59 protein-coding genes and 1 tRNA gene (1 of these 60 running past the window's edge) are annotated in these 57671 nt (G+C 42.8%); 25 read left to right on the top strand and 35 right to left on the bottom strand.

What is annotated here, in order from left to right; genetic code table 11:
- On the top strand, nt 1-6 hold the 3' portion of the coding sequence (gene alr, locus CFR83_RS00300; protein WP_088813137.1) for an alanine racemase. The gene continues 1107 nt to the left of window position 1, outside the view; 6 of the gene's 1113 nt are visible here — the last part of the coding sequence; its start codon lies beyond the left edge, outside the window; it ends in the stop codon at nt 4-6.
- Nucleotides 7-71: 65 nt separating this feature from the next.
- Here alr and CFR83_RS00295 read toward each other — a convergent pair whose 3' ends face one another.
- Nucleotides 72-935, bottom strand: a complete 864-nt coding sequence (locus tag CFR83_RS00295; protein ID WP_088811937.1) for an outer membrane protein assembly factor BamD — start codon at nt 933-935, stop codon at nt 72-74.
- Here CFR83_RS00295 and CFR83_RS00290 point away from each other — a divergent pair.
- From CFR83_RS00290 to CFR83_RS00260, 7 genes are all read left to right on the top strand, one after another.
- Nucleotides 929-1954, top strand: coding sequence for an RluA family pseudouridine synthase (locus CFR83_RS00290; protein WP_243383292.1), 1026 nt, complete (start codon nt 929-931; stop codon nt 1952-1954). The genes CFR83_RS00295 and CFR83_RS00290 overlap by 7 nt on opposite strands.
- Entirely contained in the window at nt 1947-2708 is a 762-nt protein-coding gene (gene pgeF / locus CFR83_RS00285; protein ID WP_088811935.1) for a peptidoglycan editing factor PgeF, read from the top strand. Before CFR83_RS00290 ends, pgeF begins: the two co-directional genes overlap by 8 nt.
- Before the next feature lie 119 nt (nt 2709-2827).
- A complete protein-coding gene (gene phaC / locus CFR83_RS00280) occupies nt 2828-4459 on the top strand; it encodes a class I poly(R)-hydroxyalkanoic acid synthase (RefSeq protein WP_088811934.1) in 1632 nt (543 codons plus the stop codon).
- 51 nt (nt 4460-4510) lie between these two features.
- Entirely contained in the window at nt 4511-5251 is a 741-nt protein-coding gene (locus CFR83_RS00275; RefSeq protein WP_088811933.1) for a 3-ketoacyl-ACP reductase, read from the top strand.
- A gap of 97 nt (nt 5252-5348) precedes the next feature.
- Entirely contained in the window at nt 5349-5900 is a 552-nt protein-coding gene (gene phaR, locus CFR83_RS00270) for a polyhydroxyalkanoate synthesis repressor PhaR (protein ID WP_088811932.1), read from the top strand.
- Nucleotides 5901-7259 carry a 30S ribosomal protein S12 methylthiotransferase RimO gene (gene rimO, locus CFR83_RS00265; protein ID WP_088811931.1) on the top strand — a complete coding sequence of 453 codons (1359 nt, stop codon included), beginning with the start codon at nt 5901-5903 and terminating at the stop codon, nt 7257-7259.
- Nucleotides 7260-7417: 158 nt separating this feature from the next.
- The gene (locus CFR83_RS00260; RefSeq protein ID WP_088811930.1) at nt 7418-8599 is read left to right on the top strand and encodes an acetyl-CoA C-acyltransferase family protein; all 1182 of its coding nucleotides are present in this window, start codon (nt 7418-7420) and stop codon (nt 8597-8599) included.
- A 55-nt stretch (nt 8600-8654) separates the two neighbouring features.
- Here the strand turns inward: CFR83_RS00260 and CFR83_RS00255 are convergent, their stop codons facing one another.
- From CFR83_RS00255 to mltG, 6 genes are all read right to left on the bottom strand, one after another.
- The gene (locus CFR83_RS00255; protein ID WP_088811929.1) at nt 8655-9086 is read right to left on the bottom strand and encodes a DUF3293 domain-containing protein; all 432 of its coding nucleotides are present in this window, start codon (nt 9084-9086) and stop codon (nt 8655-8657) included.
- A 24-nt stretch (nt 9087-9110) separates the two neighbouring features.
- Nucleotides 9111-9677, bottom strand: a complete 567-nt coding sequence (locus CFR83_RS00250; RefSeq protein ID WP_165765023.1) for an ankyrin repeat domain-containing protein — start codon at nt 9675-9677, stop codon at nt 9111-9113.
- Nucleotides 9678-9827: 150 nt separating this feature from the next.
- The gene (locus CFR83_RS00245) at nt 9828-10607 is read right to left on the bottom strand and encodes a TatD family hydrolase (RefSeq protein WP_088811927.1); all 780 of its coding nucleotides are present in this window, start codon (nt 10605-10607) and stop codon (nt 9828-9830) included.
- A gap of 18 nt (nt 10608-10625) precedes the next feature.
- On the bottom strand, nt 10626-11729 hold the full coding sequence (holB, locus tag CFR83_RS00240; RefSeq protein ID WP_088811926.1) for a DNA polymerase III subunit delta': 1104 nt from the start codon (nt 11727-11729) through the stop codon (nt 10626-10628).
- A gap of 58 nt (nt 11730-11787) precedes the next feature.
- Nucleotides 11788-12459, bottom strand: coding sequence for a dTMP kinase (gene tmk, locus CFR83_RS00235; protein WP_423808360.1), 672 nt, complete (start codon nt 12457-12459; stop codon nt 11788-11790).
- Between the two features lie 32 nt (nt 12460-12491).
- A complete protein-coding gene (gene mltG / locus CFR83_RS00230) occupies nt 12492-13538 on the bottom strand; it encodes an endolytic transglycosylase MltG (protein ID WP_088811924.1) in 1047 nt (348 codons plus the stop codon).
- 43 nt (nt 13539-13581) lie between these two features.
- Here mltG and ygfZ point away from each other — a divergent pair, with 43 nt between their 5' ends.
- A complete protein-coding gene (gene ygfZ / locus CFR83_RS00225; protein ID WP_243383291.1) occupies nt 13582-14586 on the top strand; it encodes a CAF17-like 4Fe-4S cluster assembly/insertion protein YgfZ in 1005 nt (334 codons plus the stop codon).
- An 8-nt stretch (nt 14587-14594) separates the two neighbouring features.
- Entirely contained in the window at nt 14595-15443 is an 849-nt protein-coding gene (locus CFR83_RS00220) for an NRDE family protein (RefSeq protein WP_088811923.1), read from the top strand.
- Here CFR83_RS00220 and CFR83_RS00215 read toward each other — a convergent pair.
- A complete protein-coding gene (locus tag CFR83_RS00215; RefSeq protein WP_088811922.1) occupies nt 15440-15871 on the bottom strand; it encodes a PaaI family thioesterase in 432 nt (143 codons plus the stop codon). The genes CFR83_RS00220 and CFR83_RS00215 overlap by 4 nt on opposite strands.
- A gap of 96 nt (nt 15872-15967) precedes the next feature.
- Between CFR83_RS00215 and CFR83_RS00210 the strand changes: the two genes are divergently transcribed.
- The 6 genes from CFR83_RS00210 to CFR83_RS00185 all read left to right on the top strand — a co-directional run bounded on the left by CFR83_RS00210 (nt 15968) and on the right by CFR83_RS00185 (nt 20936).
- Nucleotides 15968-17413, top strand: a complete 1446-nt coding sequence (locus CFR83_RS00210; protein ID WP_088811921.1) for a protein adenylyltransferase SelO — start codon at nt 15968-15970, stop codon at nt 17411-17413.
- An 8-nt stretch (nt 17414-17421) separates the two neighbouring features.
- A complete protein-coding gene (gene msrB / locus CFR83_RS00205) occupies nt 17422-17808 on the top strand; it encodes a peptide-methionine (R)-S-oxide reductase MsrB (RefSeq protein ID WP_088811920.1) in 387 nt (128 codons plus the stop codon).
- A 16-nt stretch (nt 17809-17824) separates the two neighbouring features.
- Complete coding sequence (locus CFR83_RS00200; RefSeq protein ID WP_088811919.1) at nt 17825-18373, top strand: septation protein A; 549 nt, start codon at nt 17825-17827, stop codon at nt 18371-18373.
- Between the two features lie 14 nt (nt 18374-18387).
- Entirely contained in the window at nt 18388-18645 is a 258-nt protein-coding gene (locus CFR83_RS00195) for a BolA family protein (RefSeq protein ID WP_088811918.1), read from the top strand.
- A gap of 3 nt (nt 18646-18648) precedes the next feature.
- Nucleotides 18649-19449: a peptidylprolyl isomerase gene (locus CFR83_RS00190; protein WP_088811917.1), complete on the top strand. Its 801-nt coding sequence runs from the start codon at nt 18649-18651 to the stop codon at nt 19447-19449.
- A 149-nt stretch (nt 19450-19598) separates the two neighbouring features.
- Entirely contained in the window at nt 19599-20936 is a 1338-nt protein-coding gene (locus tag CFR83_RS00185) for an NAD(P)H-dependent oxidoreductase (RefSeq protein WP_088811916.1), read from the top strand.
- 1 nt (nt 20937) lies between these two features.
- Here CFR83_RS00185 and CFR83_RS00180 read toward each other — a convergent pair whose 3' ends face one another.
- The 5 genes from CFR83_RS00180 to CFR83_RS00160 form a co-directional block, all read right to left on the bottom strand.
- Nucleotides 20938-21216 carry a hypothetical protein gene (locus CFR83_RS00180; protein WP_088811915.1) on the bottom strand — a complete coding sequence of 93 codons (279 nt, stop codon included), beginning with the start codon at nt 21214-21216 and terminating at the stop codon, nt 20938-20940.
- A 2-nt stretch (nt 21217-21218) separates the two neighbouring features.
- Nucleotides 21219-21635 (bottom strand): ExbD/TolR family protein, encoded by a 417-nt coding sequence (locus CFR83_RS00175; protein ID WP_088811914.1) that lies wholly within the window; start codon nt 21633-21635, stop codon nt 21219-21221.
- Nucleotides 21636-21769: 134 nt separating this feature from the next.
- A complete protein-coding gene (locus tag CFR83_RS00170) occupies nt 21770-22690 on the bottom strand; it encodes a methyltransferase domain-containing protein (RefSeq protein ID WP_243383290.1) in 921 nt (306 codons plus the stop codon).
- Nucleotides 22691-22705: 15 nt separating this feature from the next.
- On the bottom strand, nt 22706-26740 hold the full coding sequence (gene purL, locus CFR83_RS00165) for a phosphoribosylformylglycinamidine synthase (protein ID WP_088811913.1): 4035 nt from the start codon (nt 26738-26740) through the stop codon (nt 22706-22708).
- A 61-nt stretch (nt 26741-26801) separates the two neighbouring features.
- Nucleotides 26802-27497 (bottom strand): ABC transporter ATP-binding protein, encoded by a 696-nt coding sequence (locus tag CFR83_RS00160; protein WP_088811912.1) that lies wholly within the window; start codon nt 27495-27497, stop codon nt 26802-26804.
- A gap of 27 nt (nt 27498-27524) precedes the next feature.
- On the opposite strand from CFR83_RS00160, the gene CFR83_RS00155 reads away from it, so the two are divergent.
- Complete coding sequence (locus tag CFR83_RS00155; protein WP_243383289.1) at nt 27525-28166, top strand: arylesterase; 642 nt, start codon at nt 27525-27527, stop codon at nt 28164-28166.
- Here the strand turns inward: CFR83_RS00155 and CFR83_RS00150 are convergent.
- From CFR83_RS00150 to tig, 7 genes are all read right to left on the bottom strand, one after another.
- On the bottom strand, nt 28163-29605 hold the full coding sequence (locus CFR83_RS00150) for a sensor histidine kinase (RefSeq protein ID WP_088811911.1): 1443 nt from the start codon (nt 29603-29605) through the stop codon (nt 28163-28165). The genes CFR83_RS00155 and CFR83_RS00150 overlap by 4 nt on opposite strands.
- 78 nt (nt 29606-29683) lie before the next feature.
- Nucleotides 29684-31132 carry a SurA N-terminal domain-containing protein gene (locus tag CFR83_RS00145; protein ID WP_088811910.1) on the bottom strand — a complete coding sequence of 483 codons (1449 nt, stop codon included), beginning with the start codon at nt 31130-31132 and terminating at the stop codon, nt 29684-29686.
- A 44-nt stretch (nt 31133-31176) separates the two neighbouring features.
- Nucleotides 31177-31252: transfer RNA gene (locus CFR83_RS00140), tRNA-Val, on the bottom strand.
- Between the two features lie 124 nt (nt 31253-31376).
- Nucleotides 31377-33803, bottom strand: coding sequence for an endopeptidase La (gene lon, locus CFR83_RS00135; RefSeq protein ID WP_088811909.1), 2427 nt, complete (start codon nt 33801-33803; stop codon nt 31377-31379).
- 239 nt (nt 33804-34042) lie between these two features.
- Nucleotides 34043-35332 carry an ATP-dependent Clp protease ATP-binding subunit ClpX gene (gene clpX, locus CFR83_RS00130; protein WP_088811908.1) on the bottom strand — a complete coding sequence of 430 codons (1290 nt, stop codon included), beginning with the start codon at nt 35330-35332 and terminating at the stop codon, nt 34043-34045.
- A gap of 29 nt (nt 35333-35361) precedes the next feature.
- Nucleotides 35362-35982, bottom strand: coding sequence for an ATP-dependent Clp endopeptidase proteolytic subunit ClpP (gene clpP / locus CFR83_RS00125; protein ID WP_088811907.1), 621 nt, complete (start codon nt 35980-35982; stop codon nt 35362-35364).
- A gap of 34 nt (nt 35983-36016) precedes the next feature.
- On the bottom strand, nt 36017-37348 hold the full coding sequence (gene tig, locus CFR83_RS00120) for a trigger factor (RefSeq protein WP_088811906.1): 1332 nt from the start codon (nt 37346-37348) through the stop codon (nt 36017-36019).
- Nucleotides 37349-37657: 309 nt separating this feature from the next.
- Here tig and mscL point away from each other — a divergent pair, with 309 nt between their 5' ends.
- The gene (gene mscL, locus CFR83_RS00115; RefSeq protein ID WP_088811905.1) at nt 37658-38104 is read left to right on the top strand and encodes a large conductance mechanosensitive channel protein MscL; all 447 of its coding nucleotides are present in this window, start codon (nt 37658-37660) and stop codon (nt 38102-38104) included.
- Nucleotides 38101-38448 (top strand): FKBP-type peptidyl-prolyl cis-trans isomerase, encoded by a 348-nt coding sequence (locus CFR83_RS00110; RefSeq protein ID WP_088811904.1) that lies wholly within the window; start codon nt 38101-38103, stop codon nt 38446-38448. Before mscL ends, CFR83_RS00110 begins: the two co-directional genes overlap by 4 nt.
- A gap of 71 nt (nt 38449-38519) precedes the next feature.
- Here the strand turns inward: CFR83_RS00110 and ispF are convergent, their stop codons facing one another.
- Both ispF and ispD read right to left on the bottom strand, forming a co-directional pair.
- Nucleotides 38520-39005 carry a 2-C-methyl-D-erythritol 2,4-cyclodiphosphate synthase gene (gene ispF / locus CFR83_RS00105; RefSeq protein WP_088811903.1) on the bottom strand — a complete coding sequence of 162 codons (486 nt, stop codon included), beginning with the start codon at nt 39003-39005 and terminating at the stop codon, nt 38520-38522.
- Nucleotides 39005-39748: a 2-C-methyl-D-erythritol 4-phosphate cytidylyltransferase gene (gene ispD, locus CFR83_RS00100; RefSeq protein ID WP_088811902.1), complete on the bottom strand. Its 744-nt coding sequence runs from the start codon at nt 39746-39748 to the stop codon at nt 39005-39007. Before ispD ends, ispF begins: the two co-directional genes overlap by 1 nt.
- Nucleotides 39749-39773: 25 nt before the next feature.
- Here ispD and mfd point away from each other — a divergent pair, with 25 nt between their 5' ends.
- Genes mfd through gloA form a run of 3 tightly spaced genes read left to right on the top strand, consistent with a single transcriptional unit; the run spans nt 39774 to nt 44553 of the window.
- Nucleotides 39774-43298 carry a transcription-repair coupling factor gene (gene mfd / locus CFR83_RS00095; RefSeq protein ID WP_088811901.1) on the top strand — a complete coding sequence of 1175 codons (3525 nt, stop codon included), beginning with the start codon at nt 39774-39776 and terminating at the stop codon, nt 43296-43298.
- Between the two features lie 2 nt (nt 43299-43300).
- Nucleotides 43301-44149 (top strand): phosphoserine phosphatase SerB, encoded by an 849-nt coding sequence (serB, locus tag CFR83_RS00090; RefSeq protein ID WP_088811900.1) that lies wholly within the window; start codon nt 43301-43303, stop codon nt 44147-44149.
- Between the two features lie 17 nt (nt 44150-44166).
- On the top strand, nt 44167-44553 hold the full coding sequence (gloA, locus tag CFR83_RS00085; RefSeq protein WP_088811899.1) for a lactoylglutathione lyase: 387 nt from the start codon (nt 44167-44169) through the stop codon (nt 44551-44553).
- Nucleotides 44554-44593: 40 nt separating this feature from the next.
- Here the strand turns inward: gloA and CFR83_RS00080 are convergent, their stop codons facing one another.
- Complete coding sequence (locus CFR83_RS00080; RefSeq protein WP_088811898.1) at nt 44594-45256, bottom strand: SprT-like domain-containing protein; 663 nt, start codon at nt 45254-45256, stop codon at nt 44594-44596.
- On the opposite strand from CFR83_RS00080, the gene CFR83_RS00075 reads away from it, so the two are divergent.
- Together CFR83_RS00075 and CFR83_RS00070 are read left to right on the top strand one after the other, a co-directional pair.
- The gene (locus CFR83_RS00075; RefSeq protein ID WP_088811897.1) at nt 45255-45566 is read left to right on the top strand and encodes a hypothetical protein; all 312 of its coding nucleotides are present in this window, start codon (nt 45255-45257) and stop codon (nt 45564-45566) included. The two genes, CFR83_RS00080 and CFR83_RS00075, sit on opposite strands and share 2 nt — an antisense overlap.
- Entirely contained in the window at nt 45563-45802 is a 240-nt protein-coding gene (locus CFR83_RS00070; protein ID WP_088811896.1) for a DUF1289 domain-containing protein, read from the top strand. The genes CFR83_RS00075 and CFR83_RS00070 overlap by 4 nt, the downstream gene beginning before the upstream one ends.
- Here CFR83_RS00070 and CFR83_RS00065 read toward each other — a convergent pair.
- The 12 genes from CFR83_RS00065 to CFR83_RS00010 form a co-directional block, all read right to left on the bottom strand.
- Entirely contained in the window at nt 45799-47406 is a 1608-nt protein-coding gene (locus tag CFR83_RS00065; protein WP_088811895.1) for an ABC-F family ATPase, read from the bottom strand. The genes CFR83_RS00070 and CFR83_RS00065 overlap by 4 nt on opposite strands.
- Before the next feature lie 79 nt (nt 47407-47485).
- A complete protein-coding gene (locus tag CFR83_RS00060; protein ID WP_088811894.1) occupies nt 47486-48400 on the bottom strand; it encodes an LD-carboxypeptidase in 915 nt (304 codons plus the stop codon).
- A gap of 5 nt (nt 48401-48405) precedes the next feature.
- Nucleotides 48406-48870: a tRNA adenosine(34) deaminase TadA gene (tadA, locus tag CFR83_RS00055; RefSeq protein WP_207758539.1), complete on the bottom strand. Its 465-nt coding sequence runs from the start codon at nt 48868-48870 to the stop codon at nt 48406-48408.
- Nucleotides 48857-49309, bottom strand: a complete 453-nt coding sequence (queD, locus tag CFR83_RS00050; protein WP_088811892.1) for a 6-carboxytetrahydropterin synthase QueD — start codon at nt 49307-49309, stop codon at nt 48857-48859. The genes tadA and queD overlap by 14 nt, the downstream gene beginning before the upstream one ends.
- 10 nt (nt 49310-49319) lie before the next feature.
- Nucleotides 49320-49973, bottom strand: coding sequence for a 7-carboxy-7-deazaguanine synthase (gene queE / locus CFR83_RS00045; protein ID WP_088811891.1), 654 nt, complete (start codon nt 49971-49973; stop codon nt 49320-49322).
- 428 nt (nt 49974-50401) lie between these two features.
- The gene (locus CFR83_RS00040; RefSeq protein ID WP_088811890.1) at nt 50402-51076 is read right to left on the bottom strand and encodes an ATPase; all 675 of its coding nucleotides are present in this window, start codon (nt 51074-51076) and stop codon (nt 50402-50404) included.
- A 3-nt stretch (nt 51077-51079) separates the two neighbouring features.
- Entirely contained in the window at nt 51080-51817 is a 738-nt protein-coding gene (locus tag CFR83_RS00035; RefSeq protein WP_088811889.1) for a hypothetical protein, read from the bottom strand.
- A gap of 3 nt (nt 51818-51820) precedes the next feature.
- Nucleotides 51821-52639 carry a TIGR04255 family protein gene (locus CFR83_RS00030; protein ID WP_088811888.1) on the bottom strand — a complete coding sequence of 273 codons (819 nt, stop codon included), beginning with the start codon at nt 52637-52639 and terminating at the stop codon, nt 51821-51823.
- A gap of 553 nt (nt 52640-53192) precedes the next feature.
- Entirely contained in the window at nt 53193-54800 is a 1608-nt protein-coding gene (gene guaA / locus CFR83_RS00025) for a glutamine-hydrolyzing GMP synthase (RefSeq protein WP_088811887.1), read from the bottom strand.
- 32 nt (nt 54801-54832) lie between these two features.
- Nucleotides 54833-56296, bottom strand: coding sequence for an IMP dehydrogenase (guaB, locus tag CFR83_RS00020; RefSeq protein WP_088811886.1), 1464 nt, complete (start codon nt 56294-56296; stop codon nt 54833-54835).
- A 37-nt stretch (nt 56297-56333) separates the two neighbouring features.
- Nucleotides 56334-56639: an RnfH family protein gene (locus CFR83_RS00015; protein ID WP_243383288.1), complete on the bottom strand. Its 306-nt coding sequence runs from the start codon at nt 56637-56639 to the stop codon at nt 56334-56336.
- A gap of 43 nt (nt 56640-56682) precedes the next feature.
- Nucleotides 56683-57117, bottom strand: coding sequence for a type II toxin-antitoxin system RatA family toxin (locus CFR83_RS00010; RefSeq protein WP_088811884.1), 435 nt, complete (start codon nt 57115-57117; stop codon nt 56683-56685).
- Between the two features lie 27 nt (nt 57118-57144).
- On the opposite strand from CFR83_RS00010, the gene smpB reads away from it, so the two are divergent.
- Complete coding sequence (smpB, locus tag CFR83_RS00005) at nt 57145-57603, top strand: SsrA-binding protein SmpB (RefSeq protein ID WP_088811883.1); 459 nt, start codon at nt 57145-57147, stop codon at nt 57601-57603.
- The last annotated feature ends 68 nt before the right edge of the window (nt 57604-57671 follow it).

Genomic DNA, 57671 nt, shown 5'->3' with positions numbered 1-57671 from the left:
GGGTAAAAATCAGAAAATAGGTAATAAAAAAGGAAGGTCATGCCTTCCTTTTTTACTGGCTAACAAGATACTTATTTGCGCCAAATCTGCCACCAAGATGGTTTGTTCTCATCGGCATCAGCGCGCTTACCCGTGACTAAGATTTTGCTATTTGGGAAATTAAGTTTTAATACCCTTAATGCATCATTACTGAGATCTTTCATATTTAGTGCTTCATATGACTTGTAAAGGATATAAAGAGCTTCTTCAGTCGCTGGTGCTCTGTCGTAGTCTGTAATCGCACGCTGAGCACGATTGACTGCCGCCAAATAAGCGCCGCGACGGTAGTAATAACGCGCTGTATTAACGTCACTATCTGCCAATGAGTTAACAATGTAGCGCATGCGATCCAAAGCATCTGGAGTGTACTTACTGTCAGGATAACGAGTAGTTAAAGTCTTGAAAGCTTCAAAGGCGTCACGTGCAGCTCTTGGATCTCTTTCACTCAAATCTTGCCCAGTTAACTTGCCCAGAAAGCCCATGTTGTCATTGAAAGTAATTAGACCTTTGAGATAGTAGGCATAGTCAACATTAGGATGACCTGGATGCAATTGAATGAATCGATCTACAGCAACAATAGCCTGTGCTAATTCACCGTCTTTCCAGTGACAATATGCAACATTAATTTGCGCTTGTTGAGCATAGGGTCCAAAAGGATATCTAGCCTCTAATTTTTCAAAATATTTGATGCATTTTGCATTGTCACCACCATCCATGGCGTCTTTAGCTTCAACGTATAGTTTGTTTTGTGACCAGCCTGCAGTCTCATCATTAGCATCGCCTGCGCAGCCAGAAAGTAGGGCAGTGGAAAATAATAAGGATGCTGAACCTAGACGAAGCAGTTTCAGACTTAAACTAACGTTACTTTTAGATGAAAGGGCACCAAATTTTGGCATTACCAGATTCTCCTGAGATCAATGCATCCCATTATATCGATGAGGAAGAGTTTATTGCTGTAGTTGTGCCAGATAATTTGGCGGGCGAGCGTTTAGATAAGGTTTTGGCCCAATTAATACCTCAGCACTCTAGAAATAGGCTGCAATCATGGATTGAGGGTGGTTTTGTCACTTTAGCCGGATTACCCCTAAAAATCAGATATTCCGTTAATGCTGGAGATCAGATTATCGTGGTCCCACAAGCTAGCGCAGAGGAACAAGCCTATCTACCGGAAAATATTTCTCTAGATGTTGTCTATGAGGATGAAGACATTCTAGTTATTCATAAACCTGCGGGTATGGTTGTTCACCCTGCAGCAGGAAATTGGTCTGGCACAGTCTTAAACGCTTTACTTCATCACTATCCAAATATCGCAGCAGTGCCGCGTGCAGGCATTGTCCATCGTTTGGATAAGGATACTTCAGGGCTATTGATGATCGCAAAGACCCTCGAGGCACAAACTGATTTAGTACGTCAGTTGCAGTCCAGACAAGTAATTCGTCGTTACCTAGCATTTGCATGGGGCCAAGTTAAATCTCAAACAGTACATGCATCACTAGGTCGTGATCCACGTGATAGATTGAAGATGGCATTACTCACAGGTTCAGCCAGTAAGCCAGCCGTGACACATGTTCATCAATTGGAAACCGTAGATTTTCAGAAAACTAAAATATCACTGGTGATGTGCCGCCTGGAAACCGGAAGAACACATCAAATCAGAGTCCACCTAGAGTCACTTGGTAATCCACTAGTGGGCGATCCAGTCTACAAAAAGAAATTGCCTACTGATGCATCTAGCCTCTCCTTTGAAAGACCAGGACAAGCTCTGCATGCAGCAGTTTTAGGTATAGAACACCCTAGGACTAAAGAATCAATGATTTGGAAAGCTCCATTACCGTCCGATATGCAGCAATTAGGTGAAAATCTTGGATTTAGTGCATCTTGTTTATGGCCAAACTGGGAATCTTTTGATGTTTGACGACTCAATCAAATCCAGCTGCTTCATTCCAAACAGTGTAGACATTCTCTTTACTAACCGAAGCGGTGGATATAGTTCACCCCCATATGACAGCCTCAACCTCGCAACACATGTTGGTGATGATGTAAATGTAGTTGAGCAAAACAGAGACTTATTAATCAGTAAACTACCCAGTAAGCCAATTTGGCTTAATCAAGTTCATGGGTGTGAGGTTTTTGATGCCGATACTTGGGATGGCAGTTTCATACCAACAGCAGATGCTGCCGTAACTATAAAGAAAGATCAGGTTCTAGCGATTTTGACTGCGGACTGTTTACCTATTTTGTTGTCAACAACAGATGGTTCAGTTATCGGAGCAGTCCATGCAGGTTGGCGAGGCTTAGCTAGTGGAGTGATTGAACAAACCGTGGAATTGATGCAAGAGAAAATAATTATTCAAAATTCTCAAGAGACGATAAGGGCATATTTTGGAGCAGCCATCGGTCCACAATCGTTTGAGGTGGGTGAGGACGTCGTTAGCGTGTTTATTAATCATGACCCACAATCATCAAAATTATTTGTACCATCCAACAAGGCCGGCAAATATATGGCTGATATTTATGGTCTAGCCAAAAATCGGTTAAACGCTATGGGTATTTATGACATTGAGGGTGGCGATGAATGCACGTTTAAGAATATGAATTTCTTTTCATATCGTAGAGATCACATTACTGGTCGTATGGCCAGTTTAATCTGGATCAAAAATAGGGCCTAAAGCTTATTAAGTAAGCTTTCAACAAGTTTCAGATAGGGTTAATTCTTATAACGATTTCCCCAATAAAACCTCAGAATAGGGGTTAGACAAAAGGTCAATAATTAGATTAAGGGAATGTTATGGTGAATATGCAAGGCTTTGGTCCAGGTCCTAGCCTAGCCCCCCAGCATATGGCTCTCATTCCACCAGAGAAATTGGTGGAGATTGAACAGCAATATGCCAAAGAGTTATCTGCTTTATGGGCCAACCCAACTGGTACACCAATCACAGATCGTCGCTTTAGAGCTGATGCATGGCAAAACCCTTGGAATCAGGCCACGGTTAACTTTTATCTACTTAACTCTCGCCATCTACTTAATCTAGCAGATGCAGTAGAGGCAGAAGCCAAAGTTAGACAAAGAATTCGCTTTAGCATCGAGCAAATGATTGATGCGATGTCACCGTCAAATTTTCTAGCAACTAATCCTGAAGCGCAGCAACGTCTGATTGAAACCAAAGGAGAGTCTCTACGCACTGGCATCCTTAATGCCTTGCAAGACTTAGGTAAGGGCAAAGTTTCACAAACCGATGAATCAGCTTTTGAAGTTGGCAAGAATGTTGCAACTTCTGAGGGCGCAGTTGTTTATCAAACAAAATTATTTCAAATCATTCAGTACAAGCCACTAACTGCAAAAGTTTATGAGCGCCCGTACTTAATGATTCCACCATGCATCAACAAGTACTACATATTGGACCTTCAGCCAGAGAGTTCCGTTGTACGTTATTTGGTGGAGCAGGGACACACAGTCTATTTGGTCTCTTGGAAAAATCCTGATCCGTCAATGGCGGATACAACTTGGGACGATTACATTGGTGATGGCGCGATTCATGCGATTGAAACCGTTCAAGATATCAGCGGCCAAAAGCAAATCAATATTTTAGGATTCTGTGTTGGTGGCACCATAACCACCACGGCACTTGCTGTGATGGCTGCAAGAAATCAACATCCTGCAGCAAGCTTGACGTTACTCACTACCTTGTTAGATTTTTCAGATACAGGTATTTTGGATGTCTTTGTCGACGAAGCTCTAGTCAGTCTTAGGGAAAATAGTATCGGCGGTAAGAATGGTGGCAAATGTGGCATGTTAAGAGGGGTTGAGTTAGCAAATACTTTCTCATTCTTGCGCCCAAATGACTTGGTTTGGAATTACGTTGTAGATAACTACCTCAAGGGAAATTCTCCGCCACCGTTTGATTTACTGTACTGGAATGGCGACTCAACGAATTTGCCTGGTGCTATGTATTCTTGGTACTTGCGCCATTTATATTTGCAAAATGAGCTAAAAGTTCCTGGCAAGTTAACTATTTGTGGTGAAAAAGTTGATTTAGGCAAAATTAAATGCCCAGTCTACTTGTATGCATCTAGAGAAGATCACATCGTTCCATGGTGGTCTGCTTATGAATCTGTCAAATTATTAAAGGGTGCAAAAGTCCATTTCGTACTTGGTGCATCAGGTCATATCGCAGGTGTCATCAATCCTCCTGCCAAGAAAAAACGTAATTATTGGGCTAATTCAAAACTACCTACAACAGCGGATGCATGGTTTGATGGTGCAAAGGAAATCCCTGGTAGTTGGTGGCCGGATTGGGCAAAGTGGCTTGTTCCTCACAGTGGTAAGCAAAAGCTTGCGCCTAAATCCTATGGAAATACAAAGTACAAGGTAATTGAAAAAGCACCAGGCTCTTACGTTAAAGAAAAAGCCATAGATTAATCATTAGTAATTTTTAAAGTTGTAATGCACTCAAATTAAGGGAGATGAAGAATGAGTCAGAAGATCGCGTATGTAACAGGTGGTATGGGTGGTATCGGTACCGCTATTTGCCAACGTTTGGCAAAAGATGGTTTTAAAGTAATTGCTGGTTGCGGTCCTAACTCACCACGTAAAGATAGATGGTTGGCTGAGCAAAAAGCACTAGGTTTTGATTTCACAGCATCAGAAGGTAACGTTGGTGATTGGGAAAGTACCGTAGCTGCTTTTAATAAAGTAAAAGCTGAACACGGAAAAGTTGATGTGTTGGTTAATAACGCAGGTATTACTCGTGACACAGTTTTCCGCAAAATGACACCAGAAGATTGGCGCGCTGTTATCGATACTAACTTGAACTCATTGTTCAACGTCACCAAACAAGTAATTGATGGCATGGTTGATGCTGGTTGGGGTCGAATCATTAACATCTCATCTGTTAATGGTCAAAAAGGACAGTTTGGTCAATCAAACTATGCAACAGCAAAAGCTGGTATTCATGGTTTTACTATGTCTTTAGCACAAGAAACTGCTTCTAAAGGTGTAACTGTTAATACTGTATCGCCTGGTTACATTGGCACAGATATGGTTACTGCTATCCGTGAAGATGTTCTTGAGAAAATTATTTCAACAATCCCAGTTAAGCGTTTGGGTACACCAGATGAAATCGCTTCGATTGTTTCTTGGTTGGCATCCGACCAAGGTGGTTTCTCTACAGGTGCAGACTTCTCGCTAAATGGTGGTTTACATATGGGCTAAGCAATTCCATGCCCCCAAAAAGGGCATGTTGCTTAGTTTTTAGGAGCGGGCTTGATTTACACATACAATATGCGTATTCAAGCCCTAATTATTTGATATGGTCACAAAAAGACAATCTGCAAAATCAGCTGGCGTTAGGATTATTAAGAAATATCCTAATCGTCGTCTTTACGATACTCAAACAAGTACATACGTGACTTTGTCTGATGTTAAAGGCTTGGTGCTTGCTCATGATGACTTTAAGGTCCTTGATGCCAAGACGGAAGAAGATTTAACACGAGCCATTCTTTTGCAAATCATTTTGGAAGAAGAGGCTGGTGGTGTTCCACTATTCACAACGCCGATGTTGTCTCAAATGATTAGATTCTATGGTCACTCTATGCAAGGCATGGTGGGTGGCATGTTAGAAAAAAATATTCAATCATTCATAGACATGCAAAGTCAATTTGCTGAGCAGTCTAAGCAGGGTGGTGCAACCCCTGAAAGTTGGGCTCAGTTCATGAATATGCAAAACCCAATGATGCAAATGGGTAACTACATTGAGCAGAGTAAAAATCTATTTACTCAAATGCAAGAAAAAATGAAAGATCAAACCCCTAATGTATTTACTGGGTTCCCTTTCACAACTCCCAATAAGAGCGATAAATAATTGAGTGGCAAGATTGGTTTTGTTTCCTTAGGTTGCCCTAAGGCATTAGTCGATGCTGAGCGCATCGTTACACAACTGCGTGCAGAAGGGTATGAGATTGCAAAGGATTATGCAGGCTCAGACCTTGTAGTGGTTAACACTTGTGGCTTTATTGATTCGGCAGTTCAAGAGAGCTTGGATGCTATTGGTGAGGCACTAGCTGAAAATGGCAAGGTCATTGTGACCGGGTGTTTGGGGGCAAAAAAGAATGCCGATGGTTCTGATGTTGTGACATCAGTACACCCTAAAGTTTTAGCTGTTACTGGTCCACATGCAGCTGATGAGGTATTAACTGCTGTTCACCAACATCTACCAAAAGCGCATGATCCCTTCTCAGATTTAGTGCCTAAAGCCGGAGTTAAGCTAACTCCCAAGCATTATGCATATTTAAAAATTTCAGAAGGATGTAATCACCGCTGCACTTTTTGCATTATTCCAAGTTTGCGTGGTGATTTAGTTTCACGACCAATTGGTGATGTATTGCTTGAGGCTCAGCATTTATTTGAAGCAGGCGTTAAAGAACTATTGGTGGTTTCACAGGACACAAGTGCCTATGGTGTGGATGTTCAGTATCGAACTGGCTTTTGGGATGGCCGCCCAGTTAAAGCTAAATTATTTGATATGGTTGAGGCGCTAGGTAAGTTGGCCCGTCAGCATGATGCATGGGTACGGTTACATTATGTTTACCCTTATCCGCATGTCGATGAAATATTGCCTATCATGGCCGGTTTCGCAGATGAGGGTAGTGGAGTTCTGCCATATTTGGATATACCAATGCAGCATGCACACCCAGATGTACTCAAACGTATGAAGCGTCCCGCTAGTGGCGAGAAAAATTTGGATCGCATACAGGCTTGGCGCAAAGCTTGTCCTGATTTAACTATCAGAAGCACCTTCATTGCAGGATTCCCAGGAGAAACAGAAGAGGAATTTAATTACTTACTGGAGTTTATGCGTGAGGCAAAAATTGATAGAGCTGGTTGTTTTGCATACTCACCAGTGGAGGGTGCTAAGGCTAACGAGCTAGATGGCGCACTACCGGATGCCATTCGAAATGAACGTCAAGCAAGATTTATGGCTGTTGCTGAGGAGATTTCTACTCAACTTCTTCAAGCCAAAGTTGGTAAGCGCATCAAAGTAATAGTTGATGCGGTTAATGGTCAAGGAGGGGTGGGTCGTAGTCAATCTGATGCTCCGGAGATCGACGGTCTAGTTCACCTACTGCCTACAGATAAGATCTCTAAAAAGTACCGTGTGGGTGAATTTGTCAAAGCAACAGTTGTAGGCACTCAAGGTCATGACCTCATCGCTCAGCTTTAGTTTTAAATAGAATTCTTTCATCCAAATCAATTATTAGCTGTTTTTTTATGAGTGATTACCCTTGGTAAGTACTAATAGATTGTTTTAGACAGTTACTCGTAAGATTAGCCCTACAGACTAGTTTTTTCTATTAATAACAAGTAACAAGGGAGTTCCAGATGGCACGTGATGTTGTTGTATTGAGTGCAGTTCGTTCTGCTATTGGTGGTTTTGGTGGTTCATTGAGCGGCATGGAACCGGCTGAATTAGCTGGCACAGTCATGAAAGAGGCTGTGAATCGTTCTGGCGTAGACCCTAAACAAATTAATTATGTGACCGTTGGTAACTGTATTCCTACAGAATCACGTTTCCCATATGTTGCCCGCGTAGCGGCCATTCAAGCTGGCTTGCCAATGGACTCAGTTGCCATGGCTGTTAACCGTTTATGTAGCTCAGGTTTGCAGGGTATCGTGACTACATCTCAAGCAATCATGTTGGGTGATTGTGAGTATGGCGTTGGTGGTGGTGTAGAGGTCATGTCACGTGGTATTTATGGTGCCCCTGCGATGCGTACAGGCGCGCGCATGGGTGATACAAAAATGATTGACATGATGGTGGCTACATTGACCGATCCATTTGGCGCAGGTCATATGGGTATTACTGCCGAAAACTTAGCAGCCAAGTGGAATATCACTCGCGAAGAGCAAGACGCTCTAGCAGTTGAGTCACACCGTCGTGCTACTGCAGCTATCGCTGATGGCCGCTTCAAATCACAAATCGTTCCAATCACTATGCAGACTCGCAAGGGTGATGTGGTGTTTGATACTGATGAGCATGTTAAAGCCAACACCACAATGGAAAGCTTGGGCAAGATGAAGCCTGCTTTCAAGAAAGATGGTACGGTGACTGCTGGTAATGCGTCAGGTATTAACGATGGCGCAGCATTCTTCGTATTAGCCTCTGCTGATGCAGCAGCAAAAGCAGGACAGAAGCCTTTGGCACGTCTAGTGTCTTATGCACTAGCTGGTGTTCCTAATGACATCATGGGTGAGGGTCCAATTCCTGCATCTAAGCTTGCATTACAACGTGCTGGTTTGACTATCGACAAGATGGACGTTGTTGAGTCTAACGAAGCTTTTGCTGCGCAAGCAATTGCTGTTTCTAAAGGTTTAGGTTTGGACATGACTAAGACCAACCCTAATGGTGGTGCGATTGCTCTAGGTCACCCAGTAGGTTGTTCAGGTGCATTTATTGCCACAAAGGCAATTTATGAACTTCACCGCACAGGTGGTAAATATGCATTGGTAACAATGTGTATTGGTGGCGGTCAAGGTATTGCGGTTGTATTTGAACGCTTATAAGCCTTAAGTTTCTGCCTAAAAAGCCGCTAATACGTTAGCGGCTTTTTTTATTCCATCACCTTAACCAAATTAGTGATGGTGCCTCACCCTTATTGATCCATACAATTGCATTTTGCTGATATGCGTCCCCTAATTCGCTTGCCTTACTCAAACCAATACCCATCACCAAATAGCTATCTTCTTTCCATGCGCCCTTTGGATCACTCCCAGAGCCAAGATAATAGGGGAGTCCCATTTCTTGGATCGCTAGCTCTAGTGACTGATTGGCTTGATGGTTTGCCTTTATCTCGCACATCTTTCCCTGAGGATTCCAAGCAGTAATCAAAGCTGCCATATCAACTCTATTGGCATCTAGAAGTTGATCTAGATACTGGTTATGTTCACCAATCTTGAATGCAATCCATCCATCTGGAGTAGTGACCTGGTATTCAGCATTTTTGTACGTTTCACCATATGTTATTTCTGATACATATATCTTATTTAACATAATAATGATTATGCGAATATATGATTAGTTGACGTAAGGCTTGCCATAGACCTTGGACCATCTAGATTTAAGCCCTATAGCAATCTCAGATTGGTTATTTTGCTCAGCAAACTCTATCGCTGTCATTTTCATAGCGTTGCGTTTAGATAAGTCTGCGCCACGATCTAAAAGTAGTTTCACTACATGAATGTGACCACCTCTGGCTGCCATCATTAATGGCGTTGTCCCATTCGGGCTTAAAGCATCTATATAGGCATGTTTATCTAATAAATATGTGGCCACACGCATATGTCCATTCGTTGCTGCGTAATGTAATGCCGTCCAACCAGGTTTATTAATTTCAACATCGCGCTTATCAACCAGGTAGACCAATAAATCATACATATCTGTGTATGCCATCATCATGATGGGAGTTTCACCTGCTAAATTCGGTCGCTCAAGGTCAATAGATGGCGTATCAACCAATATCTTCACAACATCCAGGGATTTCTCAGTAATAGCGATAGCTAATGCAGAATTACCCTGTGCATCCATAGAGTTGGGGCTAATGCCATCACTCAAAGCCTTTTTTACAGCCTTAACATCGTTCATTTTGACTGAATTTAGAAAATTTTCAGTCTGGTATTGATTAACCTGAGCCACACTAGTTTGAGCTAGAACAAGGCCATAAAAAAATGAAATTAATGTTTTACAACAACGGTTTATGAGTGTTTTATACATCAAATTCTAGGAATAAAATGCTCAAATTGGCGCTTTGAACAAGGTTTTAAAATTATGGGTGGTTGCTTGAGCGACTTCCTCGACGGAGATGCCCCTTAGATTCGCAATAAACTCTCCGACATGAGACACCCAAGCAGGCTCATTTGTCTTGCCTCGATGTGGAATTGGAGCTAAAAATGGAGCATCCGTCTCTATTAACATTCGGTCCAATGGCACTTTTTTACAGGTTTCTTGTAATTCCTTGGCATTTTTAAAGGTCACAATGCCTGAAAAGGAGATGTAGAAGCCTAGCTCCATGGCAGCCTGTGCGACATCCCATGTTTCTGTGAAGCAATGCATAACACCTGCAACCTGATTAGCCCCCTCCTCCTTCAGAATCCTAATCGTATCTTCTGATGCAGAGCGGGTATGAATAATTAAAGGCTTATTGGCTCTTTTGGCTGCACGAATGTGAGTGCGAAAGCGCTCTCTTTGCCACTCCATTTGTGCATAAGTTCTATCACCAATTCGGTAATAATCTAGGCCAGTTTCCCCAATTGCCAGAATTTTAGGGTGGTTTGCAAGTTCCACCAATTGGTCCTCTGTAGGCTCTGGCGTATCCTCATAATCAGGATGTGTTCCAACTGTAGCAAATAAGTTCTCATAAGCCTCAGCTAAAGCTAGAACATTTGGAAAATCAGGCATATCTACAGATATACACATCGCATGCGTTACCCTAGCTGCCTTCATGCGCTCCAAAAGTGTTGGAACTTGATTGGCATACTCAGGAAAATCTAAATGGCAATGTGAATCAACAAACATTAAAAATCCAATCCCTTATTAATCTTTATACAGCTCTTGATAACGTATCAATAAAGCCTCAATTTGTACCCTATTAGCCAGTGCATGTAACTCATGTCTGCGAGCATCTATGAGTGTTCGCCAAAAATTCACCACCTTATTGGGCTTGGCTAACTTAGCGCACTTTTCAATTTCAACTTGTCTAGATGGGTAATAACGTATTTGCCCTGATTGTTGTTGACTTAGTAAATCAAAAATCCAACGTTCAAGGGTGATCAGTAAATTTGACATAGGTGCTTTATATACTTGCTCAGCAGTTATCAACCAATTTAGATTGCCTGCTAGAGATAGAGCCCCTAAGAGTGCATCTGTTGCTTGGGAAACATCCTCTTCATCGTTGACGCCAAGCATCTCATTGAGCGCATCCATGACAGAGCCACCTGACTGGCTCAAGGCCTTATCAATATCGGTTTGGGCTTTTTTAACTCCAGCTTGCTGAAGTTGATTGGATAGCCAAACGAGAGCTTGCTCTTTCTGAGGTCTCGGTAAAGCTATTAATCTGCAGCGAGATCTGATTGTTGGCAAAATACGATCTAGGCGATCGCTCAGCAGAATAAATAAGGTGCTAGCTGGTGGTTCCTCAAGTGTTTTAAGCAAGGTATTGGCAGATACAGCCTGTAGTGCTTCAACAGGATTAATGAGCACTACCCTTTGAAGACCTCTATGAGGTGTGGTGTTGATGCCCTCCAACGCGTCTCTAATTTGCTCAACCTTGATAAATGAACTCGCCTTTTTATCTGCCTTATCTGCATCATCATCTAATTTCTTTTTGCCACGCTTAGGTTTGTCCTCTAGGGAATCTGCGCCTTCCATCTGCTCATGGGGCAAACTCAAGTACATAGTCTCTGGAACAATGCCTAAAAAATCTGGGTGGTTACCTGTATCAAACCAATGGCAAGCCTCACATTGGCAGCAAGGTTTTTGATGATCGCCTGATTCACACAACAAGGCCTTGGCTAGATACAAGCCAAACTCCATCTTCCCTATGCCAGTTTGACCATGCAATAAAACCGCATGAGGCATATTGGTTAAGCTAATCTCTGACCAAGTTTGCTCAAACCAAGGGAATAAAGAGTTCTTCATAGCTTTAGATTATATCGATGATTATAGTTAAAATTAATGATTAAAATAACCAATATAATCATATTGTTATAGATGTTTCTTGAAGTAAATTCCAAATTTGCTCTTTTGTTTGGCTAGCATCTATTAATCTAAATCTGGCAGGATCATCCTTGGCACGACGCAAATACTCTTGGCGTACGTTCTCAAAAAAACTTGTATTCAGTTGTTCAAATTTATCTGGCTCACGCACGGCACTTCTGCGAGCCTCAGCAGTTTCACTAGGTAAATCAAATAAGAAGGTCAAGTCAGGCTGCAGAAGATACCTCTGCCCCACCCCATCATTTTTCAGACGCATCTGCACCCAAACCTCTAGTTCGTAGAGTTTGGCCAAATCTAAGCCACGCCCGCCGCCTTGATAGGCAAAGCTAGCATCTGTGAACCTATCTGAAATAACTATCTTTCCAGCAGATAGAGCTGGCTCAATTACCGTTGCTAAATGCTCCCTTCTTGCTGCAAACATCAATAGCGCCTCTGTCTCAAGGTGCATTGGGTGATGCAACAACAAATCACGTAGTTTTTCACCTAAAGCCGTACCACCTGGTTCACGTGTCAAAACTACCTCTTTGTGAGGATATTGTTTCGCTAAGGTAGTTGCAAAAGCTTCAATGTGAGTGCTTTTGCCTGCACCATCAATACCCTCAAAGGTAATGAAAAAACCCGGCTGATTGGGTGACTGGGTCATTAAAGACATAAGTATTTAGAATCTATTCAGGGTATAAAAATTTATTTAGCAGATGCATTGCTCAATTGGTACTTCTTCACAGCCTCATTATGCGCTACCAAGGACTCAGAAAAGGCACTTCGGCCATCGCCCCTAGCAACAAAATATAGAGCCTTAGAGTTAGACGGTTTTGCCGCTGCAATCAATGCATCTTTACCAGGCATAGCTATGGGTGTAGGCGGCAAACCATAACGGGTGTAGGTATTGTAGGGACCATCCTTCAAGAGATCTTTTTTTCTAATGTTGCCATCAAACGAGTCACCTAAACCATAAATAATGGTTGGATCTGTTTGGAGTTTCATGCCTAGCTTTAAGCGGTTGTTAAATACCGCAGAAACCAAACCACGATCATCTGGGTGACCGGTTTCTTTTTCCACTATAGAAGCCAATTTAAGTAGGTCATAAGGTGACTTAACTGGAGAATCACCAGCCCTTATCTGCCACGCATCATTTAACCGAGTCTGCATTGATTTATAGGCTTTTTGATAAATCCTCAAATCACTGTCACCCGGCTCATACACATAAGTATCTGGAAAAAATAAACCTTCAGGATGACTTTCGTTGGCACCCAATTTAGCCAAAATTTGCTTGGCTGAAAGACCTTTGGTTTCCTTCTTTAGATCGGCTTGAACATCAATGGCTGATCTAAATTGTTTAAAAGTCCAACCTTCAACCAAAGTTACACTCAACTTGATACTGTCGCCCCGCCCCATTTTAAAAAGAATGGTGGCTAGGCTAGATCCAGGAGAAAAGTCATATACGCCAGCTTTTAACTTTTTTCCCTGAAACAAGCCACGTGCTACCACCTGCATAGTGATGTTAGAAACTTGAACCCCCTGAGATGCAAGTTGTTTGGCTGTACTTGCCACATTAGAGCCTGGTAAAACTTTTACCCTCAGTTGGCCCGCCGGCGTCAATGGAAACCCTTTATTAGGAACGACTGATGCAATAAACCCAAGGTAAATAAAGCCTGCCAACAAGCCTAAAAATATTAGGGAAATAACCTTAAATACAGGTCTAGAAAAAATAGGTGTAAAAACGTTCTTCATCCGTCTATGATAAAAGCATATTTATAAAAATTTAGAAATTTGAATGACTATGTCACCAACTCTTGCACCATCAACTACTGAGTTAAATAATTGGTCCATCATCACGGTCACCGGTCCAGATGCTACTGATTTTCTTCAAAATCAACTAACCAATAGTGTCAAATCAATCAAACCAATCGATCTTGGGGAGCTCGCTTTAGCTCATACTCAAAACCGCTTTGCAGGTTATTGCTCAGCCAAAGGCCGCTTGATGAGCAGCTTTTGGATTACCCGCAGAAATACTAAAAATGAAGCGGGTGAAGATATTCCAGAATATCAACTACTCATCTCCTCAGACTTAGCTCAGACCCTCAGTAAGCGTCTGAGCATGTTTGTCTTGAGATCCAAAGTCAAAGTGATAGATCAGAGTAATCATTACAAAGTGTATGGCTCTCTAGATGTAGACAGTTCCAATACAGCGCAATTACAAAAAATCAGTGCCGCAGGCGTTCGTGTATCTGAGCTGCCAACAGTCCAAGTTGATGGAATTAATTATCAACGCTACCTACTCACCTGCACTGTAGAGCAGGAGACTTTGCTTAAAGAGATACAGAGCAATAACGTAAGTGCAGCCATCAATACATGGAATTGGTTGGAGGTTCAAAGTGGTATTCCTCGAATTACACAATCAACATACGAGCAATTTGTGCCCCAGATGATTAATATGGAATCACTGAAGGGTATTGATTTCCAAAAAGGTTGTTATCCAGGTCAAGAGGTCGTTGCTAGAAGCCAGTATCGCGGCACAATTAAACGCCGCTTACAAATTGGGCACTTAAATGCTAATCATGAAGTTGCTATCGGCGCTGAGATTTTTCACAGTGAGGATCCACAACAACCATGCGGCATGGTTGTACTTAGCGCCCACCACCCTAGTATCGAGCAGCGTATCGATATCCAAGCTGAATGTAAATTAGAGGCTCTTGAAACCGGATCCGTTCACCTGGGTTCCGTGAATGGACCAACCATTCAATTTGCTAGCCTGCCTTATCCACTAATTGAGATTTAAACGCTGGTATGTGCTTAATACTTACCTCTTGGCAATCACACCCAGAATATCCGCTGGTTGTACTCGCTAATAGAGATGAGTTTTATGAGCGTGCCACAGACCCAATGCATTGGTGGGATGACCACCCACACATACTTGCTGGACGCGATCGTGCCGATGTAAAAGGTCAATCAGGCACGTGGATGGGGATTAGCAAAACTGGCCGCTTTGCCGCAATTACCAATGTCAGAGCACCTAGCGAGAAAAATCCAGACGCGCAAACTCGTGGGGAAATTACTGCCCAGTTTTTGAAAAGCGCAGATAGCCCTGAAGGCTTTATCGATGTGCATGGCCATACATTTAATCGCTATAACGGATTTAATTTGCTAGCAACTGATTTATCGGATAAAGATCCAGTATTAGTTTGGTTAAGCAATCGGGTTTTGATGGGAAAAAGTCTTAGACCCAGAAAAGTCATGCATCCACAAAAATTAAATCCTGGGATTTATGGTTTATCAAATGGCATGTTAGACACACCTTGGCCTAAAGTTCAGCATCGAGTGGGTGCATTTGCCCAATTATTGGCAATGGATACAGGGGAATTCAAGCGTTCTGAACACTATCTAAGGGCCATGGAAGACATGACCCAAGCACCAGATGATTATTTACCTCAAACGGGTGTTTCTTATGAATGGGAAAAAGCGCTCTCCTCTGCTTTTATTAGAACGCCTAATTACGGCACCAGATCAACATCACTCATCAGAATTAGAAAAGATGGCCGCTACGAAGTAATAGAAAAACTCTTTAATGCAGAAAAAGAACTAGACACCCAAGTTTTTGAAGGGCAACTTGAAAACTTTCATAATGCCCGCGCTTAATTCTTTTTGACTTGCCTGCTGGGTAGCTCTTTAAAGTATTTAAACGTCGCGCTTCCCATACAGCAGATCCGGTCACGCTCGTCGTAGAGCTTTGCCTCGACAAATACTAATGTCGGTGTAGCATGAACAGTTCTAGCAGCCACCCTAACAACGCCTTGCGCAGCCTGCATAAAGTTAGCTTTTAGTTCAACGGTGACTACACCGCGACCAGCCTCATCAGCTGCTCGTGCGGCTACTGCCATACCAACATCCATCAAAGTTAATAAAACACCACCATGAGCAACCTCCCAGCTATTGTTGTGCTCAGGCTTTAAAGCAAGTACCACTTCTCCCTCACCCAGCTCAGCTCGCAAGCAACGGACCCCCAATAACTTCAGGAAAGGTACATCTAATTCAACACCCAAATCTTTTAACTGTTTTTTATCCATAGCCATATCTTAATCGTGGTTATAGACGTGATACATAGGTTTTCTGCAAATATTCGCAAGGCATCCTAGAATGGACTAATTCCCGAATAGAAATTTATGGCATTTCATCTACCGTTCACCGACAACCTAGCTCTTGTCCAATCAATTAGCCCAACTCCTATCCCTAACCCCTATTGGGTTGGATTTTCAGCTAGCGTGGCAAATTTGTTAGGTATTCCAACCACAGACAATTTACCTATCAATCCGGACTACCTAAATTTGTTAGCAGGCAACCAATCCCATATTGGTGATCAATCCTATAAAACTTATGCCACCGCATATAGCGGACATCAATTCGGATCTTGGGCGGGTCAATTGGGAGATGGTCGCGCTATTTATTTGGGTGATATCCATGGTCAGGAAGTTCAACTCAAAGGTGCTGGTCAAACGGCCTACTCTAGGATGGGTGATGGTAGAGCCGTTTTAAGGTCATCTATAAGAGAATTTTTATGTAGTGAGGCAATGCATTTCTTGGGTGTGCCTACATCAAGGGCCTTGGCTGTGGTTGGCTCAGATATGCTTGTGATGCGTGAGTCCCCGGAAACCACTGCGGTATGCACCAGGGTTGCACCAAGTTTCCTGCGTATTGGCCACATTGAGCACTATGGCCATAATCAGATGTGGCATGAGCTAAGTCTCACTTTAGACTACCTGATTGAACATCACTATCCAGAATGCCACCATAGCCCCACACCTTATTTGGCTTTGTTAGATCAAATATCTTTGAAGACTGCTCGAATGGTCGCTAAATGGCAATCACTTGGTTTTTGTCATGGCGTTCTCAATACCGACAACACCAGTTTGCTTGGCTTGACTCTTGATTACGGGCCTTTTGGATTCTTGGATCAATTTCAAGTGGATCACATTTGCAACCACTCAGATCATGGTGGTCGGTACTCATATCATCGGCAACCAGAGATATTGCACTGGAATATCTATTGCTTAGCTAGCGCCATGCTACAACCACTACAGCAAGAACTCAAAAGAGTACGCGGTATCGACGGTGATGAAGCGATTGAATACATTAAGAACACTTTAAACAATTACAACAAAGAATATGTCAAAACTTGGCAAACTCTGTTTAGAAAAAAACTCGGTTTAAGCACTGAATCTGAGCAAGACATCACATTACTCGAGGAACTATTACAAACTCTTCATAGAGAAAAAGTAGATTTCACATTATTTTTTAGAAATTTATCTGAAGGCTTAGGGGTGCCGACATCTATGAATAGTTGGTATGACACCTACAAAGAACGTCTTGATATAGACAAGCAATCTACAGATCGTCGTTTGGAAAGTATGCAAGCCGTCAATCCAAAATATGTTCTACGCAATCATTTGGCACAGCATGCAATTGAATTGGCGCAAAAGAAAGATTTTTCAGAAGTGTCTCGCTTACTTAAAATATTAGAGGATCCTTTTACCAATCAAGCTGTTCCCGAGTCATATGCTCTCGGCCCTCCACCTGAATTAGCCGCTATCTCTATTAGTTGCTCATCATAATAGCCATCATGAAAAAGACTGATCAAGAATACAAAGACATATTGAGTGATATTGAGTATCGTGTCACACGAGAAGCTGCTACTGAATATCCTTTCAGCGGTAAATATTGGGATCATTGGCAAAATGGTCAATATCAATGCGTTTGTTGTGGCACCCCACTATTTGCTTCAGACACCAAATTTGATGCTGGGTGCGGTTGGCCAAGTTATTTTCAACCAATTCAAGCTAGTGATATCGCTGAATTTAAGGACTCAAGCCACGGAATGATACGTACTGAGGTTCGCTGCAAAAAATGTGACGCTCACCTCGGTCATGTATTTGAAGATGGCCCTGCTCCAACAGGATTAAGGTACTGTATCAACTCAGCTTCGTTAAAATTCAATCCTGATTCTTAAATAATTAAATACCCTCATGAAATTTCTTTTTGACTTACTGCCAGTTATCTTATTTTTTATTGCCTTCAAAATGGCAGACATCTATGTCGCGACTGGCGTAGCCATGGCAGCCACGCTTGCTCAAATCATCTGGGTTGCTCTGAAATATAAGAAAGTAGAACCTATGCAATGGGCTAGCTTGGCGCTAATCATGATTTTTGGTGGATTAACGATTGGCTTACAAGACAAAACCTTTATTCAATGGAAACCAAGCATCCTCTATTGGCTATTTTCAATCGGCTTGTGGGCCAGCGCTACGTTTTGGAAAAAGAACCTGATTCAAGCAGCCATGGCACATCAATTGACTCTCAAACCCGGTGTTGGCCAACATTTATGGCACCAGCTCAATCTGGCATGGGTTGCCTTCTTCCTCATCATGGGGATTTTGAATTTAGTTGTTGCCTACCAATTTGATGAGGCGACATGGGTCAATTTCAAGTTATTTGGTGGCATGGGATTAATGTTGGCTTTTGTCATTGCCCAAGGGGTATGGCTTAATAAATTTATTGTTAATGAACATAAATAATTGATTAATTTGACATGACCACAACTAGAATCGCCAAATTTGAACAAGCTCTCAGAAGTGCTATTCAAATCGATAGTCTTGTGATTGAAGATGAAAGTCATCTTCACGCTGGTCATGCAGGTGCTCAAGGGGGTGCGGGGCATTACCGAATCCACATTAGCTCCCCTGCTTTCAAAGGTCTAAATAGGGTTCAAAAACACCGGCTGGTGTATGATGCTCTGTCTGCTTGGATGCCCCATGAAATCCATGCTTTAGCAATTATTACTAACTGATTGATGAATATGAAATTACTATCTACTTTGGCAGTTTCTGTAGCCCTAACAGCTACTCTTGCAACCCCTGTATTGGCTCAAAATGCTGCCGTTGTTAACGGTAAAGCGATTCCAAAAGCCAAGTTAGACAAGATGCTAGCTAGTGCTGGCCAAGTAGCCAATAACCCTGAATTACGTGATCGTGCCCGCGATATGTTGATCACACGTGAATTGATTAACCAAGAAGCCATTAAACGTGGTGTGATTAACAATGACGGCATCCAAGAACAATTGGAACAAGCTCGCTTGAATATCCTAGTTGGTGCAGTTTTTGAAGACTACATTCAACGTGAAGGTGTAACAGAATCTGAACTAAAAACTGCTTACGACCAAGTTAAAGGTCAATTCTCTGGCAAAGAATACAAAGTACGTCACATTCTTGTAGAAAAAGAAGCGGATGCAAAGTCTTTGATCGCCAAGATTAAAGCAGGTGAAAAGTTTGAAGATTTGGCTAAAGCCAATTCTAAAGATCCAGGCTCTGCTGTGAATGGCGGTGATTTGAACTGGATGAACCCACAAGCATTGGTTCCTGAGTTCTCCAAAGCGATGGTAGCTTTGGATAAAGGTCAAATGACTGACAAACCAGTGAAGTCTCAATTTGGCTTTCACATTATTAAGTTAGAAGATGTTCGTGAATCTAAAGTTCCTACAGTTGCTGAACTTAAACCTCAATTAATTCAGATGATGGCTCAAGATCAAAATTGGCAAAAAGCCAAGTTTGAAGAGATGCTAGCTAAATTAAAGTCAAAGGCTAAAGTGCAATAAAGCGTAATAGCTAGACTAGTTAGTCAGATATCAAAAGCCACTCTTATACGAGTGGCTTTTTTATTGGGCAATCTTGATCTTAGGGTTACAAACACTACTCAATTTCCAGCCATTGCTTTATAAATAGGTATCCATATCAAGAGACAATCATGAGCCTACATAGAAAACTTCTAGAACTAGCAGCCAATCGCAAAAGTATCAAAGTCGGTTTGATTGGGGCAGGTAAATTTGGTTCGATGTACCTATCTCAAATCCCCAACACCCCAGGGGTGCATTTAGTTGGTATTGCTGATCTATCACCAAGTGGCGCGAAAAAAAATCTATCTCGTGTTGGCTGGACAGATGAGCAATCGAATGCGCCATCATTGGATGAAGCAATTAAGACAGGACAAACTCATATTTCTGATAATTGGGAAGCTCTCGTGAGTCACCCCGCCATTGATGTGGTTGTTGAATGTACCGGACACCCTATTGCTGCAGTTGACCACTGTTTGCTGGCATTTAAGAACGGCAAACATGTCGTTAATGTCACAGTTGAGGCAGATGCATTCTGTGGCCCGCTGTTAGCTCAAAAAGCTACAGAGGCAGGAGTAGTTTATTCCTTAGCATTTGGTGACCAACCAGCACTGATTTGTGATTTGGTAGATTGGGCAAGAACGTGTGGTTTTCCAGTAGTCGCTGCAGGTCGTGGTCATAAATGGCTGCCCCACTTTTCTGAATCAACCCCAGAGACCGTTTGGGGTAACTACGGTCTAACACCTGAACAAGCTGTACGCGGTGGCCTCAATCCTAAAATGTTCAATAGCTTTCTTGATGGCTCTAAACCTTCGATTGAAAGCACGGCGGTTGCAAATGCCACAGGTCTTGATGTGCCTAGTAACGGTCTTCTCTACCCACCAGCCAGTGTCGAGGACATTCCTTATGTCACCCGCCCTATTAGCGAAGGAGGCGTGCTTGAGAAAAAAGGTATGGTAGAGGTCATCTCTTCTCTGGAAGCGAATGGTAGAAAAATACCTTATGACATCCGTATGGGAGTGTGGGTCACTGTTGAAGCAGAAACTGATTACATCAAAAATTGTTTCGAAGAATACAACGCTCACACCGATCCAAGTGGTCGATATTTCACGTTATATAAGCGTTGGCATTTGATTGGTTTAGAGGTTGGAATGTCAGTAGCTAGCGTTGCTTTACGCAAAGAAGCGACTGGTGTTGCTCATTGCTGGAATGCCGATGTGGTAGCTACAGCCAAACGAGATCTAAAGCCAGGAGAATTATTAGATGGTGAAGGTGGTTATACCGTTTGGGGCAAACTCTTGCCCGCGCAGAAGTCACTAGCAATGGGTGGATTACCTCTAGGCTTGGCTCACGATATCAAAGTAATACGTCCAGTTAAAAAAGGACAATCCTTGTGCTGGGATGACGTAGCAGTTGATACAAGTACGCATGCCTACAAGATTCGGCAGGAGTTAGAGCTTAAGTTCAAATAAATTAGGTATTTTTCTTAAGATCATTCACGATTGCGGTGGTATCTGCCATTGCCTGGCCACTTAGCTTAACTGCTTCACTAAATTTTTGAGATACCAATAAACGTAACTCATCAATCTGAGCTAAAGCATAGTCAGGTGATGGAAAGATTGCAGGCATGTCTAGCACCCGCCCGTCCTCAGTTAAAAACTTAGTTTTAACCATCACCCCTTCAGGTGTGATTTCAACTGAAAAGACCGAACGACCTGTGAACTGCTCATTTAATGGATCATCATTGTTCATGGTTATTTCTTTCCTGAAGCTTGGCTCACAAATGACAACTTAGTAACGCCGTTAGCCTGAGCCATTGCCATGATTTCAGCAACGCGGCCATATGGCACAGCCTTGTCAACGCTGATCTGAAGTTGGGATTGAGGTACGGATGATAATTGTCGTAATTCTTGTGACAACTCCTTATCACTAACTAACCTGCCATTTAAACTAGCTTGACCATTAGCTTCAATGATTAGTGGTGTATTTTTAGCTTGATCCTGTTGAGCAACAGCCTGCGTTTTGGGTAAATTAACCTTCATGGATTGCGGCACAATTAAAGGTGCTGTGACAATAAATATCACCAACAGCACCAACATAAGGTCCACCAACGGCGTCACATTAAGTTCAGCCATCATGCCATCTTCAGATTTATTAGAAATCATTGACATTGCTATCTCTCAATCATGATGATTGTTTTAATAAATTTAACGTAATGTTTGCCATTACGAATCTATTAAATTGATGGCAACAAAAAAAGCCACCCTACGGTGGCTAGTGAGCTCAGACAACTAGCGATAGCAACTTATATAGATAAATAGTTTTCTTGTCGGGCATTCTCAGATCTAAGCCCTGGAACCCAAGCTTTAGTCGGAAGGCAAAATTTCTTCTCTAAGTACTCTGCCCTAGCCTTAACCTGATGCCAGTCGATTTCTAAATGAGGTCCCTTAAATGCCAGCACCACCACATTACAGTCATGCACTTGATGGAACACCAAGACCCTATTATTAAAAGCGTCACATATATTCTTGATATTGGTTTTAAAACTCTTGTGGTTACCAAATAGATTCACTGTCATGACCCCTGGTGACTTGAGGGTGTCGTAACAACCTTGGTAAAACTCTGCGGAACTTAATACGGGACCTCTGGCTGTGGCGTCATATAAATCAACCTGCAATAAATCCACCGTTTCTTGATGTTTCTTGTAAGTCACATACTTAAGCGCATCACCTTGCAAGATTTCAAGATTCTTATTTGGTGCAGGCAAATTAAACATGACTCTAGCTGCAACAATCACCGCGGGGTTCAAATCCACTGCGGTGACTTTGGCTTTTGGAAAATACTTATGGGCGAATTTAGTTAATGCCCCTGTTCCCAAACCTAACTGAACCATATGAAATGGTGTCTTCTTAATTTGATTGAGGCGCTTGTCATTTGGATCTAAAAACAACAAACCTGCCATCATTTGCTGCGCATACTCAAGCTCTATGTAATCTGGGTCATCGATGCGCATCGCACCTTGAACCCACCAAGTACCAAAGTGCAAGAAGCGAACCCCCTTCTCTTCAGAGAAAGTTACTGGTGCAAACTCAGGCTTATTGTTCACTTTAGCTTTTTTGGATATTTTTGTTTGCTTTTGAATGCTCTTCTTTTTTGCATTAGCCATAGCAGCCTCATGTAAAAGAACCAGACTCAAAGCTTCAGTCTGGTTCATTGTTTCCTGCATGAATTGATTAAATACTTACTTAGTCCAAACCCTGGCATTACGGAACATACGCATCCATGGGCTTGCGCCATCCTGAATGTCATGCCATTGTTTTGGTGCCCAGCTCATCTGAGCTGTTCTAAACACTCGCTCTGGATGAGGCATCAAGACTGTAAAGCGTCCATCAGGCGTCGTTAAACCAGTAATACCCTCTGGTGAACCATTGGGGTTTAATGGATAAGTTTCAGTCGGTAAGCCTTGGTTATCTACAAATCGAAGTGCCACCAAACCTTTAGCTTGCGTATCAGCTTGATTACCTTGCTGACCGAAGTTAGCAAAACCTTCACCGTGGGCAACTGCAATTGGTAATTGGCTACCTGCCATGCCTTGCAAGAAAATCGATGGTGACTGCGTCACTTCTACCATCACCAAGCGGGCCTCGTATTGCTCAGATTTATTGCGCGTGAACTTAGACCAAGTCTGTGCACCTGGAATGATGCTCGCCAAGTTCGACATCATCTGACAACCATTACAAATACCTAAACCGAAAGTATCCGGGCGATTAAAGTAAGTCTGGAACTGATCTTTAATAGATGGGTTAAATAGGATGGATTTAGCCCAACCCTCACCCGCACCTAAAACGTCACCATAACTAAAACCACCACAAGCGACTAAACCTTGGAAGTCTTTAAGATTGACTCTGCCAGAAATCAAGTCACTCATATGGACGTCATAGCTTGAGAAACCAGCCCAATCCATGGCGTAAGCCATCTCTAGATGAGAGTTAACACCTTGCTCTCTGAGGATAGCCACCCTAGGTTTAACACCTTTGGCAATATAAGGCGCTGCCACGTCTTCACTTGGATTAAATGTGAGTTTTGGCTGCATACCGGCGTCCGCCAAGTTATCAACCAAATTATTTTCACTATCAGCACAAGCAGGATTGTCACGTAAACGAGCAATTTGCCAACTAGTGCTTTGCCATAGCTTTTGTAATACATGGCGAGGCACATCTAAAATCTTCTTCGCATCACGCCAAATTTCAATTTGACCAGTGGTGTTTGGTTTAGCCACCACATGACTGCATGCATACAAGTTATGCTCTTTCAAAATAGCAAACACTGCATCCCTGTCAGAGCGTTTTACTTGAATCAATGCACCCAACTCTTCATTAAAGAGTGCTCTTAAGGTCAAATCATTTCTTCTGCCTGATACCTGTTGAGCCCAGTTCTTCGCATCACCAAAATCAGATTCGTGATCTTTATCAAGCACCAACATATCAACGTTTAAAGATACGCCTACGTGAGCAGCAAATGCCATTTCTGTAGCTGCGGCAAATAAACCGCCATCCGAACGGTCGTGGTAGGCAAGCAATAGCCCTTCTCGACGCATCTTGATAATGGCGGCAGCTAAGTTTTTAAGATCTTGAGGATCATCTAAATCAGGAGTGGTTTGACCCGCTTGATCAATCACTTGAGCCAAGATGCTGCCTGCCATCCGACTCTTTGATCTTCCTAGATCAACCAACACAATCTCTGTATCTAACGCTTGACCAGCTTCATCTTTGACCTGCAACAGAGGGGTTGAAGTTTTACGCGCATCAATCACTGGAGCAAAGGCAGAAATAATTAGTGACACTGGTGATGTCACTGCTTTCTTCTCTTGAGTAACCTCATCTGCCCATTGCGTTCTCATCGATAAAGAGTCCTTACCCACAGGAATCGAAATTCCTAAAGCTGGGCATAACTCCATACCTACTGCCTTAACAGAATCAAATAACTTGGCATCCTCACCGGGATTGCCGCATGCTGCCATCCAGTTAGCAGATAACTTAATATCTTCAATTTTGTCGATATCAGCAGATAAAAGATTCGTGATGGATTCTGCCACTGCCATGCGTGCAGCCGCTGGTGCATTCATCACAGCCAATGGAGTTCTCTCACCCATTGACATCGCTTCACCGCGATACCCTTTGTAATCCATCAAAGTCACAGCAGCATCTGCTACTGGCACTTGCCAAGGACCGACAAATTGGTCACGGGCATTTAACCCGCCCACTGTTCTGTCACCAATCGTGATCAAGAATGATTTGCTAGCTACAGTTGGGTGCTGCAAGACCAAGCTTGCTGCAATATCTAACTGGACATCCGTTAAATCAATCTCTGGTAATTGCTTTTCAATACGCTTGACATCACGATGCATGCGCGGCGGTTTACCCAAGAGCACTTCCATCGGCATATCAATCGGTAAGCGCTCATCTTTACCCTCAGGCTGCTTGGTATCAACCAAGAATAGTTGACGCTCAGCCGTTGTCTCACCAACCACTGCAATCGGACAACGCTCACGCTCACATATGGCCTCTAATATCGGTAAGCTTTCTTTTGCAATAGCTAGAACATAGCGCTCTTGAGATTCGTTACACCAAATCTCTGCAGGACTCATACCGCTTTCTTCTAGAGGCACTTTACGCATATCAAAAATAGCCCCTAAACCAGCACCATCTGCTAACTCAGGAAAGGCATTGGATAAACCACCCGCACCCACGTCATGGATTGAAACAATTGGGTTCTTATCCCCTAAAGCTCGACATGCGTTAATCACCTCTTGAGCACGACGCTCAATCTCAGGATTGCCACGCTGAACTGAATCAAAGTCTAAGTCTGCTGTATTTGCACCTGTGGCCATGGAGCTAGCTGCACCACCACCCATACCAATGCGCATACCAGGACCACCCAACTGCACCAATAGATTGCCTGCTTTAATTTCTTTTTTATGGGTATGACCATCGTCAATGGCACCAATACCACCCGCAATCATGATGGGCTTGTGATAACCACGACGCTCACCATCAATCGTTTGCTCAAAAACACGGAAATAACCACCTAAATTAGGACGACCAAATTCATTATTGAATGCAGCACCACCCAAGGGACCTTCAATCATGATCTGTAATGGCGAAGCAATGCGCTCCGGTTTACCGTAAGGCTGTTGATCCCAAGGTAACTGACTACCTGGCAAATTTAAATTCGATACTGAAAAACCACACAAACCTGCTTTAGGTTTACCACCAATGCCCGTTGCACCTTCATCACGAATCTCACCACCTGAGCCAGTTGATGCGCCAGGATATGGGGCAATCGCTGTTGGATGGTTATGAGTCTCTACCTTCATCAAGGTATGTGTGAGTCTCGTTTTCTTGACATATTCCTGCTGCTCATTTGGAGCCCAAACCTCTGCCTCACAACCAACCATGATGGCTGAGTTATCAGAGTAAGCGACCACCGTACCATTGGGTTGCAATTGATGCGTATTACGAATCATTGCAAATAAAGACTTATCTTGCTCTAAGCCATCAATGGTCCAAGTTGCATTAAAAATCTTATGACGGCAATGCTCACTATTAGCTTGCGCAAACATCATAAGCTCAACATCGCTTGGATTGCGATTGAGTTTTTTGAAGTTATCAACCAAGTAATCCACTTCATCATCAGACAAAGCCAACCCCATGGATGTATTAGCTTCCTCTAAAGCAGCTTTACCACCTTGCAAAATGTCTATGCGCGTAAAGTGCTTATCAGCCAAAGTTTGATACAACTCAGCGGCTGCGTCGATACTTGGTAAAGTGATTTCTGTCATACGATCATGAATAGCTGCCAAAACTAACTGGCGCTGATCGTCACTTAATGATTTTTTACTCGTCCAGAAAAATTGCACACCACGTTCAATACGCAATACATTGAGGCCGCAATGATGCGCAATATCTGTAGCTTTACTCGCCCATGGTGAAATCGTACCAATACGAGGAGCCACCACTGCTTGATCTTGCTTACCTGAAAATAATCCCTTGGCTTCTACTAAGGAAAATGGTTCGCCATAATTCAGCAAACCCTTCAAGACATTCATTTGATCGCCAGAAAATTCTGTGTCAGACCAAACAAAATGAACAAATTGCGCTTGAATCTGCGTGAGCTCAACACCTTGCTCTGATAATGAGCTAATTAGGCGCTGTTGGCGGAATTGAGAGAGGGCTTGGGCCCCATTTAGGCTTAAAAAACGACGATTTGCAGGCATCCCGCAATTATAAAACGAATAGGATTTGACCTCTTGTTTTTAAAGCCATTTTTAGCTTTTATTAACTCCCTGAAATCACCCGGCCTGCATTTAGAACCATCTGACGCTTGCATCGCTTGGCCAAAGCCCCATCGTGGGTCACCAGAATCAAGGTGGCGCCAAGATCCTGGTTTAGCTGAAAGAGTAAATCAATGATTTTTTGACCATTTTGCTCATCCAAACTACCCGTTGGTTCATCAGCAAACAAAATATCCGGCTCAGTCACAAATGCGCGAGCCAATGCAACACGTTGTTGTTCACCGCCAGATAAAGTCTTAGGTCGATGTTTTAAACGCTCGGCTAGACCTACTTTCTCTAGCCACACCTGCGCCTTAGCAGCAGCTTCTGCTCTTGGCATACCTATGAGCTCCATAGGTAATTGCACATTCTCAAGTGCATTTAAGTGGTCAATTAACTGAAAGGTTTGAAAAACAAATCCCACGTGGTGCGCGCGGATAGCCGCTCGAGTGCTTTCATCCCCACCTGAAATATCTTTATCCATTAATACAACCTGACCTGCAGTAGGAGTATCTAGACCAGCCAATAGTCCGAGTAAAGTACTTTTACCAGAGCCACTAGCCCCCACGATCGCTAAGCTATCACCCTCTTCCACAGAAAAAGAAATATCATGCAAAATCGTCAGCAAGCCATCGGCTGTATCAACAGTTTTTCCTAGGTGAGATACATCTAAAACAGTTCTTGGTAAGCTTGTAGACATGGCAAATAAAGTGAATATCTTATAAAAATGACTCGCTGGATTCAATCAAGACACATGGTACTGGTCTTTGCACTATTGTGCATGGCAGTTTCATATGCCCCCAATAGTTCGGCCAGTAACCCCAAAATATTGATCTTGGGCGACAGCCTTTCCGCAGAATATGGTTTGCCTCGGGGCACTGGTTGGGTATCCTTATTAGATAAGCGTCTTGTATCCAATCAGTTATCTTGGTCACTGATCAATGCCAGCATCAGCGGTGAGACGAGTGCTGGAGGCCAAACTCGCCTAGCCGCCCTATTAAAAACTCACCAACCTCAAATAGTCATTGTTGAACTGGGTGCCAATGATGCTCTAAGAGGATTGCAACTACAGGCTACTGAAAAAAATTTACGGCAAATTATTCAATCGTCTAAAAATGCTGGCGCGAGAGTATTGCTACTGGGCATGCGCATTCCACCCAACTATGGGCCTGATTACAGCAATCAATTCTTTGGCCTATTTGCGAAATTAGCTAATTCAGAACAAATTGAATATTTACCGTTTTTCTTAGAAAAGGTAGCTGATAAATCAGAACTATTTCAAGCAGATCGAATCCACCCTAATGCTCAGGCACAGAGCATCTTATTGGACAACGTCTGGCCTAAATTAAGACCCATGCTGCATCGCTAAATAGGTTTTAGCGGCAAGGTAATCACAAACTCTGCCCCACCGGCTACTGATACTTGATAAGCAATATTTCCCTGATGCCTATCAACGATATGTTTTGATAGCCACAAGCCCAAACCCATACCATCCTTCTTATTACTACTCATCAAGTTGAATAAGTTAGCTCTTAAATGCTCTGGCACCCCCGCACCATTATCAGCAATGCTTAATTTCATCTCAGCAGAGGTGAACTGTGTTGATATATCAATTTTTTTGTGTTGAATATCAAGATTAGATAAAGATTGAATAGCATTATTTAGAAGGTTCAATATCACCTGACTAAATTCATTGCTGTTCATTGGAACCAAATGATTGCCACTCAAATTGAGATTAACCTGTATACCCAAATTCTTGGCTTGAGGCGTGATGATTGGCATCAAATCTTCGATTAAATCATTTAAGTTAACAGCCGCTAGCTCAGCTTGGTCTTGCTGAAAAATATTTCTTAAAGTAGAAACAATTCTAGATATTCTCTGGTTGTCATGTTCAATATTAAGAATGACATCTTTAATTTCAGACGAAGTCTCAGTACCCTTATCCATCTTTAACTTCAAAAATTCCGTATTCAAAGAGATAGCAGTAATTGGCTGATTCAACTCATGGGCAATGGATGCAGATAATGCGCCTGTAGCGACAGTTTTATTAGCCTTCAATAACGATGCAATCAACTCATCACGCTCTAAGAGAAGCTTTTTAATCACCTCATTTTCATTTGAAAAAGTAGCACTAGATAAAGCCATTTTCTCAGTCCAATAGCTACCAATCGCGATATAAGCAACTGTATTGGCCACCAACTGCGCGATCGTGAAAAATATCAGAGCCTGCGGCAACTGTTCCACTCTCTGAACCGAAAGAGTACTGAACCCCAAAACAACCAAACGACAAATTGCAAAACTTAATTCAATCATCGTGGCATATTGCAAATATGTCAGCTGTGGAGATGAATCAATTTTTCTAATTTGACGTAACTGATGGATTTGAGAGCCAAACAAAAACAATGCCAAACAAACCATATAGACAGTTCTGATCTCAAAATTACCGTAATGCCTTAGCAACTCAAAGATGACAAAAAAGATAAGAATTGACGCCTTAGCTAGTGCATCAAACCGATCAGAAACCACCTGAGTCAAAGACTTGCAAAACAACCACTGATAAACCGCTGCAACATAGAAGAGCGTGTTAGCGATTGTGAAATTGAACGCTGGGCGCTCAACGTCATCTACAAAAATAACGCCCAAACCAAAAACAAATAACGCAGAAATATTTGCCGTCAAGGATCCCATCCAATATGGGCTCGGGCGCACTAGATTTCTAGATCGATGATAGTGAAATAAACCAATTAATAAGCCCAGCTGAATTGCAGCTAAAACGAAGAAATAAAGAGCGATTAATGGCTTTAACATACTTAGAGTATATCGATGAACCCAGTTAGATTGAATAAAAAAGCCCTGATATACAGGGCTTTTAATGAACTAGTTTAGTTACTTCACTTGATTGATTTGCTTAACGCCAGCTCGTTCACGCACACTGTCAAAATAAGTGGCCGCTTCTGATTGCGTACCTAACTGAGCAATTTGCTGAGCTTGACTTGCTCTTAGCTTAGGATCGACTTTGCTAGGTTGCTGAATTTTGCTCACACGATAAATCGCTAAACCACCACCGGCAGCTTCTGCGCTGACTACCGCAGGCAATTTAGCTGGATCGACTGAGGTAACTGCATCAATTGCTGAGCCAGTTAAATCTGTTGGCTTATTTCTAGATACCCACTTGGCAGCACCAAACCCAGTGACATCTGCTGGATTTTTTTGCAATGCTTGCAATTTTTCTTGGCCAGTCTTAATGGCTAAGTCTTGAGCCATCTTTAGACTAACTTGCTTCTTAACGTCTGGCGCCACTGCATTAAATGGCATTGCAGATTGAGGGTTATGCCCTGTGACCCTTGCAGAAATCAACTTACCTGGACTTAACTCAAGTGCCTCAATATTGCGTCGATTCTTGATGGCATCATCGCTAAAGATTGCTGCTAAAACCTTAGGGTTGTTGAGTGGATGATCTGCCGATAAAGCATTAGCACCACCACGCGTAACACCTTTGAATGTCTGAACAGCTAGCTTCAAACGATTCGCAACTGGACTAAGGCTGTCTGGCTGCTCATAAGCCATATTGGCAAATAAGTCCGCTTTTTCAGCGTAAGCTTTAGCGTCTTTTGTATCGGCCTGTAACACCACATACTCAACATCGATAGATTCAGGGGCTTGATATGCTGCAACATTCGCCTGGTAATAAGCCTCTAGATCTTGTTGTGTTGGATTAACTTTCGATAAAAAGTCTGCAGGAATAAAGCGTAATACCTGTACTTCACGCTCAGTCTCAAGTGCTTGAGATACTTTTTCAGCAACTTTACGTGAACCAATCCCAGTTGCCATCACTGATGTCAGCACATGGCGAGTCATTAATTCATAACGACGCGTACCTTCAAATTGATCAACGGTCATGCCATTGCTCTTTAATAACTGAACGTAACGGTCATTATCAAATTTGCCATCTCTGTATAAAGCTTTGATTTCAGGAATCTGAGTCAAATCACGAGCCAACGCCTCTGGACTCACAGCTAACTTAAGAGATTTCAATTCATAAGCCAACAAACGTTGCTGAATGATCTCACTCAATACTGATTGTTTGAATGGCACACTATTAACCATTGCTGAATCAACGCGACCTTGCTGTTGTTGCAAACGATCAGCTCTAGCTTTTACTGCGTTATCCAACTCTTGGCGAGTAATGCTGACACCGTTGACCTTGACCAAGTCACTGTCTTTCCCCATGTCACGCACATAGCTCTCAATGCCTAAAAAGACAAATGATGGAAGGATGAGCAATAGCAAAAGCCCCATCAGTAATTTTTGGTACTTACGGATCGATTCAAGCATGGATTTTTGGTAGGTTTGACGTAGAAAAAGTCAGAAGAAATCTGTGGTGGGTGCTGAGAGGGTCGAACTCCCGACATTCGCCTTGTAAGGGCGACGCTCTACCAACTGAGCTAAGCACCCACAGAGAAGACGAGAGTATACAGCACCTTCACCTTCACTGCAAATTTTTTCAACTTTTGAGTTAATGTTTGTCCTGACACAAATAGTTTTTTACACCACTTGTGCCAGGGTCTTACTGTTTTAATCAGTGCTTCAAGACGTCGCCAGAAGTAGCTTGGGCAGTCTTACTTGCCTCTGCTGCTTTAGCAATTTCTTCCGGAGTTAACTCAGGCAATGGCTCTGGCATTTTTTCAAGCGCCAACTCCAAGACCTTATCAATCCAACGCACTGGAACAATTTCAATTGCATTCTTCACGTTATCAGGAATATCAGTTAAATCTTTGACATTTTCTTCAGGAATCAAAGCCAACTTAATTCCACCACGATGAGCTGCCAGTAGCTTTTCTTTCAAGCCACCGATTGGCAACACTTCGCCACGCAAAGTGATTTCACCTGTCATTGCGACATCAGCTCTCACTGGAGTACCAGTTAGAACAGATACCAACGCTGTAGTGATTGCAATACCCGCTGATGGACCGTCTTTTGGTGTTGCACCTTCTGGGAAGTGAATGTGAATGTCTTTCTTTTCAAAAGCTTCTTCAGCAATACCCAGCTTGCGACCACGTGAACGCACCACCGAACGAGCAGCCTCGACTGACTCTTTCATCACGTCACCAAGCGAACCAGTTCTAATGGTGTTGCCTTTACCAGGCATCACTGCGGCTTCAATGGTTAACAAATCACCACCTACTTCTGTCCAAGCCAAACCAGTTACTTGCCCCACTTGGTTTTTCTTCGCTGCTAAACCAAAGTCATAACGGCGCACTGATAAGAACTTATCGAGGTTAGAGCTGTCCACCTTAATAGGTGCCGCCTCTTTCTTCAAAAGTAACAACTTAACAACTTTTCGGCAAATTTTGCTGATCTCACGCTCTAACGCACGCACACCCGCTTCACGAGTGTAGTAACGAATAATGTCGCGCACAGCCGACTCATCAACTGCAATTTCTCCCGCCTTCAAACCATTGCCTTTAATTTGCTTAGGCAATAAATAGCTCATGGCGATATGCGTCTTTTCGTCTTCTGTATAGCCCGCCAAACGGATCACTTCCATACGATCCAACAAAGGGCCTGGAATATTTAGCGAATTAGATGTTGCAACAAACATCACATCTGATAAGTCGTAATCAACTTCTACATAGTGATCTTGGAAAGTATGGTTTTGCTCTGGATCCAACACTTCCAACATAGCACTAGCAGGGTCACCACGGAAATCCATACCCATCTTGTCGATTTCATCTAAGAGGAATAATGGATTACGCACACCTACTTTGGTGAGACTCGTCAAAATTTTGCCTGGCATTGAACCAATGTAGGTGCGACGATGACCACGAATTTCTGATTCATCACGCACGCCACCCAATGCCATACGCACAAACTTGCGATTAGTAGCGCGAGCAATTGATTGACCCAATGATGTTTTACCCACACCAGGAGGCCCGACCAAACAAAGAATCGGCGCCTTCACTTTATCAACGCGTTGTTGAACAGCGAGATACTCCAAAATACGCTCTTTAACTTTATCAAGACCGTAGTGGTCTTCATTAAGAACTTTCTCTGCATTGGTTAAATCATTATTAACTTTGCTCTTCTTCTTCCAAGGCAAGTTCACCAATGTTTCGATGTAATTACGAATCACAGAAGCTTCTGCTGACATCGGCGACATCAACTTTAGCTTCTTCATTTCAGATTCAGCTTTTTTCAATGCTTCTTTAGGCATCTTCGCGGCTTTGATGCGTTTATCGAGCTCCTCGATATCTGCACCCTCTTCGCCTTCGCCCAATTCTTTCTGAATGGCTTTTACTTGTTCATTCAAGTAATACTCGCGTTGACTCTTCTCCATTTGACGCTTAACACGTCCACGGATACGTTTTTCAACTTGCAAGATATCAATCTCACTCTCAAGATGCGCCAAAATAGCTTCCAAACGCTCAACCACTGTTGGTAGTTCAAGCAACTTTTGCTTTTGGTCCAACTTGATTGGCAAGTGTGAGCAAATAGTGTCAGCTAAGCGACCAGCATCATCAATGCCTTGCAGCGTTGCCAAAATTTCTTGAGGAATCTTTTTGTTGAGTTTGACGTATTGATCAAACTGAGAAACGACTGCGCGGCGCAGCGCCTCAATCTCCGGTACTTCAGTACTTGAAATCGCTTGAGGCGTTGCATCGCACATGAAATACTCTAAGCTATCTTCCACATTGCTAACGTCCGCACGCTGAGTACCCTCAACAAGAACCTTGACCGTTCCGTCTGGCAACTTAAGCATTTGTAGAATTTTTGCAATACAACCCACTGTATACAAATCTTCTACTTCCGGCTCATCTTTTGCGGCTGCTTTTTGCGCAACTAGCAAAACACTCTTACCGGTTTCCATAGCGGCTTCTAAAGCTTTGATAGATTTTGGTCTACCCACGAACAATGGAATCACCATGTGCGGGAACACCACCACATCTCTTAGCGGCAACAATGGCAGCTGGATGGGTTCAGAAGGAAGTAACAAGTCACCAGGCATGGTTTATCTCCAAAATGTGTGTTTGTATTTTCCTACAGAGTAAGAATACATCGAATTTGGGGCTGTTTTAATCAAAAACAAGGGTAAAAACTAAGAAAAATGCGAAAAAAAGCATTTTTTGGTGTTTTCTTGGGCGATATAGAGATTATTTTGGACTGGAAATAACAAAAAACCCCCTATTTAGGGGGTTTTTACTCTAAAAAATCGATTTACTACTAAATTTAGTAGAGAGTAGGCTCTTAAGAAGCTGCTTTTTCTGACGCCTCTTGGTAAAGCATAAGTGGCTTACCGTCACCGTTAATGGTGCTCTCATCTATCACCACACGTTGCACGTTCTCAAGACTAGGTAAGTCATACATCACGTCCATCAGTGCATGCTCAATGATTGATCGCAAACCACGTGCGCCAGTTTTTCTAGCAATTGCCTTTTTCGCTATTGCACTTAAAGCATTAGGGCGAACCTCTAGCTCCACACCTTCCATATCTAATAAGGCTTGGTATTGCTTTACCAAAGCATTATTAGGTTCTGTGAGGATTTGAACGAGAGCCGCTTCATCTAGCTGAGCTAAGGTTGCCACAACAGGTAAACGACCAATCAACTCAGGAATCAAGCCAAACTTGATCAAGTCTTCTGTTTGAACCTCTTGTAATAACTCAGATATAGAGCGATCGTCTTTACCGCGTACTTGAGCACCAAAACCAATACCAGCAGTCACAGTACGCTGTTGAATAACTTTTTCTAAACCATCAAATGCACCACCGCAGATGAAAAGAATATTCGTTGTATCAACTTGCAAGAAATCTTGATTAGGGTGCTTACGACCGCCTTGTGGTGGCACTGAAGCCATGGTGCCTTCAACTAACTTCAATAAAGCCTGTTGAACACCCTCACCTGATACATCACGTGTGATTGATGGGTTGTCTGATTTACGTGAAATCTTATCGATCTCATCAATGTAAACAATGCCCTTCTGCGCTTTTTCAACGTTGTAGTCACAAGCTTGTAAAAGCTTCTGAATAATGTTCTCGACATCCTCACCAACATAACCAGCTTCAGTCAAAGTGGTTGCATCAGCAATCACAAATGGCACATCTAATAATCTTGCTAAAGTTTGAGCCAATAAAGTTTTGCCTGAACCTGTTGGGCCAATCAAAAGAATATTGCTCTTAGCTAACTCAACGCCGTTATGAATAGTTTTCTTATTCTTGCCTGAGCCAGTAGTTTCAATGTGCTTTAAGCGCTTATAGTGGTTATAAACCGCTACAGCTAATTGCTTCTTGGCATGGTCTTGACCAATCACATATTGGTCTAAGCTTGAACGAATCTCATGTGGTGTCGGCAAACCTTCACGTGGGTCTGCCTCAGGTAACTTACCAACCTCTTCAGTAATGATGTCCGTGCATAAATCAATACACTCATCACAAATGAATACTGATGGACCCGCAATCAGTTTTTTTACTTCATGCTGGCTTTTGCCACAAAACGAGCAATAAAGTGGCTTCTCTGTTGAAGTAGTTGTATCGCTCATAAATATTGATCTGGATGAATGATTAAGTTCTAGCGCTTTTCGATGACTTGATCAATCAAACCGTACTCTTTAGCCTGCTCTGCAGACATAAAGTTGTCACGGTCTGTGTCTTTGGCAATTGTTTCAATTGTTTGACCTGTACGATCTGACAGAACTTTATTCAAACGCTCACGCAAATACAAAATTTCGCGGGCTTGAATCTCAATATCAGAGGCTTGACCACGTGCACCACCCAAAGGTTGATGAATCATCACGCGTGAGTTTGGCAAAGAAAAACGCTTACCCTTTGTACCAGCTGCTAATAAGAATGCACCCATACTAGCGGCCAAACCCATACATAAGGTGCTCACATCAGGCTTAATAAACTGCATCGTGTCATAAATTGCTAAACCAGCAGATACCGAGCCACCTGGAGAGTTGATGTACAAGGAAATGTCTTTCTCTGGATTTTCACTTTCCAAGAAAAGCAATTGAGCAATCACCAAATTAGCTGTTTGGTCATTTACCTCGCCAACCAAGAACACAACACGTTCTTTTAATAAGCGAGAGTAAATGTCATACGCACGCTCACCACGACCAGAAGTCTCAACCACCATTGGAACAAGTCCCAAGGCTTGGGTATCGAGTGCGCTGTTATTGATATTGCTCATATTGTTATGGTCTCCAGGGTATCAGTCAGCTTGATTACATCTTGCTTAGTTCTTCAAAGCTTACTGCTTTTTCTGTCACTTTGGCTAGACCTGTTACATATGCAACAACATTATTTTCAAGAACCAATGCTTCTACATCAGCCAAACGCTTAGGATCGCTGTAATACCAACGCATCACTTCTTTTGGATCTTCGTAGCTAGCAGACTGCTCTTCAATCTCAGCCTTAATTTGTTCTGGCTTAGCTTCTAAATTTTGTTGTTTTACCAACTCATTCAAAATCAAACCTAATTTCACGCGTTGCTCAGCTTGCGCAGTGAACAACTCAGCAGGAATTGGAGCATCTTTGGCATTTGGCACACCGCGAGCCGCCAAGTCTTGGCGAGCATTTGCAATCAAACGCTCTTGCTCTTGAGCAACCAAACCTTTAGGTACAGCCATTTCACATACTTTTGTTAAAGATTCCATTACTTGGCTCTTTAGCAAGGTTTGTGTGCGACGCGTTACTTCACGAGTCAAATTAGTGCGAATTTCTTCACGCATCTTAGCCACGCCTTCTGCAACGCCCAATGATTTAGCAAAATCATCATTCACTTCTGGCAAATGAGGCCACTCAACTTTATTCATCGTGATCGTAAAGTCAGCTGTTTTACCTGCAACATCTTTACCGTGATAGTCAGCAGGGAAAGCCAATGGGAAAGTCTTTGACTCGCCAGCTTTCAGACCTAGTGCAGCATTCTCGAATTCAGGCAACATGCGACCTTCACCCAATACGAATGAGAAGTTTTCTGCCTTACCGCCTGCAAACTCAACACCATCAATCTTGCCTACAAAATCAACGGTAACTTGGTCGCCAGTCTGAGCAGCGGTATTAGCACCGCCATTACCATGCGCACCCTCTTCACCACGTACATGGTAGTGAACGCGTTGTTTGCGCAAAATCTCTAAAGTTTTATCAATTTCTGCATCATTCACATCAGTGGTGTTGCGAGTAATTTCAACTTTTGACAAATCGCCAATAGTAACTTCTGGGAAAACTTCAAAAGTTGCGTCATAAACCACTGGATCAGCAGTCATATCGCTCTTAGGCTCAAGACGTGGTTGACCAGCAATTTTTAAAGATTCTTTTTTGCTGATTTCATAAAACAAGTTAGATGCGTGATCAAACTGAACTTCGAAATCAACTTGCATACCGTACTGGGCTTCAACCATTTTCATGGGAACCTTACCTGGACGGAAGCCAGCCATTTTGACTGTCTTAGATAATTTTTGTAAGCGCGCAGCGCGTGCTTTGTCAGTATCAGCTTTTGGAAAGCTTAGAGTAATTTTACGGTCTAAATTGCCGAGGTTTTCAATCGTTACAGACATGCTGGTATCCCGTTTAAGCTAAAAAAATGGAGGTGAATCAGGACTTCAACGAAAGCCTCTAATCCCCGCCTTTGGTACAACATTACAAAAGCTCACTATTCTACATGATGACAGGTAATTAAGCTCCTCCAAAAGTGCTTAAACCACGAGAAAACAAAGACTTAGTCTCCATCATGAAGCCCTACTCACTGGATTAATTGCCTAAAAATGTCATTTCTTTAAATTAGCCAAAGACAAATAGCTCTAGAGTGCGGGCCCAACGATGCCTATAAACTATGGTTAAAGAAAATTTGCTTTAAGGAAACCTTCATGAAAATGCTTCAAGAATTTCGTGCTTTTGCCATTAAAGGTAATGTGATTGATCTAGCAGTGGGTGTCATCATCGGTGGCGCTTTTTCTAAGATCGTCGACTCTTTAGTGGGCGATGTGATCATGCCCATCATTGCTTGGCTGATTGGCGGTAAATTAGATTTTTCTAACCTATTTATTGTTTTAGGCCATGCCCCAGAGAATGTGCCCATGACCTTAGATGCACTCAAAAAAACAGGTGTTCCTTTATTTGCCTATGGCAGTTTTTTAACTATTACACTTAATTTTGTTTTATTGGCTTTCATCATCTTTCAGATGGTCAAAATCATCAATCGCATTAAACTACAAGACGAATCAGAAACAAGTAACGTACCACCATCGACTCCTGAAGATATTCAGTTGTTAAGAGAAATTAGAGATAGTTTGAAAAATAAGGAATTGAAATGATTACAACCCCATCAGGTTTGCAATACGAAGATACCGTTGTTGGTAGCGGCGAGGAAGCTAAAAAAGGGCAGTACGTGTCTGTGCACTACACAGGTTGGCTTTATGAAAATGGTCAAGCTGGCAAAAAATTTGACTCAAGCAAAGATCGCAATGACCCATTTGAATTTCCTTTGGGTGGTGGCATGGTTATTAAAGGTTGGGATGAAGGTGTTCAAGGCATGAAAATCGGTGGCACACGTCGCTTGGTGATTCCTGCTGAATTAGGCTATGGCGCCTACGGTGCTGGTGGCGTGATTCCACCAAACGCTACTTTGCTATTTGAAGTAGAACTATTGGGCGTTTAAACGTTTCAACCAATAGCAAAAACGCCTCGATAGAGGCGTTTTTTTTAATGTCTTTAATTAATGGCGATGAGTTATTTTGATAAGAGTACGATCGCTTGCACAGCAATACCCTCACCTCGACCCAGGTGCCCCAAACCCTCATTCGTTTTTGCTTTGACATTCACATGACTTGGAGCAACACCCAAATCATGGGCAATGTTATTGATCATCTCAGGAATGTGTGGCGCCATCTTAGGTGCCTGGCAAATAATCGTGGCATCCACGTTACCTACCTGATAACCCGCAGCTTGTATCAGCGACAAGGTTGCTCTTAAAAGAACACGACTATCAACGCCTTTATAACGCTCATCAGTATCTGGAAAATGTCGACCAATATCGCCCAAAGCCGCAGCACCCAATAAGGCGTCTGTAATGGCATGAAGCAAGGCATCTGCGTCCGAATGACCTAACAAACCTTTATCGCAAGGAATCTTAACGCCACCCAAGATCAAATCCCTACCAGCAACTAAGGCATGTAAATCGTAGCCTTGGCCAATTCGGAAAGATGCTGTCGTCATCACTTATTCCCCATGCTGAGTATTTGATCCATTAGAGCCCAATCCTGCGGATATGTCACTTTTAAATTGCGCCACTCGCCAGGTACCAACAGAGGTTCGCAGCCAACTCTCTCCATGGCACTCGCCTCATCGGTCACATCAAATTTATTCTGGATAGCCTCACTTAAGGCTTCGCTCAATGCCTGAACGCGGAACATCTGTGGAGTTTGAGCTAGCCATAAACCTTGTCTTGGCAAAGTTTTGCCAATGCACTCAGGATTTTGAGTAGAGATCAACTTTAAGGTATCAGCCATCGGCATAGCCAGAATGCCACCTGAAACATAGACATGCTCTGTAACTGCCAAAATTAAACGTCTTGCAGCTTCGATGGTTAAACCAGGTCTTGCGGCATCATGAACTAATACCCAATCATCGGCACCAACTCCAGCAGAAGACATGGCACGCAATGTATTTAGAACTGTTTCTTGACGCGTCGCGCCACCTGTAGGACTTAAATGAAAGCGCGCATCACTTGGCCAGCTATCTGTTGGCAGCTCTTGCGCCTCAGGCGATACCCCCACCCAAATCGTCTTGATTTCTGACATAGATAAAAAAGTATTCAGAGCGTGCAAAGCCATCGGGCGACCAGCCAAAGACTCAAACTGCTTAGGCGATTGAAAGCCCATTCGGCTTCCAGTACCCGCACAGGGCATCAAGACATGCAGTGCGGGAGTGGTTTTTTGACTGGTTTGTGCTGAATTCATACCCCAATTCTATAATGTCTAGCTTATGCAGAAGTTATCGGCTGATTCTTTAGCCAAATCCAGTTGCGTGACATGGTCACCCCCCCTACCCGGACCACGGGATGGGCAGCGCTTTACCATCAATAATTTAATCGGTTCAGCAGATGCTGCCGTAATTGCTCAACAAGCTTTAGAACACCGTCAGTCTTTCTCTGTGATGGTCATCATTTGTGCCAATGCACTAGATGCCGCCAGATTACAAGAGGAAATCCCCGTATTTGCGCCACAACTATCAGTCCGTTTGCTACCAGATTGGGAAATACTGCCGTATGACGCCTTTTCACCTCACCAAGATTTAGTATCCGAGCGTCTAGCTACTTTGCATGAATTACTCACAGGCTCTTGCGACATTGTTTTGATGCCAGTGACCACAGCATTACAAAAATTAGGTCCCCCCAGCTTTTTAGCCGCACACACATTTTTCTTCAAAAAAGGTGACAAGCTTGATGAGATGGCTTTACGCCTACAACTCCAACAGGCAGGCTACGACCCAGTTAGCGCTGTTGTTCGTCCAGGTGAATACAGTTTGCGAGGTGGTCTAATTGATTTATTCCCAATGGGCTCAGCCCTACCTTATCGCATAGATTTATTTGGCGATGAAATTGATCAAATTAGATCATTTGACCCAGATAGCCAAAGAAGTTTGTTTCCAGTTAAAGAAGTACGACTGTTACCTGGCCATGAATTCCCCATGGACGAAGAATCACGCACGGCATTTCGTGGTCGCTGGCGGGAAGTCTTCGATGGTGACCCAAGTCGCTGCAGCATCTATAAAGATATTGGTCTTGGCATTCCAAGCGCCGGCATTGAGTCATACCTACCGCTTTTCTTCGAAACGAGTGCTACATTTTTTGATTATTTGCCGATGGCAAAGGGTCCAGTTTGGCTAGGCATTCACGGTGAACTTGAAGCAAACATCAAAGGCTTTTGGCAAGACACACAACAACGCTATAACTTTTTAAGTCATGACTCATCAAGGCCTGTTTTAGACCCCAAGCAACTTTATCTACAGAATGATGAGTTATTTGCATTACTTAAAAATCACCCACGCCTTGTACTAGATAAAAATAGTGCTAACGATGAACCAACATTTTTTCAGTTACCAGATGTCTCAGTTAACCGCAAAGATGCTGACCCGATTAGCAAGCTTAAATATCTCGTTAACAACACCAACTCACGCATCATCATCAGCGCTGATAGCGCAGGACGTCGTGAGACCATTCGACAACTTCTAGAAGAAAATCAACTTAAAGCTCACCAATCTGATAGCTTGATCGACTTCCTAGTCAGTGATGCAAAACTAGGCATTACCCACAGTGATATTCATGATGGTTTTGTTTCACAGCATGCCAAATTAATTGTTATTACTGAGTCAGAACTCTTTGCTGCCAGCGCTAGAACACGTCGCAAAGGTAAGGACAAAGAAGCTAGCAATGTTGATACGCTGGTCAAAGATTTATCAGAACTAAAAGTGGGTGATCCTGTTGTCCATGCGGAACATGGTATTGGTCGCTATCAGGGCTTGATCCTATTGGATGTTGGTAATGGCGAAGAAGAGTTTTTACATTTACTCTACGCTAATGCAACGACCCTCTATGTTCCAGTTCAACAACTGCAATTAATTTCTCGCTACGCTGGAGCTGACCCAGAAACAGCACCACTTCATCAACTTGGCTCTGGTCAATGGGAAAAAGCTAAACGCAAAGCGGCACAACAAATACGCGACACGGCTGCAGAACTACTTAACCTATACGCTGCTAGAGCTCTACGTAAAGGCCATGCCTTTGAATTCTCAGCCCATGACTATGAAGCCTTTGCTGAAAGCTTTGGCTTCGAAGAAACAGCCGACCAAGCTGCTGCGATTGCTGCAGTAATACAAGACATGACTAGTGGCAAACCAATGGATCGCTTGGTATGTGGTGATGTTGGCTTTGGTAAAACTGAGGTTGCACTACGTGCTAGCTTTTTAGCGGTGATGGGTGGCAAACAAGTGGCCATCATGGCACCAACTACCTTACTTGCCGAGCAACACGCTGAAACGTGGAAAGATCGTTTTGCAGACTGGCCAGTAAAAATTGTTGAGTTATCACGCTTTAAGACAACCAAAGAAATCAATGCTGCTCTAGAAGCTATGGCCAAAGGTGAAGCAGACATTGTGATTGGTACACATAAATTATTCTCTGCTGATGTGAAATTCCCTCGTTTAGGGCTGGTCATTATTGACGAGGAACATCGCTTTGGCGTGCGTCAAAAAGAAGCACTAAAGTCACTGAGGGCTGAAGTAGACGTTCTCACCCTCACAGCCACCCCCATCCCTAGAACCTTGGGTATGGCACTAGAAGGATTAAGAGACTTCTCTGTGATTGCTACTGCACCACAAAAACGACTAGCGATTAAAACGTTCGTACGCCGCGAAAGTGACGGCATTATTCGTGAGGCAGTTTTACGCGAAATAAAACGTGGCGGGCAGGTTTATTTCTTGCACAACGAAGTCGATACGATTGAGAATCGCAAACAATCCTTAGAGAAACTACTTCCGGAGGCTCGCATCGTAGTGGCTCATGGCCAAATGCATGAGCGCGACCTCGAGCGAGTCATGCGTGACTTTGTCACACAACGTGCCAACATATTGTTATGCACCACAATTATTGAAACTGGTATTGACGTGCCAACCGCCAACACCATCATCATGCATAGAGCAGATAAATTTGGCTTGGCCCAGTTACATCAATTGCGCGGACGAGTAGGACGTTCACACCATCAGGCCTATGCTTATTTGACCGTACCCGATCCAGAAGCTCTAACTAAACAGGCTAAGCTACGTTTAGATGCCATCCAAGCAATGGAAGAATTAGGCTCAGGATTCTATTTAGCCATGCACGATCTTGAGATACGCGGTGCGGGTGAGGTTCTAGGTGACAAGCAATCTGGCGATATTTCTGAAATTGGCTTCCAACTCTACACAGAGATGCTCAATAAAGCAGTTAAATCTCTCAAGAGTGGCAAAGAACCCGACTTAATGGCGCCAATGGAAATCATTACTGACATTAGCTTAGGTGTTCCCGCCCTATTAACGAACGACTACTGCCCTGATGTGCATGAGCGCTTATCACTATACAAGCGCCTATCTGGTGTTGAGACACATGAAAAATTAATTGAAATTCGAGAAGAATTGGTCGATCGTTTTGGAGAACTTCCAGAGCAAGCTCAGTCACTATTTGAAACGCATCGCCTACGTTTGAACATGTCTCGTTTAGGTATTAAGAAAATTGATGCGAATCCTGTACAAATCACTATTCAATTTATCCCTAACCCGCCAATTGATCCAATTAAGATTATTCAGCTAGTTCAGACCAATAAACGTATTCAACTCAATGGCCAAGATAAATTAAAAATATTGCCAGCGGATAAAGAAGCATTTATGACGCTCACTCAACGCTTAGAGGCAATTAGACTACTCATGAAGCATTTAGGCGATACTGTCGTTAAAGAAGAAACCTCGAAAACTTGATTATGCAAATTGCTCTATTTCATACAACATCTATTCAAGAACAACTCATTCGTGAAATTGACAAATCTCACGCCATTAAAGCTCGTTCAATTAAAACCAATAAAACGATTGTTTTAGAGCTGAATGAAATACTTGATCTTGAACAAAGAAGCCACCTAAGAAATCTTGGCGTATTACATCAGACAGACATCGGCTTCCTACCTAAGCATTTTGCACCTGGCAATATCAAAGTATTGGCCATGGACATGGATTCAACACTCATCAACATTGAATGCATTGATGAGATTGCAGACGCAGTTGGCAAAAAGAAAGAAGTATCAGAAATCACAGAAGCCGCTATGCGCGGTGAAATCAAAGACTTTAGCGAGAGCCTACGCCGTCGCGTGGCATTACTCGAGGGTGTTCCTGCAAGCTCATTAGAAGGCGTATTTAAAGAACGTTTGCGCCTCAACTTAGGCGCAAGAGAATTGATTGCAGGCGCACATCAAAAAGGAATTCATACCCTATTAGTCTCTGGTGGTTTCACATTCTTCACGCAAAAACTCCAAGATGAACTCGGCTTATCTGAAACACATGCAAACCAACTAGAAATCATTAATGATCAACTAACAGGCAAAGTACTCGGCAATATCGTAGATGGCGCTGCTAAAGCAGCCTATGTTGAGGCTCGCTGCCTGGCCTTGAATACTAATAAACATGCTGCAGTCACCATGGGTGACGGCTCAAACGATTTGCCGATGATGCATGGTGCAGGCCTATCGATTGGTTACAGAGCCAAGCCTATCGTTAAAGAGAAAGCTGATATGGCTTTTGACCATGTAGGCCTAGATGCTTGGTTAGACCTTTTATAAAAATATTGAGGAACAAGATGCAATTACTTCACACAATGCTAAGAGTTGGTAATTTAGATCGCTCTATTGAGTTTTACACCAAGGTGATGGGTATGAATCTACTCAGACGAACTGAGCGCCCAGAACAAAAATACTCTTTGGCATTTGTTGGCTATGAACAAGGCAATGTCTCTAACCAAGCTGAAATTGAGCTCACCTACAACCACGGTGTTGATAGCTACGAGCTTGGCACAGCTTATGGTCACATAGCTTTGGGAGTCAAAGATCTCTATAAGACTTGTGAAGATATTAGAGTTGCTGGCGGAACAATCACGCGTGAACCAGGACCCGTTCAGGGAGGCAATACTCTGATTGCCTTTGTACAAGACCCTGATGGCTACAAAATTGAATTGATTCAGAAATAAAGAAATACTTAGTAAGAAATTACTATTTCTGGGGGCTGTTTTATGAAACAGCCCTTTTTATTTCTTTTTCCTTATCTTTTCTAGCTTTTTCTTCTTCAGCAGTTTCTTGCAATAGGTCCGTTACCACTTCTTCCATACGGATATTGTCCTTAGGACAAATGGGGGCTCCCATGGTTGCCCATTTTTTTAATAGGCTGACCTCATAACCACATTGAGAACATTTGGCCTTAGCTCGCTGGGTATTGTTGGCGCGTGGCGGCGGGAAAACAATCGCCTTATGTGGATACTGACCCAAGCGCTCTGCCACCATCATTAAACGAACTTTTAGTTCTTCACTAGCATGAGCACTTCTAGCCGGACCTTCCAAGCCAACGCACTGAGCAATCTCTTTAAAGTCCTGACCATGTCCACTATGACAATCATCAATCGCATGACATAACTCATGCACCAATGTATCCAAAACATCAACAGGGTCATCAATTTTGGGAGAGACAAATATCTCATTGACCATATCTCCTGAGCGCTCTTTAGGCCAACATTGGCCCAAGGTTGTTCTGGGGCTACTAGATGCTGGCCATCCGCAAGATACCTTCACTGGAGGAATGGCAAAACCTGCTTTTGAGAAAGTTGGCTCAAGGGCATGCACTGCAGCTTGAAGCCAAGATTCACGGGTTGTGTGTGATTGCGCTATATTCGTGGACATGTTGTTAAAAAAATTACCTATTTATTTACTTTTATCGCTTGCCATAACAGCTTGCGATAGAAATGATTATGTTACATGGCATTGCAAAGTAGATGCCACCAATCCGGATGAAAAACCTCTCACCATGATCCTTGAGGGCTCCACCATGAAGGTTTCTCAACAAACTTACAACTACTGCGGCAGTTTAGGTCCTACTAGCTATTTTGATCTAAACTGCTCTGGCTATGCTGACCAATCAGCTATTAGCTTCATCTCAAAAACAGGCACTTGGAAAAAAGGTGCCGAAACACTCAGTTGCGTATCCCTATGACAAACTCTAACAATCCAGACGCAACCTCTAACTCGTCCTTGTCAGTCAATGATGAGAACTCCGACTCACCTTGCATCGGTATTTGCTCAACATTATTTGATGATATTTGCCAAGGTTGCGGCAGAACAGCAATCGAAGTTTGTAACTGGGTATTTATGACTCCTGAGGAGAAACAAGCCATTTGGACTCGCATCACCTCAGAAGGCACTGCTATGCGCTTTACCAGAAAAGATTAACCCTCGATTGATTGACTAGCCAAGTACTCTTCGTAAGTGCCCTCAAAATCAGTCACACTACCATCGTGACGAATTTCTAGAATACGGGTTGCCAAACCTGTGATGAACTCACGGTCATGAGAAACAAAGATAACCGTACCATCATATTTCTCTAATGATGTTTGCAAACTCTCAATGGATTCCATATCCATGTGGTTTGTTGGCTCGTCCATAGCTAAGATGTTATGTCTTTGCAACATCAACTTACCCCAAATCATGCGGCCTTTTTCACCACCAGAAATAACTCTGACAGACTTGCCGATTTCATTGCCTGAGAAAAGTAAACGACCTAAAGTGCCGCGAATGATTTGATCATCATCACCAGGTTTTGCCCACTGCCCCATCCAGTCCAACAAAGTCATGTCGTTAGGAAAGCATTCACTGGTGTCTTGTGGCATATAGCCAACATCTGCATTCTCTGACCATTTAACCGTGCCATTATCTGCAGCGATACCGCCAAAACGCTCGCTCAAAATTGACTTTAATAGCGTTGTCTTACCAGCACCGTTTTCACCAATGATGGCAACTTTTTCACCCGGCCTAATGATGATTTTAAAATTCTTAAAAATATCTCTTTCATACGTTTTTGCTAAAGACTCGCATTCAACAACGATGTTGTGTAATTTCTTGTCGTATTCAAAACGAATGAATGGGTTCTGACGTGATGAAGGCTTGATTTCAGCAACTTCGATTTTCTCCAACTGACGCTGTCTTGAAGTGGCCTGACGAGCCTTTGAAGCATTTGCAGAGAATCGACGTACGAAGGCCTGCAACTCCTCAATTTTCTCTTTAGCCTTAGCATTGTTTGCTAGTTGCTGACTGCGTGCTTGCATTGAAGCCAGCATATATGAATCGTAGTTACCTGGGTAGACAGTCAAAGTGCCGTAGTCCATGTCGGCCATATGAGTACAGACCGCATTTAAAAAGTGGCGATCATGCGAAATGATAATCATGGTGCTATTTCTAGCATTCAGAATATCTTCTAACCAATGGATCGAGTGAATATCCAAGTTATTGGTTGGCTCATCTAACAACAATACGTCTGGATCTGAGAAAAGTGCCTGGGCTAGTAAAACACGTAGTTTCCAACCAGGTGCCACTTCACTCATAGGACCATTGTGCTGCTCAATAGGAATACCAATACCTAAAAGTAATTCACCTGCTCTTGCTTCTGCTGTGTAGCCACCATATTCCGCAAACTTAGTTTCTAGCTCAGCAGCACGCATGTAATCTTCATCAGTTGCTTCTGGATTTGCGTAAAGTGCATCACGCTCAGCTGCAGCGTTCCACATATCCTCATGCCCCATCATCACTACATCAAGCACTCGCTTATCTTCATAAGCAAATTGATCCTGACGCAATTTACCTAAACGAATATTTGGCTCAAGCGATACATTGCCTGCTGATGGCTCAAGATCCGAACCTAAAATTTTCATGAATGTTGATTTGCCACATCCATTGGCACCAATCAAACCATAGCGGTTGCCACCGCCAAATTTGACAGAAATATTTTCGAATAAGGGCTTCGCCCCGAATTGCATGGTGATATTTGCTGCTGAAAGCACGTTATTTGCCCGTAAAAGTGTGAGACAACCAAAGCCGTCTATTTTAACCAATCCACTGCATCAGTAGAGAGAATCTGTATTAGGCGCAGTTAGCCTTAAGAATATAGCCTGATGAACTTGCCGATAGGTTCGCAGTACGACCTACTGGCAAGGTTAGCTTGTCTGGGCAGTGCCCAAATGGCAAACCAGTTAAAACCGGTACAGAATCGCCTAAGCGCTGACGAATTGCGTGAAGCGCAGCATTCAAATCATATCCACGATCAACGTCACTTAGGCGATAGGATGAGATGTCACCCAAAATCACCGCTTTTTGCTGCCCCAAGTAACCTGCATCGATTAATTGTTGCAACATGCGCTCAATACGATAAGGATGCTCATTAACATCCTCAATAAATAAAATACCACCCCTCACCTGATCTATAGATGGCAAATACTCTGTCCCTAAAAGAGATGTGATCATGGTCAAGTTACCACCCCATAAAACTGCATCAGTCACCCCTAGAGGCTTAGCCATCACTTGCGGAGCAATCACTTCTACTTCGATGACTTTTTCTGACATGGCATCATGAAAATGCTTCCAAGTAAATTCAGAAACATCGCCACAAAAATCATAACTAAACATAGGGCCAGCAAAACTTGGCGCACCTGTTTTGGCAAAAAGAGCCAAACAAAATGCGGTGAAATCGCTATGACCAACTATCTTTAAACCTTGGCTCACTTGATTAGCAATGCCAGCCCAGTTAATTTGGTCCAATAAGCGACTTAAGCCATAACCACCGCGCAAAGCCATCACTACCTGATCAGGAGAAATAAGGGCTAAATCGTTAATCTCTTTTAGACGCTCATGATCTGCACCAGCAAATCGTTGAAATTGTCTGCGACCACACTCAAGATTGGTCACCTTGATATTTTTTTGTTTAAACCAAGCTTCGCCATTCGCCAAAACACTGGCGTCGGGCAATGATCCTGAAGGAGCAATGAGGTGCAAATTCATGAAGCTTAGGCTCTACGTTCTTTAAAAAAGTCTTTTAATACTTGGGCGCACTCTTCTGCCAGCACGCCCCCTTCAACCATTGTATGGTGATTTAACTGTGGATTGTCAAACAGATTGAGAACACTGTGCACGCAGCCAGTTTTAGCATCTGCCGCACCATATACCACCCTAGATATCCTAGCATGCATGATGGCGCCACAGCACATCATGCAAGGCTCCAAGGTAACGTATAGAGTCGTATTAGGTAATCGGTAATTGGATAGATTTTGGCCAGCCGCTCTTAAAGCCGCCACTTCGGCATGAGCGCTTGGGTCATTATTACTGATGGGTTGATTATGACCCGTGGCTATAACCTGATTATCAGACACCAATACAGCGCCAACAGGTACTTCGCCTAAAGCACGAGCTTTTTGAGCCTCCACTAGAGCCAACTGCATGAACTCTAGATCTTGCTCATTAGGCATGAACATCTGCCCAACAGTTAGGAGTTTCGTATAAACGCAAACGGCTTAAATTTAAACGACCGCCAAAGCGCTCTTTAAAGATTGGTTCTAAAGTTGAAAATGCTGTTTGAGCAAGATTTTCAACGGTTGGGATTGAATCCATCACCACTGTTTTGTGATTAGGGATGCTGGCTAAAAAGTTAACCAAGGCATGATCTTCTTTGGCGACTAAAAAAGCATGATCCCATTTTTGAACGATTTCTTCATTGGTGATTTTTTTAATATCACCAAAATCCAACACCATGCCATCATCACCATGGCCCTGATGACTCAACACATTACCCATTAAAGTTACCTCGATAACATAACGATGGCCATGCACATGCTTGCAATGTCCGTCATGATGCGGAATTCGATGACCGGCATCAAACTCTAGGCGACGGGTAATTTCAATTTTTTTATTCATATTCTTCTGCTTAACGGATACCCAAAATTTTATGAGTTTGGGTACTTAAACGCCATAAGGGACGAGATTGGCAGATTTTAATGGCTAATTCAGTATTAGCTGCCTTATTCGGTCCATCTAATGGCTGAAGAAAATGATGTTTAAACGACATTTTTTCAAAGCGTGCGAGCAATTGCGGCAATTTGCCCTCATGTCCAAACTGAGGAATCACAAGCTTTAACTCATCACCTTGAACCTGAAGTAGGTCTGAACCATGCTTAGGACTCACACAAATCCAATCAATACCCGCAGGTGCGCGCATCGTGCCGTTTGTTTCTATAGCAATTTTGAATCCTAATTGGTGCAACTCATCAATCAAAGATTTATCTAACTGCAACAGTGGTTCACCACCAGTAAACACCACATACTTGTGATGAGGATCGCCATCACCCCAAGTGTCGTTAATTCTTGAAGCTAATTGCGTGGCTGTCTCAAACTTGCCGCCACCATCACCATCTGTGCCAACAAAATCTGTGTCGCAAAATTGACAGATTGCAGAAGAACGATCCTCTTCACGACCCGTCCAAAGATTACAACCACTAAAGCGGCAAAAAACTGCAGCACGACCTGTTTGAGCGCCCTCGCCCTGAATGGTCAGAAAAAGTTCTTTGACGCTATAAGTCATCAGACTTGATTATTCCCACTCCGTAGTTACACGGAGAAAATTTACTTTGTAAACAATAGCTTGCATAAATTTATTTATTTGTGTGTAACTTTTGTGTAACAAAAAGAATTACTGAAAAGCAAAAGCTTTAGATGATGTTTGGAATTTTACTAGCAATAAGTTACACAATGTGTAAAACGTAAAACAGAATTAAAAATACATGGCAATACGTTTAAACGATTTTCAGTTTGCTACTTCTTAAAGTCTTCAGCTAGAGAGGTCGGCCTCTGGGCTTTAATTTGCCCCATGAATTCGACATTGAATTCATCAGTCACAGGGATATTCTAGGCGTTACTTAAGTAACGGTTGAATCTGAAAATCACACAAAAGAGTGAAAAAGTGAGGTTTCCAATTAGATTCAAAGCATAAGGAGCATGACCCCAGAAACCTCAAATTAATATTGGATCCATCCATTTTGGATAATCGTTTATCCGCTCAATTAATATCCCACCTTTAAAAATTGCGGAAGGGATGTATTCAGGTGATCCAACAGACCCTTCTTGGCTATTATCTATAGCAATAGCCACAGTTGCCACCTTCATTGCCAACTTCATATTCTCTATAACCCGAGGATAACGCTCAATGATTTTTTCATATGGAACGTCGTGACCACCATTTGCAAATCGCAACTGCACACGCTCATACGATTTATCTGGCGAGTCTAAACCAATAAAAAATAAAATTACCGTATAACCAAGAGAAATTGCCTGCTCCATTAGGGAAACTTTGCTTATATGGGACGCAACAGTCTCAAAACAAAAGTCTCTGCGAGATTTAATGGCAACCTCTCGCTGTTGGTCGGCCTCTAATCTTGCCAATTCAGAGAATTCTTGTGGTGAGCGTACAAGTCCCTCATCGGAGTATTCGCGCTTTATTTCTCGCTCAATGTTATCGGCATTAATATACTCAAGGCCCACATCATCAAGAAATGGTTTTAAAACCTGCTCATAACATGTGGTCTTTCCAGCTCCATTGTGGCCTGCTATTACTACAAGCAACGGCCCACTATTAGCTTCTAATACTTTGCTAATTTCATTTTGGAATTTCTCAATTAGAGAAGACACTGTTTAAGAGGATTTTTTTGTACTAGCCACGGGGAACTTAGTAAGCGCCCTACCTAATGCTTCCCCAATTCTTCTGGTTTTCTCAGTTCGAATTGATTTTTCTCTATCTCCAAAAGAGTTCATAAGCGCATGAAAACTCAAAGCACTTTGTTCGTTTAGATTTTCTTTGGATAGCACATTTATTAACGTCTCCCCGGTTTCAATCGGAATAGACAATATATTTATTGATAAACTCCCTAATGCAATCCACTTCTCAGCCAATTGATAAACCTCTTTAAGGCGCCCCATTTTATGCACTCGAATGCGAGCTGCATCATCCAAAGAATTCCACAGATAAATTGTAGGCCGTTCAACCCTTAAGATTTGAGCAAGCTGCGTCACATTTGGAAGCCATGCTTCACGTATCACACTCATCATTTTTTTTGGTGTGATAAATTGGCCCAAAACTGGAGTGCCCACCACCTCAAAATTTCGTGGCAATACATATGTATTAATTTTGTTAGCCATACGGGTATTTAACCTTGAACGCAAAACTAGCACCCGCTCATTCTCAGTCAAAGGTTTGCTGATATGTTGCTCCCACCAGACTCTAGATAAACCACTAGATGCACCTGTACCAGGCTCTTGAAAATAGGCTATCTCAGGAGCTGCATCATTATCAAAAGGGAGCGCTCCAGTGCCGGCCGTCCACTGATGGCTAGGGGCTGCAAAATCAACATAGCGTAGAGAATTACTTATCATATATTACTGTTCCAATTTAGGGTCGCCCCACTTTTGTCTCGCATCATCAGTGATGATGGCGCGAAATGCATTAGATAAATCTTCGTGAATTGAGATAAATCTATCACGCAGATCTATTGCTGACAAAACACCAGAAACGTCCTCCATTCTGTCCATATCCAAAATTACACTCGTTTTTTCCGGATTTATTGACTGAAGCACAGATTTTTTAATCTGCAATGATGCAATGTCTGGCGGCAATGGGGGCGCTCCACGCTGCTGAAATAATTGCACTCTCAATTTTTGGTTATCCCGCGTGTAGTCACAAACAGCAAAACGATTCGTTGAAGTCCAACCATCCAGACCAAGCCCGGAGGCCAAAGGTGGATTTATATACTCGCTAATTGCTTCAATATTCTCGGTTTGAAATAAATCAACATACCGCAGCCCAAGGCGCTTTAGATACAAAGGATGTTGATTTGTCAAAGCCTGCAATGATCTAAACCAGTCTGCTTCGAAAAAATCAGAGTATTGCTCGTATTCAGTTACCGTATAAGTTAACGATCCAGAATCCAAACGAAGGCATTTGGTTTCATCAGCATTTTTAAATTCAAAGTACTTGAATGCCTGCACTTCAGGAGATACATCTAGCTGCCCAACATCAGTGGGTCGAACATTAAAAGGAAGTATTTGCTGTTCATTGAACCTTGGATAGTCTTGCTGTATCAAAGCTTGAAAGCCCTTTGCCATAGCCTCCCACCCAATAAACGATTCAAACCGAACCTGCGCCAAAACCATTATCAGCGGAGAGTGCGGCCAGCTCCCCATTGGTTTTACTGTCATTAATATCCCCTAAACTATTGTTTTGTATAGATAAATCTAAAAAAACATGCTTAGTTAAATTTTCGAAAGTACGGTAGTAAGCATCTGTAAAGTATTGTTTTACACATAATATTACACATTTCAACATATATCGACACTTTAATTCGAAAATATTGTTGCTCTTTTGCCCGCCTCTCTTAGCGCACTTACTTTTTACCCATGTAATAGCTTGAGATCATTGAGAATTTTTCGAGGCTCCGTTCCTGTTAATCCGCAGGCTTCTAATCCTGTTTAGGGCCCGGATCCGACTCACGAGATTCGAACTTTGTGCAATAAGCAATCACACAGCAAATCGTTTCAAACGAATTAGTGAGCACACTTTAGTGCTGTGATCTCTTTAAGATGGTTGCTTACCACCCTATCCAGGTAACTATCATTTTGAGTAGTTACCTGTATGTGTAACATTCTGTGTAACTTAATTTTTTTATTCAACAAAATCAGTCATTTAAGAAATGACTGATTACTGTATTACGTGGAATTTATCTATATAAATCAATAGGTTACAAAATTCCCGTCATTCCCACTCGATCGTGGCTGGTGGCTTACCGCTAATATCGTAGACAACCCGGTTAATACCACGGACTTCATTAATGATCCGATTAGATACTCGACCCAATAAATCATGCGGCAAATGCGCCCAATGAGCCGTCATGAAATCTTGCGTTTGCACAGCGCGCAATGCAACGACATACTCATAAGTTCTTCCATCGCCCATCACACCAACTGATTTAACTGGCAAAAATACAGCGAACGCCTGGCTAGTTAAGTCATACCAAGATTTACCACTGTTTTCATCGATGGTGGAACGAAGCTCTTCAATAAAGATAGCATCAGCTCGGCGCAATAAATCAGCAAACTCTTTTTTTACTTCACCCAAGATGCGCACTCCTAAGCCAGGGCCTGGGAATGGATGACGGTAAACCATCTCGTGAGGCAAGCCCAATGCAACGCCTAATTCACGCACTTCGTCTTTGAATAGTTCGCGTAATGGCTCCAATAACTGAAGCTTCATATCCTCAGGTAAGCCACCTACGTTGTGATGGCTCTTGATAGTATGAGCACCCTTTTTACCTTTACCGGCAGACTCGATGACGTCTGGATAAATGGTGCCTTGTGCAAGCCACTTAGCATTCTTAATTTTTCCAGATTCAACTTGGAATACTTCAACGAATTCTTTACCAATGATTTTGCGCTTAGCTTCTGGATCAGAAACTCCTGCCAATTCACCCATAAACTGATTGGTAGCATCTACGTGGATTACTTTAACGCCCAAGTTCTTGGCAAACATGTCCATCACCATCTTGCCTTCGTTTAAGCGAAGCAAACCATGGTCCACGAACACACAAGTTAACTGAGCACCAATCGCACGATGAATCAAAGCAGCAGCAACACTTGAATCAACACCACCAGACAAACCTAAAATAACTTCATCACTGCCAACCTGTTTGCGAATCGATGCAACAGCTTCAGCAATGTAATCACCCATGACCCAATCTGTGCCACAGGCACAAATTTGATGAACAAAACGCTCTAGAATCGCTTTACCTAAAACAGTATGTGTTACTTCAGGGTGGAATTGAACAGCATAAAAACGACGGTCTTCATCAGCCATACCCGCAATCGGGCATGAATCAGTCGATGCCATTAACTTAAAGCCGGCAGGGAGTTCAGTTACTGAGTCACCATGACTCATCCATACCTTCAAAATGCCATGACCTTCAGGTGTTGTGAAGTCCTGGATATTTTCTAATAACTTGGTATGACCTCTTGCACGAACTTCAGCGTAACCAAATTCTCTTGATTTACCTAAAGATTCAGCCGTTGCAACCTGACCACCCAACTGTGCAGCCATCGTTTGCATGCCATAACAAATACCTAAAACAGGCACGCCCAAATTAAAAACAATTTCAGGTGCACGAGGCGTGTCGCCCTCTGTCACAGAACTTGGACCACCGGACAAGATAATGCCTTTACAACCCTGCTCCTTGACAAACTTTTCAATAAAGCTTGGATCTACATCATAGGGATGAATTTCTGAATAAACGCGTGCTTCACGAACGCGTCTAGCAATCAATTGGGTCACTTGTGACCCAAAGTCCAAAATTAAAATCTTGTCGTGCACAGTAATCCTAAATATGTGACAAATTAGTCGAATTAATCGATGTGGTAGTTAGGTGCTTCTTTAGTAATTTGCACATCATGAACATGTGACTCGCGCATACCTGCAGAAGTGATCTCAACAAAACCTGCTTTTTCATGCAACTCAGAAATTGTTTTGCATCCACAGTAACCCATTGAAGAACGAATACCACCAGTTAATTGATGAACAATCGCTAAGACGCTTCCTTTATAAGGAACACGACCCTCAATACCTTCTGGCACCAACTTATCAACGTTAGCACTGTTATCTTCTTGGAAGTAACGATCTGCAGCACCATCCTTCATGGCACCTACTGAACCCATACCACGGTAGCTCTTGTATGAACGGCCCTGATACAAGAACACTTCACCTGGAGCTTCTTCAGTACCTGCAAACATACCGCCCATCATCACGCAATGCGCACCAGCTGCTAAGGCTTTAGAAATATCACCAGAGTAACGAATACCACCGTCAGCAATCAATGGCACGCCTGTACCTTTAAGAGCTTCAGAAACATTCACAACAGCTGTGATTTGCGGAACACCCACACCAGCAACGATACGAGTTGTACAAATAGAACCTGGACCAATACCAACTTTCACACCATCAGCACCATGAGCCACCAAAGCTTTAGCTGCCTCACCGGTTGCAATGTTGCCGCCGATAACCTGAATCTGTGGATAGTTCTTTTTAACCCACTTCACACGATCCAATACGCCTTGACTATGACCGTGAGCTGTATCAACCACGATGACATCTACGCCAGCTTTAGCTAATAACTCAATACGCTCATCATTGTCTGGGCCAACGCCTACGGCTGCACCAGCAATCAATTGACCACGACCATCTTTACTGGCCAAAGGATGCTCTTTGGCTTTAAGAATATCTTTAACAGTGATCAAGCCACGTAATTCAAAATTGTCATTAACGACCAATACGCGCTCAAGACGATGCTTGTTCATCAAGCGCTTTGCTTCTTCTGGTGATGAACCTTCCTTGATGGTCACAAGACGATCTTTAGGTGTCATCTTGTCACGAACCTTCGCATCCAAGTCTTCTTCAAAACGTAAATCGCGGTTGGTGATAATACCCACCACTGTTTTGCCCTGAAGTACTGGGAAACCTGAGAAACCATGTTCTCTGGATAAATTGATTACATCGCGAACTGTCATATCCGGTGAAATCGTGATTGGATCACGCAACACACCAGATTCGTAACGCTTCACCTTAGCTACTTCACGAGCTTGCTCAGCAGGCGTTAAGTTCTTATGAATAATGCCCACGCCGCCCTCTTGAGCCATCACAATCGCTAAGCGACCTTCTGTGACTGTGTCCATTGCAGCAGACACGAGTGGAATATTGATCGAAATATCACGAGTCAGTTGAGTACCCAACTGAGTATCACGTGGTAGAACCGCTGAATAAGCGGGAACTAGAAGCACATCGTCAAATGTAAGTGCTTTTTGTATGAGTCTCATGCAAAACCCCTATGCGCAAAAGCGAATTATAGAGGTTTTATGACTGTTTGCTCAAAAAACGCCCTTTTCTACCCGCCGCCTTAGCCTGCAAGCGGTTATCTAGGTTCTTGTTAGCCTTTTTGCGGCGAGCCTCCATCGGATCAATAAGTAGCTCGCTATATAGCTCTAAGCGATCCCCTTCGTAGATGGGGCTATCCCAGTCCTTGCGCTTGCCAAACACGCCAAAACAGCCTTTTCTGGCGATATTTGGATCTTTTGCAGAACTGGCAATATTCAACTGAATCAGCGCCTGGCCTACGGTCACAGGATCATTTTCGGCAAAACTCAGCTCAACAGGAGTCATAACAGGATCTCCTTGGCAACAATCACAGAGCAAGATGTTCAACTTATGCCCCATACACTTGATCAGCTCTCTTAACAAAACCATCCACAAAAGTACCTGCAATCATGCCAAATACCGGGCCAATGATCTTTTCTAACAAAACGCTCTCAAATTCATAATGCAATTGAAATTCGATTTTGCAAGCATCCTCTCGCAAAGGCATGAAACGCCAGTTGCCATGGAATTTTTTAAATGGTCCGTCTACAAAGCTCATATCAATGGATGTAGGACGAGTATTTATGTTCCGAGTATGGAAGAATTGTTCCAATCCCTTAAATTTGATATGGATTTTGGCGTCTAGAATCTCCTCAGTTTGCTCATAGATCTCCACACCACCGCACCAAGGTAGGAAATCTTGATACTTAGCCACATCAATGACCAAGTTATACATTCTCTCTGCAGAATGCCCAATGAGTACTGTCTTAAATACGTCTGCCATAATCTCGTATTCTAACGATATAAATATATGAGCATCATTGATAACAAAAAAGCCTTTTTCGACTACTTCATTGAAGAGCGATTTGAGGCAGGAATGGTCCTACAAGGATGGGAAGTTAAAGCCATCCGGGAAGGTCGCGTTCAAATCAAGGAGGCTTATGTGGTTATACGTGATGCAGAGATTTATCTGATTGGTTGCCATATCAGCCCCCTCATCTCAGCATCCACCCATGTTTTAGCTGACCCAGGTAGAACCAGAAAACTACTTCTGAATGCCATTGAAATTAAAAAATTGATTGGTAAGGTAGAGCAACGCGGCTATACCTTGGTGCCACTCAACCTTCACTTCAGTAAAGGTCGCGTCAAATGCGAGATTGGTCTGGGTCGCGGTAAGAAGCAACACGATAAACGCGAAGCCTCAAAAGATAGAGACTGGCAAATAGAAAAAGCCCGAATTATGCGTTCGGGCTCCAAGATAGCGGACTAACGTAGTCCGCTTTTTTATTGCTGTTGTTTTGTTACTTAGCCAATAAAGTCCAAGTATCCACAACGCTA

It is taken from the genome of Polynucleobacter victoriensis, assembly GCF_900187875.1.
In the GTDB taxonomy this organism is placed as follows: domain Bacteria; phylum Pseudomonadota; class Gammaproteobacteria; order Burkholderiales; family Burkholderiaceae; genus Polynucleobacter; species Polynucleobacter victoriensis.
The sequence above is the reverse complement of the archived record's forward strand: the minus strand, read 5'-3'. Positions and strand labels throughout refer to the sequence as shown.

Bases quoted from the DNA above. Each gene is read 5' to 3' on its own strand.
- CFR83_RS00295 (WP_088811937.1), bottom strand. From the start codon at position 935: ATGCCAAAATTTGGTGCCCTTTCATCTAAAAGTAACGTTAGTTTAAGT.
- pgeF (WP_088811935.1), top strand. From the start codon at position 1,947: ATGTTTGACGACTCAATCAAATCCAGCTGCTTCATTCCAAACAGTGTA.
- phaC (WP_088811934.1), top strand. From the start codon at position 2,828: ATGGTGAATATGCAAGGCTTTGGTCCAGGTCCTAGCCTAGCCCCCCAG.
- CFR83_RS00275 (WP_088811933.1), top strand. From the start codon at position 4,511: ATGAGTCAGAAGATCGCGTATGTAACAGGTGGTATGGGTGGTATCGGT.
- phaR (WP_088811932.1), top strand. From the start codon at position 5,349: ATGGTCACAAAAAGACAATCTGCAAAATCAGCTGGCGTTAGGATTATT.
- CFR83_RS00260 (WP_088811930.1), top strand. From the start codon at position 7,418: ATGGCACGTGATGTTGTTGTATTGAGTGCAGTTCGTTCTGCTATTGGT.
- CFR83_RS00255 (WP_088811929.1), bottom strand. From the start codon at position 9,086: ATGTTAAATAAGATATATGTATCAGAAATAACATATGGTGAAACGTAC.
- CFR83_RS00250 (WP_165765023.1), bottom strand. From the start codon at position 9,677: ATGAACGATGTTAAGGCTGTAAAAAAGGCTTTGAGTGATGGCATTAGC.
- CFR83_RS00245 (WP_088811927.1), bottom strand. From the start codon at position 10,607: ATGTTTGTTGATTCACATTGCCATTTAGATTTTCCTGAGTATGCCAAT.
- holB (WP_088811926.1), bottom strand. From the start codon at position 11,729: ATGAAGAACTCTTTATTCCCTTGGTTTGAGCAAACTTGGTCAGAGATT.
- tmk (WP_423808360.1), bottom strand. From the start codon at position 12,459: ATGTCTTTAATGACCCAGTCACCCAATCAGCCGGGTTTTTTCATTACC.
- mltG (WP_088811924.1), bottom strand. From the start codon at position 13,538: ATGAAGAACGTTTTTACACCTATTTTTTCTAGACCTGTATTTAAGGTT.
- ygfZ (WP_243383291.1), top strand. From the start codon at position 13,582: ATGACTATGTCACCAACTCTTGCACCATCAACTACTGAGTTAAATAAT.
- CFR83_RS00220 (WP_088811923.1), top strand. From the start codon at position 14,595: ATGTGCTTAATACTTACCTCTTGGCAATCACACCCAGAATATCCGCTG.
- CFR83_RS00215 (WP_088811922.1), bottom strand. From the start codon at position 15,871: ATGGATAAAAAACAGTTAAAAGATTTGGGTGTTGAATTAGATGTACCT.
- CFR83_RS00210 (WP_088811921.1), top strand. From the start codon at position 15,968: ATGGCATTTCATCTACCGTTCACCGACAACCTAGCTCTTGTCCAATCA.
- msrB (WP_088811920.1), top strand. From the start codon at position 17,422: ATGAAAAAGACTGATCAAGAATACAAAGACATATTGAGTGATATTGAG.
- CFR83_RS00200 (WP_088811919.1), top strand. From the start codon at position 17,825: ATGAAATTTCTTTTTGACTTACTGCCAGTTATCTTATTTTTTATTGCC.
- CFR83_RS00195 (WP_088811918.1), top strand. From the start codon at position 18,388: ATGACCACAACTAGAATCGCCAAATTTGAACAAGCTCTCAGAAGTGCT.
- CFR83_RS00190 (WP_088811917.1), top strand. From the start codon at position 18,649: ATGAATATGAAATTACTATCTACTTTGGCAGTTTCTGTAGCCCTAACA.
- CFR83_RS00185 (WP_088811916.1), top strand. From the start codon at position 19,599: ATGAGCCTACATAGAAAACTTCTAGAACTAGCAGCCAATCGCAAAAGT.
- CFR83_RS00180 (WP_088811915.1), bottom strand. From the start codon at position 21,216: ATGAACAATGATGATCCATTAAATGAGCAGTTCACAGGTCGTTCGGTC.
- CFR83_RS00175 (WP_088811914.1), bottom strand. From the start codon at position 21,635: ATGTCAATGATTTCTAATAAATCTGAAGATGGCATGATGGCTGAACTT.
- CFR83_RS00170 (WP_243383290.1), bottom strand. From the start codon at position 22,690: ATGCAGGAAACAATGAACCAGACTGAAGCTTTGAGTCTGGTTCTTTTA.
- purL (WP_088811913.1), bottom strand. From the start codon at position 26,740: ATGCCTGCAAATCGTCGTTTTTTAAGCCTAAATGGGGCCCAAGCCCTC.
- CFR83_RS00160 (WP_088811912.1), bottom strand. From the start codon at position 27,497: ATGTCTACAAGCTTACCAAGAACTGTTTTAGATGTATCTCACCTAGGA.
- CFR83_RS00155 (WP_243383289.1), top strand. From the start codon at position 27,525: ATGACTCGCTGGATTCAATCAAGACACATGGTACTGGTCTTTGCACTA.
- CFR83_RS00150 (WP_088811911.1), bottom strand. From the start codon at position 29,605: ATGTTAAAGCCATTAATCGCTCTTTATTTCTTCGTTTTAGCTGCAATT.
- CFR83_RS00145 (WP_088811910.1), bottom strand. From the start codon at position 31,132: ATGCTTGAATCGATCCGTAAGTACCAAAAATTACTGATGGGGCTTTTG.
- lon (WP_088811909.1), bottom strand. From the start codon at position 33,803: ATGCCTGGTGACTTGTTACTTCCTTCTGAACCCATCCAGCTGCCATTG.
- clpX (WP_088811908.1), bottom strand. From the start codon at position 35,332: ATGAGCGATACAACTACTTCAACAGAGAAGCCACTTTATTGCTCGTTT.
- clpP (WP_088811907.1), bottom strand. From the start codon at position 35,982: ATGAGCAATATCAATAACAGCGCACTCGATACCCAAGCCTTGGGACTT.
- tig (WP_088811906.1), bottom strand. From the start codon at position 37,348: ATGTCTGTAACGATTGAAAACCTCGGCAATTTAGACCGTAAAATTACT.
- mscL (WP_088811905.1), top strand. From the start codon at position 37,658: ATGAAAATGCTTCAAGAATTTCGTGCTTTTGCCATTAAAGGTAATGTG.
- CFR83_RS00110 (WP_088811904.1), top strand. From the start codon at position 38,101: ATGATTACAACCCCATCAGGTTTGCAATACGAAGATACCGTTGTTGGT.
- ispF (WP_088811903.1), bottom strand. From the start codon at position 39,005: ATGACGACAGCATCTTTCCGAATTGGCCAAGGCTACGATTTACATGCC.
- ispD (WP_088811902.1), bottom strand. From the start codon at position 39,748: ATGAATTCAGCACAAACCAGTCAAAAAACCACTCCCGCACTGCATGTC.
- mfd (WP_088811901.1), top strand. From the start codon at position 39,774: ATGCAGAAGTTATCGGCTGATTCTTTAGCCAAATCCAGTTGCGTGACA.
- serB (WP_088811900.1), top strand. From the start codon at position 43,301: ATGCAAATTGCTCTATTTCATACAACATCTATTCAAGAACAACTCATT.
- gloA (WP_088811899.1), top strand. From the start codon at position 44,167: ATGCAATTACTTCACACAATGCTAAGAGTTGGTAATTTAGATCGCTCT.
- CFR83_RS00075 (WP_088811897.1), top strand. From the start codon at position 45,255: ATGTTGTTAAAAAAATTACCTATTTATTTACTTTTATCGCTTGCCATA.
- CFR83_RS00080 (WP_088811898.1), bottom strand. From the start codon at position 45,256: ATGTCCACGAATATAGCGCAATCACACACAACCCGTGAATCTTGGCTT.
- CFR83_RS00070 (WP_088811896.1), top strand. From the start codon at position 45,563: ATGACAAACTCTAACAATCCAGACGCAACCTCTAACTCGTCCTTGTCA.
- CFR83_RS00060 (WP_088811894.1), bottom strand. From the start codon at position 48,400: ATGAATTTGCACCTCATTGCTCCTTCAGGATCATTGCCCGACGCCAGT.
- tadA (WP_207758539.1), bottom strand. From the start codon at position 48,870: ATGTTCATGCCTAATGAGCAAGATCTAGAGTTCATGCAGTTGGCTCTA.
- queD (WP_088811892.1), bottom strand. From the start codon at position 49,309: ATGAATAAAAAAATTGAAATTACCCGTCGCCTAGAGTTTGATGCCGGT.
- queE (WP_088811891.1), bottom strand. From the start codon at position 49,973: ATGACTTATAGCGTCAAAGAACTTTTTCTGACCATTCAGGGCGAGGGC.
- CFR83_RS00035 (WP_088811889.1), bottom strand. From the start codon at position 51,817: ATGATAAGTAATTCTCTACGCTATGTTGATTTTGCAGCCCCTAGCCAT.
- CFR83_RS00030 (WP_088811888.1), bottom strand. From the start codon at position 52,639: ATGACAGTAAAACCAATGGGGAGCTGGCCGCACTCTCCGCTGATAATG.
- guaB (WP_088811886.1), bottom strand. From the start codon at position 56,296: ATGAGACTCATACAAAAAGCACTTACATTTGACGATGTGCTTCTAGTT.
- CFR83_RS00015 (WP_243383288.1), bottom strand. From the start codon at position 56,639: ATGACTCCTGTTGAGCTGAGTTTTGCCGAAAATGATCCTGTGACCGTA.
- CFR83_RS00010 (WP_088811884.1), bottom strand. From the start codon at position 57,117: ATGGCAGACGTATTTAAGACAGTACTCATTGGGCATTCTGCAGAGAGA.
- smpB (WP_088811883.1), top strand. From the start codon at position 57,145: ATGAGCATCATTGATAACAAAAAAGCCTTTTTCGACTACTTCATTGAA.